At 70.5% G+C, this 55,906-nt stretch carries 54 protein-coding genes, 4 tRNA genes and 1 other RNA gene (2 of these 59 cut by a window edge); 22 read left to right on the plus strand and 37 right to left on the minus strand.

Annotated elements, in window-relative coordinates:
• Together J8N05_RS05225 and J8N05_RS05230 are read left to right on the plus strand one after the other, a co-directional pair.
• Positions 1–844, plus strand: partial view of a Leu/Phe/Val dehydrogenase gene (locus J8N05_RS05225; RefSeq protein ID WP_210881293.1) — the 3' portion only. Its footprint begins 248 nt before the window's first position; 844 of the gene's 1,092 nt are visible here — the last part of the coding sequence; its start codon lies beyond the left edge, outside the window; the stop codon is at positions 842–844.
• A gap of 323 nt (positions 845–1,167) precedes the next feature.
• Positions 1,168–1,419, plus strand: coding sequence for a DUF3073 domain-containing protein (locus J8N05_RS05230; RefSeq protein ID WP_107020614.1), 252 nt, complete (start codon positions 1,168–1,170; stop codon positions 1,417–1,419).
• Between the two features lie 217 nt (positions 1,420–1,636).
• On the opposite strand, the gene purM is transcribed toward J8N05_RS05230, so the two are convergent.
• The 7 genes from purM to purS form a co-directional block, all read right to left on the minus strand.
• Positions 1,637–2,707, minus strand: a complete 1,071-nt coding sequence (purM, locus tag J8N05_RS05235; protein ID WP_210881294.1) for a phosphoribosylformylglycinamidine cyclo-ligase — start codon at positions 2,705–2,707, stop codon at positions 1,637–1,639.
• 56 nt (positions 2,708–2,763) lie between these two features.
• Positions 2,764–4,287: an amidophosphoribosyltransferase gene (gene purF, locus J8N05_RS05240; RefSeq protein ID WP_210881295.1), complete on the minus strand. Its 1,524-nt coding sequence runs from the start codon at positions 4,285–4,287 to the stop codon at positions 2,764–2,766.
• Between the two features lie 83 nt (positions 4,288–4,370).
• Positions 4,371–5,270, minus strand: coding sequence for an META domain-containing protein (locus tag J8N05_RS05245; protein WP_210881296.1), 900 nt, complete (start codon positions 5,268–5,270; stop codon positions 4,371–4,373).
• Positions 5,271–5,355: 85 nt separating this feature from the next.
• Positions 5,356–6,153, minus strand: coding sequence for a maleylpyruvate isomerase family mycothiol-dependent enzyme (locus J8N05_RS05250; protein ID WP_210881297.1), 798 nt, complete (start codon positions 6,151–6,153; stop codon positions 5,356–5,358).
• Between the two features lie 511 nt (positions 6,154–6,664).
• A complete protein-coding gene (gene purL, locus J8N05_RS05255; RefSeq protein WP_210881298.1) occupies positions 6,665–8,923 on the minus strand; it encodes a phosphoribosylformylglycinamidine synthase subunit PurL in 2,259 nt (752 codons plus the stop codon).
• Entirely contained in the window at positions 8,920–9,624 is a 705-nt protein-coding gene (purQ, locus tag J8N05_RS05260) for a phosphoribosylformylglycinamidine synthase subunit PurQ (RefSeq protein ID WP_210881299.1), read from the minus strand. The genes purL and purQ overlap by 4 nt, the downstream gene beginning before the upstream one ends.
• Positions 9,621–9,884, minus strand: a complete 264-nt coding sequence (gene purS, locus J8N05_RS05265; RefSeq protein ID WP_055518089.1) for a phosphoribosylformylglycinamidine synthase subunit PurS — start codon at positions 9,882–9,884, stop codon at positions 9,621–9,623. The genes purQ and purS overlap by 4 nt, the downstream gene beginning before the upstream one ends.
• A 359-nt stretch (positions 9,885–10,243) precedes the next feature.
• Between purS and J8N05_RS05270 the strand changes: the two genes are divergently transcribed.
• The 8 genes from J8N05_RS05270 (at position 10,244) to J8N05_RS05305 (ending at position 15,229) form a co-directional block, all read left to right on the plus strand.
• Positions 10,244–10,561, plus strand: a complete 318-nt coding sequence (locus J8N05_RS05270) for a histone-like nucleoid-structuring protein Lsr2 (protein ID WP_107020558.1) — start codon at positions 10,244–10,246, stop codon at positions 10,559–10,561.
• A gap of 396 nt (positions 10,562–10,957) precedes the next feature.
• Positions 10,958–11,029: transfer RNA gene (locus J8N05_RS05275), tRNA-Gly, on the plus strand.
• A gap of 79 nt (positions 11,030–11,108) precedes the next feature.
• Positions 11,109–11,181, plus strand: a tRNA-Gly gene (locus J8N05_RS05280).
• Positions 11,182–11,317: 136 nt separating this feature from the next.
• Entirely contained in the window at positions 11,318–12,322 is a 1,005-nt protein-coding gene (locus J8N05_RS05285) for an ABC transporter ATP-binding protein (protein WP_210881300.1), read from the plus strand.
• A complete protein-coding gene (locus J8N05_RS05290; protein WP_210881301.1) occupies positions 12,319–13,125 on the plus strand; it encodes an ABC transporter permease in 807 nt (268 codons plus the stop codon). Before J8N05_RS05285 ends, J8N05_RS05290 begins: the two co-directional genes overlap by 4 nt.
• An 86-nt stretch (positions 13,126–13,211) precedes the next feature.
• Complete coding sequence (locus J8N05_RS05295) at positions 13,212–14,504, plus strand: histidine kinase (protein WP_210881302.1); 1,293 nt, start codon at positions 13,212–13,214, stop codon at positions 14,502–14,504.
• Positions 14,501–15,121 (plus strand): response regulator transcription factor, encoded by a 621-nt coding sequence (locus J8N05_RS05300; RefSeq protein ID WP_210881303.1) that lies wholly within the window; start codon positions 14,501–14,503, stop codon positions 15,119–15,121. The genes J8N05_RS05295 and J8N05_RS05300 overlap by 4 nt, the downstream gene beginning before the upstream one ends.
• A 35-nt stretch (positions 15,122–15,156) precedes the next feature.
• A tRNA-Gly gene (locus J8N05_RS05305) sits at positions 15,157–15,229 on the plus strand.
• Positions 15,230–15,297: 68 nt separating this feature from the next.
• Here J8N05_RS05305 and J8N05_RS05310 read toward each other — a convergent pair.
• The 6 genes from J8N05_RS05310 to ffs all read right to left on the minus strand — a co-directional run bounded on the left by J8N05_RS05310 (position 15,298) and on the right by ffs (position 24,565).
• Complete coding sequence (locus J8N05_RS05310) at positions 15,298–16,197, minus strand: phosphoribosylaminoimidazolesuccinocarboxamide synthase (protein ID WP_210881304.1); 900 nt, start codon at positions 16,195–16,197, stop codon at positions 15,298–15,300.
• 95 nt (positions 16,198–16,292) lie between these two features.
• Complete coding sequence (locus J8N05_RS05315) at positions 16,293–17,813, minus strand: N,N-dimethylformamidase beta subunit family domain-containing protein (protein ID WP_210881305.1); 1,521 nt, start codon at positions 17,811–17,813, stop codon at positions 16,293–16,295.
• 322 nt (positions 17,814–18,135) lie between these two features.
• Complete coding sequence (locus J8N05_RS05320) at positions 18,136–20,007, minus strand: M48 family metalloprotease (protein ID WP_247706666.1); 1,872 nt, start codon at positions 20,005–20,007, stop codon at positions 18,136–18,138.
• Positions 20,008–20,387: 380 nt separating this feature from the next.
• The gene (purD, locus tag J8N05_RS05325) at positions 20,388–21,647 is read right to left on the minus strand and encodes a phosphoribosylamine--glycine ligase (RefSeq protein ID WP_210881307.1); all 1,260 of its coding nucleotides are present in this window, start codon (positions 21,645–21,647) and stop codon (positions 20,388–20,390) included.
• Between the two features lie 253 nt (positions 21,648–21,900).
• Positions 21,901–24,339 (minus strand): DNA polymerase III subunit gamma and tau, encoded by a 2,439-nt coding sequence (locus tag J8N05_RS05330; RefSeq protein ID WP_210881308.1) that lies wholly within the window; start codon positions 24,337–24,339, stop codon positions 21,901–21,903.
• A 127-nt stretch (positions 24,340–24,466) separates the two neighbouring features.
• An RNA gene (ffs, locus tag J8N05_RS05335) (signal recognition particle sRNA small type) lies at positions 24,467–24,565 on the minus strand.
• Positions 24,566–24,636: 71 nt separating this feature from the next.
• Here ffs and J8N05_RS05340 point away from each other — a divergent pair.
• Positions 24,637–24,724: transfer RNA gene (locus tag J8N05_RS05340), tRNA-Ser, on the plus strand.
• Between the two features lie 62 nt (positions 24,725–24,786).
• Here the strand turns inward: J8N05_RS05340 and J8N05_RS05345 are convergent.
• The 14 genes from J8N05_RS05345 to J8N05_RS05410 form a co-directional block, all read right to left on the minus strand.
• The gene (locus J8N05_RS05345) at positions 24,787–26,064 is read right to left on the minus strand and encodes a tyrosine-type recombinase/integrase (RefSeq protein ID WP_210881309.1); all 1,278 of its coding nucleotides are present in this window, start codon (positions 26,062–26,064) and stop codon (positions 24,787–24,789) included.
• Between the two features lie 82 nt (positions 26,065–26,146).
• Positions 26,147–26,365 carry an excisionase family DNA-binding protein gene (locus J8N05_RS05350; RefSeq protein WP_210881310.1) on the minus strand — a complete coding sequence of 73 codons (219 nt, stop codon included), beginning with the start codon at positions 26,363–26,365 and terminating at the stop codon, positions 26,147–26,149.
• 189 nt (positions 26,366–26,554) lie between these two features.
• Complete coding sequence (locus tag J8N05_RS05355) at positions 26,555–27,790, minus strand: DUF3631 domain-containing protein (RefSeq protein ID WP_210881311.1); 1,236 nt, start codon at positions 27,788–27,790, stop codon at positions 26,555–26,557.
• Entirely contained in the window at positions 27,787–28,140 is a 354-nt protein-coding gene (locus tag J8N05_RS47225) for a hypothetical protein (RefSeq protein ID WP_247706155.1), read from the minus strand. The genes J8N05_RS05355 and J8N05_RS47225 overlap by 4 nt, the downstream gene beginning before the upstream one ends.
• Positions 28,137–29,051 carry a bifunctional DNA primase/polymerase gene (locus J8N05_RS05365; protein ID WP_210881312.1) on the minus strand — a complete coding sequence of 305 codons (915 nt, stop codon included), beginning with the start codon at positions 29,049–29,051 and terminating at the stop codon, positions 28,137–28,139. Before J8N05_RS05365 ends, J8N05_RS47225 begins: the two co-directional genes overlap by 4 nt.
• Before the next feature lie 90 nt (positions 29,052–29,141).
• Positions 29,142–29,453, minus strand: a complete 312-nt coding sequence (locus tag J8N05_RS05370; protein ID WP_210881313.1) for a hypothetical protein — start codon at positions 29,451–29,453, stop codon at positions 29,142–29,144.
• A gap of 171 nt (positions 29,454–29,624) precedes the next feature.
• Positions 29,625–31,718 (minus strand): plasmid transfer protein TraB, encoded by a 2,094-nt coding sequence (traB, locus tag J8N05_RS05375; protein ID WP_247706156.1) that lies wholly within the window; start codon positions 31,716–31,718, stop codon positions 29,625–29,627.
• Positions 31,719–31,730: 12 nt separating this feature from the next.
• On the minus strand, positions 31,731–32,240 hold the full coding sequence (gene traA, locus J8N05_RS05380) for a plasmid transfer protein TraA (protein WP_210881314.1): 510 nt from the start codon (positions 32,238–32,240) through the stop codon (positions 31,731–31,733).
• Between the two features lie 19 nt (positions 32,241–32,259).
• Complete coding sequence (locus J8N05_RS05385; RefSeq protein WP_210881315.1) at positions 32,260–32,724, minus strand: hypothetical protein; 465 nt, start codon at positions 32,722–32,724, stop codon at positions 32,260–32,262.
• A 33-nt stretch (positions 32,725–32,757) separates the two neighbouring features.
• On the minus strand, positions 32,758–33,141 hold the full coding sequence (locus J8N05_RS05390) for an RRQRL motif-containing zinc-binding protein (RefSeq protein WP_210881316.1): 384 nt from the start codon (positions 33,139–33,141) through the stop codon (positions 32,758–32,760).
• A 17-nt stretch (positions 33,142–33,158) separates the two neighbouring features.
• A complete protein-coding gene (locus J8N05_RS05395) occupies positions 33,159–33,995 on the minus strand; it encodes a DUF2637 domain-containing protein (RefSeq protein ID WP_210881317.1) in 837 nt (278 codons plus the stop codon).
• The gene (locus J8N05_RS05400) at positions 33,992–34,321 is read right to left on the minus strand and encodes a hypothetical protein (RefSeq protein ID WP_210881318.1); all 330 of its coding nucleotides are present in this window, start codon (positions 34,319–34,321) and stop codon (positions 33,992–33,994) included. Before J8N05_RS05400 ends, J8N05_RS05395 begins: the two co-directional genes overlap by 4 nt.
• On the minus strand, positions 34,318–34,485 hold the full coding sequence (locus J8N05_RS05405; RefSeq protein WP_210881319.1) for a hypothetical protein: 168 nt from the start codon (positions 34,483–34,485) through the stop codon (positions 34,318–34,320). The genes J8N05_RS05400 and J8N05_RS05405 overlap by 4 nt, the downstream gene beginning before the upstream one ends.
• Entirely contained in the window at positions 34,482–34,784 is a 303-nt protein-coding gene (locus tag J8N05_RS05410) for a hypothetical protein (RefSeq protein WP_210881320.1), read from the minus strand. The genes J8N05_RS05405 and J8N05_RS05410 overlap by 4 nt, the downstream gene beginning before the upstream one ends.
• 224 nt (positions 34,785–35,008) lie before the next feature.
• Between J8N05_RS05410 and J8N05_RS05415 the strand changes: the two genes are divergently transcribed.
• Together J8N05_RS05415 and J8N05_RS05420 are read left to right on the plus strand one after the other, a co-directional pair.
• A complete protein-coding gene (locus J8N05_RS05415; RefSeq protein ID WP_247706157.1) occupies positions 35,009–35,344 on the plus strand; it encodes a GntR family transcriptional regulator in 336 nt (111 codons plus the stop codon).
• Between the two features lie 158 nt (positions 35,345–35,502).
• On the plus strand, positions 35,503–36,750 hold the full coding sequence (locus tag J8N05_RS05420; protein ID WP_210881321.1) for an XRE family transcriptional regulator: 1,248 nt from the start codon (positions 35,503–35,505) through the stop codon (positions 36,748–36,750).
• A gap of 148 nt (positions 36,751–36,898) precedes the next feature.
• Here J8N05_RS05420 and J8N05_RS05425 read toward each other — a convergent pair whose 3' ends face one another.
• Positions 36,899–38,716: a hypothetical protein gene (locus J8N05_RS05425; protein ID WP_210881322.1), complete on the minus strand. Its 1,818-nt coding sequence runs from the start codon at positions 38,714–38,716 to the stop codon at positions 36,899–36,901.
• 612 nt (positions 38,717–39,328) lie between these two features.
• The gene (locus J8N05_RS05430; RefSeq protein WP_210881323.1) at positions 39,329–39,748 is read right to left on the minus strand and encodes a PaaI family thioesterase; all 420 of its coding nucleotides are present in this window, start codon (positions 39,746–39,748) and stop codon (positions 39,329–39,331) included.
• Between the two features lie 98 nt (positions 39,749–39,846).
• Between J8N05_RS05430 and J8N05_RS05435 the strand changes: the two genes are divergently transcribed.
• A complete protein-coding gene (locus J8N05_RS05435) occupies positions 39,847–40,281 on the plus strand; it encodes a MarR family winged helix-turn-helix transcriptional regulator (protein ID WP_210881324.1) in 435 nt (144 codons plus the stop codon).
• A 21-nt stretch (positions 40,282–40,302) separates the two neighbouring features.
• On the opposite strand, the gene J8N05_RS05440 is transcribed toward J8N05_RS05435, so the two are convergent.
• The gene (locus J8N05_RS05440; RefSeq protein WP_210881325.1) at positions 40,303–41,202 is read right to left on the minus strand and encodes an AraC family transcriptional regulator; all 900 of its coding nucleotides are present in this window, start codon (positions 41,200–41,202) and stop codon (positions 40,303–40,305) included.
• A 160-nt stretch (positions 41,203–41,362) separates the two neighbouring features.
• On the opposite strand from J8N05_RS05440, the gene J8N05_RS05445 reads away from it, so the two are divergent.
• Positions 41,363–42,445, plus strand: coding sequence for an aldo/keto reductase (locus J8N05_RS05445; protein ID WP_210881326.1), 1,083 nt, complete (start codon positions 41,363–41,365; stop codon positions 42,443–42,445).
• Between the two features lie 88 nt (positions 42,446–42,533).
• Here J8N05_RS05445 and J8N05_RS05450 read toward each other — a convergent pair whose 3' ends face one another.
• The 5 genes from J8N05_RS05450 to J8N05_RS05470 form a co-directional block, all read right to left on the minus strand.
• Complete coding sequence (locus J8N05_RS05450) at positions 42,534–44,462, minus strand: copper resistance CopC/CopD family protein (RefSeq protein ID WP_247706158.1); 1,929 nt, start codon at positions 44,460–44,462, stop codon at positions 42,534–42,536.
• 193 nt (positions 44,463–44,655) lie between these two features.
• On the minus strand, positions 44,656–45,477 hold the full coding sequence (locus tag J8N05_RS05455) for an SDR family NAD(P)-dependent oxidoreductase (RefSeq protein ID WP_247706159.1): 822 nt from the start codon (positions 45,475–45,477) through the stop codon (positions 44,656–44,658).
• The gene (locus J8N05_RS05460; RefSeq protein WP_210881328.1) at positions 45,474–45,965 is read right to left on the minus strand and encodes a cupin domain-containing protein; all 492 of its coding nucleotides are present in this window, start codon (positions 45,963–45,965) and stop codon (positions 45,474–45,476) included. Before J8N05_RS05460 ends, J8N05_RS05455 begins: the two co-directional genes overlap by 4 nt.
• A complete protein-coding gene (locus J8N05_RS05465; RefSeq protein ID WP_210881329.1) occupies positions 45,955–46,647 on the minus strand; it encodes a GNAT family N-acetyltransferase in 693 nt (230 codons plus the stop codon). Before J8N05_RS05465 ends, J8N05_RS05460 begins: the two co-directional genes overlap by 11 nt.
• Entirely contained in the window at positions 46,644–48,863 is a 2,220-nt protein-coding gene (locus J8N05_RS05470) for a penicillin acylase family protein (protein ID WP_210881330.1), read from the minus strand. Before J8N05_RS05470 ends, J8N05_RS05465 begins: the two co-directional genes overlap by 4 nt.
• Positions 48,864–48,947: 84 nt before the next feature.
• On the opposite strand from J8N05_RS05470, the gene J8N05_RS05475 reads away from it, so the two are divergent.
• From J8N05_RS05475 to J8N05_RS05495, 5 genes are all read left to right on the plus strand, one after another.
• A complete protein-coding gene (locus J8N05_RS05475; RefSeq protein WP_210881331.1) occupies positions 48,948–49,709 on the plus strand; it encodes a siderophore-interacting protein in 762 nt (253 codons plus the stop codon).
• Between the two features lie 24 nt (positions 49,710–49,733).
• Positions 49,734–50,438: an HhH-GPD-type base excision DNA repair protein gene (locus J8N05_RS05480; protein WP_210881332.1), complete on the plus strand. Its 705-nt coding sequence runs from the start codon at positions 49,734–49,736 to the stop codon at positions 50,436–50,438.
• A gap of 83 nt (positions 50,439–50,521) precedes the next feature.
• On the plus strand, positions 50,522–51,193 hold the full coding sequence (locus J8N05_RS05485) for an HdeD family acid-resistance protein (RefSeq protein ID WP_210881333.1): 672 nt from the start codon (positions 50,522–50,524) through the stop codon (positions 51,191–51,193).
• A 312-nt stretch (positions 51,194–51,505) separates the two neighbouring features.
• The gene (locus J8N05_RS05490; RefSeq protein ID WP_210881334.1) at positions 51,506–51,820 is read left to right on the plus strand and encodes a hypothetical protein; all 315 of its coding nucleotides are present in this window, start codon (positions 51,506–51,508) and stop codon (positions 51,818–51,820) included.
• Positions 51,821–51,879: 59 nt separating this feature from the next.
• Positions 51,880–52,074 (plus strand): hypothetical protein, encoded by a 195-nt coding sequence (locus tag J8N05_RS05495; RefSeq protein WP_210881335.1) that lies wholly within the window; start codon positions 51,880–51,882, stop codon positions 52,072–52,074.
• A 107-nt stretch (positions 52,075–52,181) separates the two neighbouring features.
• Here J8N05_RS05495 and J8N05_RS05500 read toward each other — a convergent pair whose 3' ends face one another.
• Entirely contained in the window at positions 52,182–53,861 is a 1,680-nt protein-coding gene (locus J8N05_RS05500; protein WP_210881336.1) for a helicase HerA-like domain-containing protein, read from the minus strand.
• Between the two features lie 173 nt (positions 53,862–54,034).
• Between J8N05_RS05500 and J8N05_RS05505 the strand changes: the two genes are divergently transcribed.
• A complete protein-coding gene (locus J8N05_RS05505) occupies positions 54,035–54,331 on the plus strand; it encodes a type II toxin-antitoxin system VapB family antitoxin (protein ID WP_003999914.1) in 297 nt (98 codons plus the stop codon).
• 235 nt (positions 54,332–54,566) lie between these two features.
• Entirely contained in the window at positions 54,567–55,205 is a 639-nt protein-coding gene (locus J8N05_RS05510) for a LytR C-terminal domain-containing protein (RefSeq protein WP_247706160.1), read from the plus strand.
• A 99-nt stretch (positions 55,206–55,304) separates the two neighbouring features.
• Here the strand turns inward: J8N05_RS05510 and upp are convergent, their stop codons facing one another.
• A protein-coding gene (gene upp / locus J8N05_RS05515) for a uracil phosphoribosyltransferase (protein ID WP_210881337.1) crosses the window boundary here: on the minus strand, positions 55,305–55,906 show its 3' portion. The gene runs 34 nt beyond the window's last position; only the last 602 of its 636 coding nucleotides appear in the window; its start codon lies beyond the right edge, outside the window; it ends in the stop codon at positions 55,305–55,307.

Genomic DNA, 55,906 nt, shown 5'->3' on the forward strand with positions numbered 1-55,906 from the left:
CGGGCTCGACCACGGCGGCGGCAAGGCCGTGATCATCGGTGACCCCGAGCAGATCAAGACCGAGGACCTGCTCCTCGCGTACGGCCGCTTCGTCGCCTCGCTGGGCGGGCGGTACGTGACCGCCTGCGACGTCGGCACCTACGTGGCCGACATGGACGTCGTGGCCCGCGAGTGCCGCTGGACCACCGGGCGCTCCCCCGAGAACGGCGGCGCGGGCGACTCGTCCGTCCTGACGGCCTTCGGGGTCTTCCAGGGCATGCGGGCCTCCGCCCAGCACCTGTGGGGCGACCCGTCGCTGCGCGGCCGCACGGTCGGTGTCGCGGGCGTCGGCAAGGTCGGCCGCCACCTGGTGGAACACCTGCTGGAGGACGGCGCCCAGGTCGTGATCGCGGACGTGCGCCAGGACTCCGTCGGCCGCATCGCCGACAAGCACCCCTCCGTGCGGATCGCCCCGGACACCGAGCGGCTGATCCGGACCGAGGGGCTCGACATCTACGCCCCCTGCGCGCTCGGCGGCGCCCTGAACGACGACTCCGTGCCGGTGCTCACCGCCAAGATCGTCTGCGGCGCGGCCAACAACCAGCTGGAGCACCCGGGTGTGGAGAAGGACCTCTCCGACCGCGGGATCCTCTACGCGCCGGACTACGTGGTGAACGCGGGCGGGGTCATCCAGGTCGCCGACGAGCTCCACGGCTTCGACTTCGACCGGTGCAAGGAGAAGGCCGCGAAGATCTTCGACACCACGCTGGCCATATTCGCTCGTGCGAAGGAGGACGGGATTCCGCCGGCTGCCGCGGCCGACCGGATCGCCGAGCACCGCATGGCGGAGGCCCGCCGCCCCTGATGTTCCCAGGCCGTTCGGCAGCCGTTCGGAAGGCTGTGCCCACGGCCCTGCGGGGTCCCGTCGGCGGGTGTTGGAGAGAACTCTCACGTTCGTCGGCGGGTCGCTCGCCGAGAAGAGGTTAAAATCGCGGTTGACCAGCGAGGACAGGGCACCTCGCAGGTCCTGTGCACACGAGCTTGCTGCGGGCGACGTACCGTATGGGCGTGGGCTCAGGTACCGTGGAAGCCCTACGGACCGGTCTCTCCACGGAGAGCCCGTTCCAGATCATGAACGCGTGTCAAGACTCTGGGGCCGTCGAGCCCCGTATCCGAGGGGGTCGAGCCATGGGGCGCGGCCGGGCAAAGGCCAAGCAGACGAAGGTCGCCCGCCAGCTGAAGTACAGCAGCGGCGGGACCGATCTGTCGCGTCTGGCCAATGAGCTGGGCGCTTCGACTTCGCAACAGCCGCCGAATGGCGAGCCGTTCGAGGACGACGACGAGGAAGACGACCCGTACTCCCAGTACGCGGATCTCTACAACGACGACGAGGACGAGGACGATGAGTCCGGTCCTGCGTCGCAACGCCGCGGGGCTTGACGTACCAGCTGCGCTCGTCGTTCTAGCTGCGCTTCACCCGGTCCGGGGTTGATTGCCGGACCGGGTTTTGTGCATGGCGCGTCCGCTGATGGCTGGGTGTACTGCGGTAGCTGGCTGGCTGCGGGCCGGTGGGGGCTGGTCGCGCCCCGCGGCGGAGCCGCACATGTCACAGCCCCGCGCCCCTGACGGGGCGCCCTTGTGGGCGCCCCTTTCATGGCTACCTGGCCGCGTAGTCGCCGGTCAGTTCCGCGCCCGTCTCGTGGGTGCCCCTGTCCGTGATCTCGCCTGCCACCCAGGCCTCCACTCCTCGGTCCGCCAGGGTCGTGAGGGCGGCGTCCGCGGAGTCCTGGGGGACGATCGCGATCATGCCCACGCCCATGTTCAGCGTCTTTTCGAGCTCCAGGCGCTCGACCCGGCCGGTGGTGCCGACGAGGTCGAAGACCGGGGCCGGGGTCCAGGTGGAACGGTCGACGGTCGCGTGCAGGCCGTCCGGGATCACCCGGGCGAGGTTGGCCGCGAGGCCGCCGCCCGTGATGTGCGAGTAGGCGTGCACGTCGGTCGTGCGGGTCAGCGCCAGACAGTCCAGCGAGTAGATCTTGGTGGGCTCCAGGAGCTCCTCGCCGAGGGTGCGGCCGAAGTCCTCGACGTGCTGGTCGAGCTTGAGGTTCCCGCGGTCGAACAGGACGTGCCGGACGAGTGAGTACCCGTTCGAGTGAAGGCCGGAGGACGCCATGGCGATCACCGCGTCACCCGTACGGATACGATCCGCGCCGAGCAGCCGGTCGGCCTCCACGACACCCGTACCGGCGCCGGCGACGTCGAAGTCGTCCGGGCCCAGCAGACCGGGGTGTTCGGCCGTCTCGCCGCCGACCAGGGCGCAGCCCGCGAGGACACAGCCCTCCGCGATGCCCTTCACGATGGCCGCGACGCGCTCCGGGTGGACCTTGCCCACGCAGATGTAGTCGGTCATGAAGAGCGGCTCGGCGCCGCACACCACGATGTCGTCCATGACCATCGCGACCAGGTCGTGGCCGATGGTGTCGTACACGCCGAGCTGGCGGGCGAGGTCGACCTTCGTGCCGACGCCGTCCGTGGCGGAGGCGAGCAGCGGGCGCTCGTACCGCTTGAGGGCGGAGGCGTCGAAGAGGCCGGCGAAGCCGCCGAGGCCGCCGAGGACCTCGGGGCGCTGCGTCTTCTTCACCCACTCCTTCATCAGTTCGACGGCGCGGTCGCCCGCTTCGATGTCGACGCCCGCGGCTGCGTAGCTGGCACCAGTTGTCTCAGACATGACGGTGAGAACTTTCGTGTCGTACAGCGGTGTCGCTGCGATGTTGCTGCGAGGTCTTACGGACGACGGATCGCGTCGGCCGCGGCAGACGCGGGGCCCGCGGCCAGCTCGGTCTCCAGGAGCTGCTTGCCGAGCAGCTCGGGGTCCGGGAGGTCCATCGGGTACTCGCCGTCGAAGCAGGCACGGCAGAGGTTCGGCTTGTCGATGGTGGTGGCCTCGATCATGCCGTCGATGGAGATGTACGAGAGGGAGTCGGCGCCCAGGGACGTGCCGATCTCCTCGATGGACATGCCGTTGGCGATCAGCTCCGCGCGGGTCGCGAAGTCGATGCCGAAGAAGCAGGGCCACTTCACGGGCGGCGAGGAGATCCGGATGTGGATCTCGGCCGCGCCCGCCTCTCGGAGCATCCGGACCAGGGCGCGCTGGGTGTTGCCGCGCACGATCGAGTCGTCGACGACGACCAGGCGCTTGCCCTTGATGACTTCCTTGAGCGGATTCAGCTTCAGTCTGATGCCCAGCTGGCGGATGGTCTGTGAAGGCTGGATGAAGGTCCGGCCGACGTACGCGTTCTTCACGAGACCGGCACCGAACGGGATGCCGGAGGCCTCCGCGTAACCGATCGCGGCGGGCGTGCCCGATTCCGGAGTCGCTATGACCAGATCGGCCTCGACCGGAGATTCCTTGGCGAGACGGCGGCCCATCTCGACGCGGCTGAGGTACACGTTCCGGCCGGCGATGTCGGTGTCCGGACGCGCCAGGTACACGTACTCGAAGACACAGCCCTTGGGCTTCGCTTCCGCGAATCGGGAGGTTCGCAGTCCGTTCTCGTCGATGGCGACGAACTCGCCCGGCTCGATCTCCCGGACGTAGGCCGCGCCGCAGATGTCGAGGGCGGCGGACTCGGAGGCGACGACCCAGCCGCGCTCAAGGCGGCCGAGGACCAGCGGGCGGATGCCCTGCGGGTCACGGGCGGCGTAGAGGGTGTGCTCGTCCATGAAGACGAGCGAGAAGGCGCCCTTGACCTGCGGGAGGACCTTCGCGGAGGCCTCTTCGATGGTCAGCGGCTTGCCGTCGTCGTCGACCTGGGCGGCCAGCAGGGCCGTCAGCAGGTCGGTGTCGTTGGTCGCCGCCACACGCGGGGTGCGGCCCTCCTGCTTGGGGAGGTCGGCGACCATCTCGGCGAGCTCCGCCGTGTTGACGAGGTTGCCGTTGTGGCCGAGCGCGATCGAGCCGTGCCCGGTGGCACGGAACGTCGGCTGGGCGTTCTCCCAGGTGGAGGCCCCGGTGGTCGAGTAGCGGGCGTGACCGACCGCGATATGACCGAGCAGGGAACCGAGGGAGGCCTCGTCGAAGACCTGGGAAACGAGCCCCATGTCCTTGAAGACGAGGATCTGAGAGCCATTGCTCACCGCGATTCCCGCGGATTCCTGGCCTCGATGCTGGAGGGCGTAGAGCCCGAAGTAAGTGAGCTTGGCGACCTCTTCACCGGGAGCCCAGACTCCGAAGACGCCGCAAGCGTCCTGGGGTCCTTTCTCGCCGGGGAGCAGATCATGACTGAGTCGACCGTCACCACGTGGCACGCCACCGAGTGTAGGCGAGATCGACCACTGGTCCGAATTGGGGAAGGCCCCGGGCGGCGCCGTGAGACGCCGCCCGCCGGGGATCACTTCGCGGCGACGGCTTCCAGGCCCGCGCCGTTTTCGCTGGTCAGAGTGAGGTTGCTGCCCTTCACGGTGTACTTCACGGTGCCGCCGAAGAGCGCCAGCAGGGACCTTTCGGTGTCCATGAGTGAGTCGGAGCACATCTTCCGGGTGGTGCCCGGGGCGCCCAGAGTGATAGTGCCGTCGCCGACCGTGGCCTTCGCGGTCACCTTGTTGCAGCCGAGCTGGCCGGCGACCGTGCCCTTCTCGTCGAAGGTGAGATGGACCTTGCCCTCGGCCTCGGAGGCGAGGGCCACGGCGGAGCCGCCCTTGGTGTCGCCCTTGGTGTCGCCCTTCGCGTCGGCCTTCACCGTGCCGGTGACGTTCCACTTGGTGCCGTAGAGGTCGGCCTGCTTCGCGGCGGTGAGCTTCACGGTGTAGCCGTCCTCAGTGGTGAGCGTCAGCTTGTCGCCGTTGACGTCGGCCTTGATCGTGCTGTCGGACATGGCCTCGCCGAGTTTCGACTCGAAGCCCATCGTGCCGTCGGCCGTGCAGGCCATCTCGGTCTTGACGGTGTCGTCGCCGATCGTGATCGTGTCGCCCTCGATCTCGGCGGTGGCGCCGAAGTGGTTGCAGCCGTAGTTGCCGCCCACCTTGCCGTCCTTGCCGAACTCGACGTGCGCGCCGGCCGGGGCGTCCTGCGTCTTCCCCTTCGCCGTCACGCTGTCGACGTTCCACTGCGTGCCGGTGAGTCCGGTGTCCTGCCGGGTCCCGACGGAACTGGCGCCGGGATCCTTGCCGCCGCTGTCGCCGCCGCCGCTCTGCGTGCCGCAGGCGGCCGTGGCGAGGAGTCCGGTGACCGCCAGGGCGCTGAGGCCGACCCGCGGGCTGAGGGCGCTGAGGTTGCGTCGCTGCGTGTGCATGCCGCTTTGACGGGGCGGGTGGGGTGCTTGGTTCCCTCACGGGGTAACGGGCGCGCAACGGGTGAGCCCGGTTCGGCCGTCCGGCTCAGCTCATCAGGGGGAGCAGTGCGCCCAGGTCGGCGCGTTCTCCGCTCGCGCTGACCTTCGCGTCGTCGAGGGCGGTCTTCCAGCGCGTACGCCCGGTCGCGAGGCGGATCCAGGTGAGCGGGTCCGTCTCCACGACGTTGGGCGGGGTGCCGCGGGTGTGGCGCGGGCCCTCCACGCACTGCACGACGGCGTACGGCGGTACGCGCACCTCCGTGGAGGCGCCGGGCGCCTTCGCGGCGAGCGTGTCGGCGAGCAGGCGGGTGCAGGTGGCGAGGGCGTGGCGGTCGTACGGGATGTCGAGGTCCGGGACCGCCGCGTTGAGGTCGTCGGTGTGGACGACCAGCTCGACCGTGCGGGTCACGAGGTGGTCGGCCAGGGTCATCGCTCCCACGCGGGTGGTGAGCAGGCGGCCGTCCCTGGCTTCGGGCAGGCGCTCGGTGAAGCGGGCTTCCGTGCGGTCGTACAGCGCGTCGAGGTCGGGTTCGGCGGCGGCGAGCGCGCGTACGTCGTCGTCGACCTCGGCCGCGCGGGGGGCCGTGGCGGACGGCCAGTCGAGGAGGGTGAGGGCGGGGGTGGTGGGCTCCGGCCCGTCCAGGCCCCGGTTCACGGCCTCCAGGGCCATGGCCAGATGCGCGGCCAGCTCCCGTACGGTCCAGTCGCCGAGGCGGGTGGATGCGGCGAGCCGGCCGGGAGTGAGGGTGCGCACGGCGGCCCGCACGTTCCCGAACTGGGCGAGGACCGCGGCGCGAGTCTTCACGGGGTCGTAGGCGCGCTGGCGTTTTCTGGCCGGGGGCATGGGGGGAGTTTATGGGCGGGGTGGACTCTCGTCTGCGGCGCCGTGGGGGCTGGCCGCGCAGTTCCCCGCGCCCCTAAAGGCAGAGGGGGTGACCGGGATTGCTCCGTCTGCGGCACCGCGAGGGCCGAGCGCGCAGTTCCCCGCGCCCCTCAAGGCGGAGGAGGTGACCGGGGTCGCGTGGTTGAGCCGCGGCCACCGGCGCCCCTCAGGGGCGCGGGGAACTGCGCGGCCAACCCCCACCGACCCGCAGACACAACACTTCACCAAGCCCCTCGGCCTTCAGGGGCGCGGGGAACTGCGCGAGCAACCCCCACCGGGCCGCAGGTACAACGCTTCGCCGAGCCGTTCGCCTTCAGGGGCGCGGGGAACTGCGCCGCCCGCCCCCGCCGGGCGGAGGACGAAACGCGGCTTCGGCGAGGCGGTCGTTCGCTGCGCGGGCAACCCCCGCCGGGCGCAAGACGAAGCCCGGCCCCGCCGAGAACCTTGGCGGGGCCGGGCTTCGCGCTGCGCGCTACGCGAACAGCGCGGGGATCGTGTTCGTGTGGGCTTCGCGCAGGTCCGAGAGCGGCAGAGCGAACTCGCCCTGGATCTCGACCGCGTCCCCGTCGACCACACCGATCCGCACGGCCGGCAGGCCCCGCGCCCCGCACATGTCGGTGAACCGCAGTTCCTCCGACCGCGGGATAGCGACGACGGCACGGCCCGCGGACTCGGAGAACAGGAACGTGAACGCGTCCAGCCCGTCGGGCACGACGAGCCTCGCACCCTTGTCACCGAGCAGCGCCGACTCGACCACGGCCTGGATCAGACCGCCGTCGGACAGGTCGTGCGCCGAGTCGATCATGCCGTCGCGGGACGCGGAGATGAGGATCTCGCCGAGGAGGCGTTCCCGCTCCAGGTCCACGGCCGGAGGCAGCCCGCCGAGGTGGTCGTGGACGACCTGCGACCAGGCCGACCCGCCGAACTCCTCACGGGTGTCGCCGAGCAGGTAGAGGAGCTGGCCCTCTTCCCGGTAGCCGACCGGCGTACGCCGGGCCACGTCGTCGATGACGCCCAGGACCGCGACCACCGGGGTCGGGTGGATCGCCGCCTCGCCCGTCTGGTTGTAGAGCGAGACGTTGCCCCCGGTCACCGGCGTGCCCAACTGCAGGCACCCGTCGGCCAGTCCGCGGATGGCCTCCGCGAACTGCCACATGACGGCCGGGTCCTCGGGCGAACCGAAGTTCAGGCAGTCGGAGACGGCGAGCGGCTTGGCACCGGTCGTCGCGACGTTCCGGTACGCCTCGGCGAGGGCGAGCTGCGCACCCGTGTACGGGTCCAGCTTCGCGAACCGGCCGTTGCCGTCCGTGGCGATGGCCACCCCGAGCCCGGACTCCTCGTCGATGCGGATCATGCCCGAGTCCTCGGGCTGCGCCAGCACCGTGTTGCCCTGCACGAAGTGGTCGTACTGGGAGGTGATCCAGGACTTGGAGGCCTGGTTCGGGGAGGAGACCAGCTGGAGGACCTGCTTCTTCAGCTCCTCCGAAGTGGCGGGCCGCGGAAGCTTGTTGGCGTCGTCGGCCTGCAGCGCGTCCTGCCAGTGCGGGCGGGCGTACGGACGCTCGTAGACCGGGCCGTCGTGCGCGACCGTGCGCGGGTCGACGTCGACGATCTTGCCGCCGTGCCAGAAGATCTCCAGGCGGTCGCCGTCGGTGACCTCACCGATCACCGTGGCGATGACGTCCCACTTGTCGCAGATCTCCAGGAAGCGGTCGACCTTCGACGGCTCGACGACCGCGCACATGCGTTCCTGCGACTCGCTCATGAGGATTTCCTCGGGCGAGAGCGTGGAGTCGCGCAGCGGTACGTCGTCCAGCGTCACCCGCATGCCGCCGGAGCCGTTGGACGCCAACTCGCTGGTGGCGCAGGACAGTCCGGCCGCGCCCAGGTCCTGGATGCCGACGACCAGCTTCTCGGCGAAGGCCTCCAGGGTGCACTCGATGAGGAGCTTCTCCTGGAAGGGGTCGCCGACCTGGACCGCGGGACGCTTCGACGGCTTGGCGTCGTCGAAGGTCTCGGAGGCCAGGATGGAGGCGCCGCCGATGCCGTCGCCGCCCGTGCGGGCCCCGTACAGGATGACCTTGTTGCCCGCGCCCGACGCCTTCGCGAGGTGGATGTCCTCGTGCTTCATGACGCCGATGGCACCGGCGTTGACGAGCGGGTTGCCCTGGTAGCAGGCGTCGAAGACGACCTCGCCGCCGATGTTGGGCAGGCCCAGGCAGTTGCCGTAGCCGCCGATGCCCGCGACGACACCGGGCAGTACGCGCTTGGTGTCGGGGTGGTCCGCGGCACCGAAGCGGAGGGGGTCGACGACCGCGACCGGCCGCGCGCCCATCGCGATGATGTCGCGCACGATGCCGCCGACGCCGGTGGCCGCGCCCTGGTAGGGCTCGACGTACGACGGGTGGTTGTGCGACTCGACCTTGAAGGTGACGGCGTAGCCCTGGCCGACGTCGACGACGCCGGCGTTCTCGCCGATGCCGACGAGGAGGGCGTCCGACTGGGGGGCCTTCTCGCCGAACTGGCGGAGGTGCACCTTCGAGGACTTGTAGCTGCAGTGCTCGGACCACATGACCGAGTACATGGCGAGCTCGGCACCGGTCGGACGGCGGCCGAGGATCTCCACGACCCGCTCGTACTCGTCCTTCTTCAGGCCGAGTTCGGCCCAGGGCAGCTCGACGTCGGGGGTCCCGGCCGCGTGCTCGACCGTGTCCAGAGGCGTCCGGCTCATGCGTTGACCAGCTTCTTGAGGATCGAGGTGAAGAAGGGGAGGCCGTCGGTGCGGCCGGACCCGACGAGGGGTTCGACAGCGTGCTCCGGGTGCGGCATCAGACCGACGACGTTGCCCACCTCGTTCGAGATGCCGGCGATGTCCCGCAGCGAGCCGTTGGGGTTGCCGAAACCGTCGGCGAACGCGCCGCCGACCACGTAGCGGAAGACGACGCGGCCCTCCGCCTCCAGCATGTCGAGGGTGCGCTCGTCGGCGACGTACCGCCCGTCCATGTTCTTCAGCGGGATGTGGATCTCCTGGCCGGACTCGTAGTCCGCGGTCCAGGCGGTATCCGCGTTCTCCACCTTCAACTTCTGGTCGCGGCAGATGAAGTGGAGGTGGTCGTTGCCGAGCATCCCGCCGGGAAGGAGATGGGCCTCGGTGAGGATCTGGAAGCCGTTGCAGATGCCGAGCACCGGCATTCCCGACTTCGCCTGCTCAATCACCGTCGCCATGACCGGCGAGAAGCGCGAGATCGCACCGGCGCGCAGATAGTCGCCGTACGAGAAACCACCCGGCAGGACAACGGCGTCGACCTGCTTGAGGTCCTTGTCCTTGTGCCAGAGAGCGACGGGTTCGGCGCCGGCGAGCTTGATCGCCCGCTGGGTGTCCCGGTCGTCGAGGCTTCCCGGGAAAGTGACGACGCCAATACGAGCGGTCACTTTCCGGCCTCCGCGACTTCCTCGACCTTGACGGTGAAGTCCTCGATCACGGTGTTGGCGAGGAAGGATTCGGCGAGTTCATGGATGCGGGCGAGCGCGGTGTCGTCCACCGGTCCGTCCACTTCCAGTTCGAATCGCTTTCCCTGACGGACATCGGAGATGCCTTCGAAACCGAGGCGCGGCAGTGCACGCTGCACCGCCTGGCCCTGGGGGTCGAGGATCTCCGGCTTGAGCATGACGTCGACTACGACGCGTGCCACTGGCACTCCCGGTGTGTGGTGCTGAGCAGGTTCCTTCAGACTACCCGTACAAAATTTCTACGCGGGTAGATTCGTAGGAATCTACGTGACCGTCATCACGATTGCGCATCGAGAACCTATCGTCGGGCTGCCTTCACGAAAAATCCTGGGAAAGATCCGGATCGAGACCTGACCCCCTATTGCCTGGGGACACGCCAAGAGATTTAGTCGAGCTTCACATTGGATTGCCGGGCACTGTACAAATGAATTGGCAATAGCCGATACTTTGCCCAATCACCCATAAAAGCAGTCGGACAGTCGGCATCTCGACACGTCGTCGCACGTCGTCGGATAGGTGCCGCACGAAGGGACCGATATTCGTGGCGCAGCGTGTCGTAGTCACTCTCTCCGACGACATCGACGGCTCGGAAGCGGCGGAAACGATCGCCTTCGGTCTGGACGGCAAGTCGTACGAGATCGACCTGAATCCGGCCAATGCCGAGCAGTTGCGCGCGGCGCTGGAGCCGTATGTGGAGGCCGGGCGGAAGCGGTCGCGGTCCGGGAAGGCGTACCGGCAGACCGCCGTGGCGCCCGATCCGGCGGCTGTTCGGGCGTGGGCGCAGTCCAACAAGCTGGAGGTGCCTGCGCGGGGGCGGATTCCCAAGCGGGTGTATGAGGCTTTTACCGCTGCGCAGTAGGGCTTGCGGGGCTTGTGGTGTTCTGCGGGGAGTTCGGCCGCTCGGGGGTCGGACTCCTTTGCGGTCCCCTGCGGGGGCCTGCCGGCTTTGTGCGCCGTCTGTACGGGTGCGGGCCCGTGGGGGCTGGTCGCGCAGTTCCCCGCGCCCCTTGGGTGGGTGCGGGGTGGGGTTGCGTGTCGGGTGCGGGTCGGCTTGGGCTGAGCGCGCAGTTCCTCGCGCCCCTCAGGTGGGTGGGGGTCGGGGCAGTGTGCCGGGTGCGGCAGCTCGTGTGCGGGGGTGTGGGTCGGGGTTCATTCGGGCCTGGGGGTAGTCGACTTGCGTTGTACCCCGGGCGATCGGCTAGAGTTCGGAGCACGCCGAGGGGCAAGGCCGAAAGGCCCGGCTCACCGGAGTCACGCGGGTGTAGTTCAGTAGCAGAACATCCCCCTTCCAGGGGGAAGGCGCAGTGTGCAATTCCTGTCACCCGCTCTGCATCGCCGGTCTGGTCGTTCTTTCGATCAGGTAGGCTGGTGCTCGCGCCGATCGGTGAAAGCCGGTCGGAGGCAATGCGGACGTAGCTCAGTTGGTAGAGCGCAACCTTGCCAAGGTTGAGGTCGCCAGTTCGAACCTGGTCGTCCGCTCAGCGCAGAAGGGCCCCGGTCATCCGACCGGGGCCCTTCTCGTGCGCGTATCCGTTCGCCGCCGTCTGACATTTGTCATGTCCAGCGATGACAGCGTGCACTGCCGATCCCCCTCGCCGGCCGAGATGCTTGAGTCATGAATACGAATGAGCCCGTGATCGAGGTCACTGATCTCCGACGCGTCTACGGGGGAGGGTTCGAGGCGGTCCGAGGGGTCTCCTTCGAAGTCGCCCGGGGCGAACTCTTCGCACTGCTCGGCACCAACGGCGCGGGCAAGACCTCCACCGTCGAACTCATCGAGGGCCTCGCCCGGCCGGCCGGCGGCCAGGTGCGCGTCCTCGGCCACGACCCGTACACCGAACGTGCCGCCGTCCGCCCGCGCATCGGACTCATGCTCCAGGAGGGCGGCTTCCCCTCCGAGCTGACCGTCTCGGAGACCGTCCGGATGTGGGCCGGCTGCACGAGCGGCGCCCGCCCCGAGAGCGAGGCGCTGTCCCTGGTCGGTCTCACCCGCCGGGCCGGCGTACGCGTGAAGCAGCTGTCCGGCGGCGAGAAGCGGCGCCTGGACCTCGCCCTCGCGCTCCTCGGACGGCCCGAGGTGCTCTTCCTGGACGAGCCCACGACCGGCCTCGACGCCGAAGGGCGCCAGGAGACCTGGGAGTTGGTGCGCGAACTGCGCGCGCAGGGCACGACCGTGCTGCTCACCACGCACTACCTGGAGGAGGCGGAAGGACTCGCGGACCGGCTCGCGATCCTGCACGCCGGACGGATCGCGGTCTCCGGCACCCCGGCCGAGGTGACCGCCTCCCAGCCGTCGCGGATCTCCTTCGAACTGCCCACCGGCTACTTCCCCGGCGATCTCCCGCCGCTCGACTCCCTCGGCATCACCGGGCACGAGATCTCCGGACGCGTACTGCGGCTGCGTACGAACGAACTGCAGCGGGCCGCCACCGGGCTGCTCACCTGGGCCGAGCGGGCCGGCGTCGAGCTGCGGGGGCTCGACATCCGGTCGGGGTCCCTGGAGGAGGCGTTCCTGCGCATCGCGCGGCACGTCTCGGAGCAGGACGCCCAGGCGGAACAGGCCGGACAGGCAGGACAGGCAGAACAGTCCCAGCACTCCGAGAAGGAGCACGTGGCATGAGCGCGGACACCGTGACCAGGACCGCACCCCCGGCGCCGACCGTGACCGCGGTTGGACGGATGACCTCCCTCGCCCGGGCCGAACTGACCCTTCTCTCGCGCAGCAGGGCCACCTTCTTCGCGGCCGTCTTCGTGCCGCTGATCCTGCCGCTCAGCCTTCGCTCGACGGTCGAGGACATGGATCTGAAGGGGTCCGGTCTCTCGGTCGGCTCGGTCATCCTGCCCTCCGCAGTCGGCTTCTCCCTGCTCTTCGCCGTCTACAGCTCGCTGGTGAGCGTCTACGCGGCCCGCCGCGAGGAACTCGTGCTCAAGCGGCTGCGTACCGGAGAGCTGCGGGACGCGGAGATCCTCATGGGTGCCGCGGTCCCGTCGGTCCTCATCGGTCTGGTGCAGAGCCTGGTCCTGACGTTCGCCTGTGCGGCCCTCATGGACGTGGGAACGCCCGAGGCGCCTCTCCTCGCCGTGCTGGGGCTGCTGCTGGGGCTCGTGATGTGGCCGGCGCTCGCGGCGGTGACCGCCAGTTTCAGCAGGAGCGTGGAGGGCGCCCAGGTCGCGGCGATGCCCCTGCTGCTCGTGTCAATGATCGGCTCCGGCACCGTCGTACCCTTCGAGGTCATGCCCGACCGGCTCGCCGCCGTCTGCGAACTGCTGCCGCTGTCCCCGGTGATCACCCTCATCCGCGGGGGCTGGGCCGGGAACCTGTCCGCGTACGAGACCCTGGGCGCGCTCGCGACGGCGCTGGCCTGGATCGTGCTCGCGGTGTTTGCTGTACACAAGTGGTTCCGCTGGGAACCGAGGCGCTGACCCGCACCGGCGCGAGAGCGCGAGCGCGGACACGGGAACGCGGCCAGGAACGGGGACGGTCGGCGATGGGAATCGGGAGTCCGGGAATGCGCAGGCCGAGTCACTGGTGGCGCGGGAAGAGCACGCTGGCGAAGGTCGAGACGTACACCCGCTGGTCCTTCCACTTCTTCCCGGTGGTGGAGATCGCCGCGATCGGGCTTCCGGTCTTCGGGCAGGTGGGGGCCGGGTTCGCCGTCTGGCTGGTGCTGCCGCTGTGCGCCCACGCCGTGCTGTGCGGGGTGACCGCCTCCAGGTCGCTCGACTGGACGCGCGGCACCCGTGAGCAGCCCGTACGCCTGCTCGTCGGGCTCGGCGCGGCCTCCGCGCTGCTGGGGACCTTCGCGATCGGCCTGGTGGAGCACGGGCCGGGCGGCAAGGACACGGCGGCAGCGGCGGTCCCGCTCTGCGTGGGCGTGCTGGTCTTCGGGACCGGCACCCTCGCCCTCGGGATACGCGGCCGGCTGCGCGTCCTGGGGATCGTGTTCGGCTTCGCCGCGTACACCGGGGTCATGGCGGTCGCGCTGGGCCTCGACGGGCGCGCCGCGCTGGGAACGGCGTTCGCGGTGCTGCTCGGCGGCGGTGGCCTCACCTTCACCTCCGTCTTCTCCGTCTGGCTGCTCGACGCCGTGTACGAGCTGGACGCGGCCCGCGAGACCCGGACCCGGCTCGCCGTCGCCGAGGAACGGCTGCGCTTCGGGCGCGACCTGCACGACGTGATGGGCCGCAACCTCGCGGTGATCGCCCTGAAGAGCGAGCTGGCCGTGCAGCTCGCCCGTCGCGAACGCCCCGAGGCCGTCGACCAGATGATCGAGGTGCAGCGGATCGCCGGCGAGTCCCAGCGGGAAGTCCGCGCGGTCGTACGGGGCTACCGCGAGGCCGACCTCGGCGCCGAACTCTCCGGCGCGCAGGGCGTGTTGACCGCGGCCGGGGTCGACTGCTCGGTGACCGGGTCCGCGACCGGGCTGCCTCCGGCGGTCCAGTCGGCGCTCGGCTGGGTCGTACGGGAGGCCACCACGAACGTCCTGCGGCACGGCGACGCCCGGCGGTGCCGCGTGACGCTGGCGCCGTCGCGCGACCACGTGGTCCTCACGGTCGAGAACGACGGGGCGGAGCGGGCTTCGCAGGAGCGGGCCGGGGGACACGGTGCGCCCGGCAGCGGATCCGGTCTCGCCGGGCTGCGGGAGCGGCTGGCCGCGGTGGCCGGGACGCTGGAGGCGGGGCCCGTCGACGGCGGCCTCTTCCGGGTCGTGGCCGAGGTGCCCCTGCCACCCGCCTCCTCCTCGTCCGCTCCCCCGTCGGACACCGTTTCGCGCTCAGTGAGTGAAGAGGTCACCCCATGACATCCGTACGACCCATCCGGCTGCTGCTCGCCGACGACGAGCACCTCATCCGGGGGGCGCTCGCCGCGCTGCTGGGTCTTGAGGACGATCTGCTGGTGGTGGCGGAGGCGGCCGGCGGGCCCGAGGCGCTGGCGATGGCGCGGGCGCACGAACCCGATGTGGCCGTACTGGATCTGCAGATGCCCGGGGCTGACGGTGTGAGGGTGGCCACATCGCTGCGGACCGAACTGCCCGCCTGCCGCGTGCTGATCGTGACGAGCCACGGGCGCCCCGGGCACCTCAAGCGGGCGCTGGCGGCCGGTGTGCGCGGGTTCGTCCCGAAGACCGTGAGCGCGCAACGGCTCGCCGAGATCATCCGTACCGTCCACGCGGGAAACCGCTATGTCGACCCCGAGTTGGCCGCCGACGCGATCTCCGCCGGGGATTCGCCGCTCACCGCGCGCGAGGCCGAGGTGCTGGAGCTGGCGTCCGACGGGGCGCCCGTCGCGGAGATCGCGGAGCGGGCCGCGCTGTCGCAGGGGACCGTACGGAACTATCTGTCGTCGGCCGTGTCCAAACTCGGAGCGGAGAACCGTCACTCGGCGGTGCGTCTCGCACGCGAGCGAGGTTGGGTATAGTTGCTCTCGCGCCACGGCGAAAGCCACCGCGCGGCGCGGACGTAGCTCAGTTGGTAGAGCGCAACCTTGCCAAGGTTGAGGTCGCCAGTTCGAACCTGGTCGTCCGCTCAGCTGAAGAAGCACACGAAGGAACCCCCGGTCATCGACCGGGGGTTCCTTCGTGTGCGCCGGGGTGCTCAGGTCCAGGGCGTGCCCGTCAGGCGCTCGTACGCCTCCACGTACTTGGCGCGGGTCGCGTCCACGACCTGCTGGGGCAGGGCCGGCGGCGGCTGCTCGCTCCTGCGGTCCCAGCCGGACTCGGCGGAGGTCAGCCAGTCGCGTACGTACTGCTTGTCGAACGAGGGCTGCGCGCGGCCCGGCTCCCACTCGTCGGCGGGCCAGAAGCGGGACGAGTCCGGGGTCAGCACCTCGTCGGCGACGACCAGCGTCTCGCCGTCGAAGCCGAACTCGAACTTCGTGTCCGCGAGGAGGATGCCCCGCTCGCGGGCGATGTCCCGGCCGCGGCTGTAGACGGCGAGCGTCGCCTGCCGGAGCTGGGCGGCGGTCTCCGCGCCGACCTGGCGGGCGACCTCCTCGTACGAGACGTTCTCGTCGTGCTCGCCGACGGCGGCCTTGGTGGCCGGGGTGAAGATCGGGGCGGGCAGCTCCGAGCCGTCGCTCAGCCCGTGCGGGAGCGCGAGACCGCAGACGGTACGGGTCTCGTTGTACTCGACGAGACCGGAGCCGGTGAGGTAGCCGCGGGCGACGCACTCGACCGGGACCATCTCCAGGGACTTGCAGACCAGGGTGCGGCCCTGCCACTCGGCGGGGGCGCCGGGCGGCGGTTCGGTGCCCAGCACGTGGTTCGGCATCAGGTCGGCGAGCTGGTCGAACCACCAGAGCGAGAGCTGCGTCAGGACGCGGCCCTTGTCGGGGATCTCCGTGGGCAGCACCCAGTCGAACGCGGAGATGCGGTCGCTGGCGACCATCACGAGGTCGCCCGCCTCGTTCTGGTACAGGTCGCGCACCTTGCCGGTGTGCAGGTGCACCAGACCCGGAACCTCAAGAGGCTCGGGCTTTTCGACGAATCCGGACACGGTTCCTCCCCGTGGTTCTGACTGAATGCCTCGATTCTCCCGCACGGGAGGACCGGCCTCGGCCAGGGGGCTTCGCGGAACCTGGAGCGGCGGCCTCAGTCGCGTTTGCAGATGCGGTCCAGGAGGTTGGCCGTGGCCCGCTGGATACGGGCGTCGGTGTGCCCCGGCCGGTCCAGGGCCGGGGACCAGGCGAAGGTGCCCGCCGCGAAGACGAGCGCACCGGAGTGCGCGCGGTACAGGGAGGTCTCCTGGTGGCGGATCGTCCCCTCCGTGTCCCGGTACGGGGAGTGGGAGAGGAGGATGCGGCCCTGGTGCTCGGGGAGCGCGATCCGGGGGAAGTAGCGGTCGGCCTCGCCCGCGACCAGGCCCTCCAGCTCGTCGCCCTCGTGGGCCCCGGTCGCCTCCCACAGCCAGTGGTCGGCGTTGCGGACGACGAGGGGGTGGGCCTCGGGGACCCGGCCCGCGTACTGGATCCCGAGGAGCTCCTGCTCCGGGCGGTCGATCTCCCGCCACAGCGCGGGTCTGCCGGGTCCGCGGCGTTTCAGGCAGGTGAGCAGGCGGTCGGGGGTGCCGGACGCGGAGGGCGCCAGATCCACCTGCCAGTACATGGTGTTGGCGGAGAGGAAGACGAGCGAGGTGCCCTGCTCGCGGGCGACGTCCACGGTACGGCGCATGGCCGTCGACCAGTACTCGTCGTGGCCCGGGAAGACCAGGCCGCGGTAGCGCGTGGGGTCGATGCGGCCGGCGTGCAGGTCGCGGGCGTCGGCGTACGCGAGGTCGTAGCCGTAGCGCTCGGCCCAGCGGATGAAGTCGTAGGCGTGGCCCACGTGCAGGGGCAGGCCCGCGCCCGCGTACGGGCGGTCGAAGGAGACCGTCGTCGCGGCGTCGGCCTCGCCGAGCAGCCGGCCGTCCTCGTCCCACGCGTGGTAGAGACTCGCGCCCGTGTGCCCGTCCTCCGGGTAGAGGTTGTACGCCTGCCAGGTGATGTCCGGCAGGACGAGCAGCAGGTCGGCGGGGTGGTCGTCGCGGACCGTGAACGGGATGTGGGAGCGGTGCCCGTCGTCGGTGGTGAGGACGGCGACGTACGCGCCGATGCTCCAGTACGACGGGACCTGCAGCCGCCAGGAGAGCCACCAGTGGTGGCAGGAGACCGTGCGGTCCGCGGTGAGCGGGGCGGGCTGGACGATCCCGGCGAGGCGCGGGCTGGTGGTGATCTTGCTGGCGCCGTCGCCGCCGTAGTGGCCGATGCGGTAGATGTCCACGCCGAACTGCTGGGGCGGGTCCACCGTGATGTGGAAGTCGACGGCCTCGCCGGGGGCGACCGCGCCGGTGGAGGCGAACCCCTTGATCTGGCGGTGGACGTCGTCGGCCGAGCGCGGGTCTCCGGCGGTCGCGCGCGGGGTGGGGACGCGCGGGCCGGTACTCCGGTAGCGGTCGTGGAGGCCGGTCGCGCCGGGGGGTGGGGCGTGGTCGACGTACCAGGGGACGACGTGGCCCGTGTCGTCGAAGTAGTTCTCGCTGCCGCGCAGCCAGGGGACGGGGCCCTGTCCGAATGGGTCCGTGACGGCGTGCGCCAGCGCTCCCGACTCCCATCGGCGGATCTGCTCGGTCCCCATGTGACGTTCCCTCCCTCGTACGTCCTTGCCGCCCATGTGTGCCCCCGCGCACGGGTGGGCACGGTTGGGCGCGGGTGGGCCCAGCACATCACATTACGCATGCGTGCGGTCACCGTTCGTTGCTAATTGCCTGCGGTGAGTGGGGAGATGGCGGGACGGGGGCCGTCCGTGACGTGCGGGCCGGTGGGGGCTTGTCGCGCGGTTCCCCACGCCCCTGGGTGGGATGGGGTGCGGGGGGCCTTGGCGGCGTGCGGGTCGGTCGGGGGTGAGCGTGTGGGTGCTCGCGCGGGTACTCGCGCCCCTTGTCGGCGGGGGCTTCGGGTCAGACCAGTCTGACCGGCTTCTCCGGTCGTACTCCCAGGTCCAGGAGCCAGGCGCGCAGGGGGCCCGGGTCGCCCTCCTCGATGAGGCTCAGGACGCGGGGGCCCAGGTCGGCGGAGCGCTCGCCGTCGACGAGGAGCGACGGGCCGTCCAGCCAGTCGAGCCCCGGCATCGCCCCGGCCGTGTCCATCGCCGCGCAGCAGACCATCGCCGTCACATGGTCGCCGAGCAACTCGCGTCCCGTCCGCGGCGGTTGCAGGGGGAAGAGCGGCAGCGCGCCGTCGTCCCAGAGCGCGAGGTCGGGGCCGCCCTGTCCCGCGGCAGCCGCGGAGGGCGCCGGGGACGCCGTCGGACCGGCGGTCGTCGCGGCCTCCTCGCGTGCCAGCTCGGCGCTGAGCACCGCCGCGAGCTCCGCGCTCCGCTCGGTCGCCGGAACGCCGTCCTCGTCGCTCTCCGGGCCGCCGTCGGCCTCGTACGCCGTCGCGCCGATGTCCGTGCTCGTGCCCGTGCCCGTGCTCGTGTCCTCGGTGGCGTGCCGCCCGTCCTCCGGGAGCGGGGGCGGGGGCGCTGCCGACGTCGACGGCGACGGCGCGGAGGACGTCAGGTGGTCCATCACGCGGTCCAGCGTCGGGCCCTCCGGCTCCGATGCCCCCGGCCCCGCGGGGCGGCTCACGCCCAGCCCGTCCAGTACGCGATGGAGCCGTGCCGCGTCCGTGCGCCACTTGCGGTCGACGACCTCGTCCGGATAGTCCGCCCAGTCGACCGGGGCCCAGTCGGGACCGGTCTCGGCGGGGCCGCCGTGGAAGAGGCGCGCGGCCAGCAGGGACGTCGCCTCGTCGATCGCGCCCGGCTCCTCCAGGAGATCGCAGGCGGGCCGTTCGCCGAGCCGGGAGGTGAAGCCCTCGGCCAGCCGGTCACGCCGGGACAGCTCGGTGAGCGCCGCGACGACACCCGCGTCGAGCCGGGACGGCCACCGCCCCATGCGCCAGGCGGGCAGCGCGACCCTGGTCAGCAGCCGGTCCCAGCCCGCGTACGCCAGGCCGACCTGTTCCTGCGCGACGATCCGCAGCCCGTAGTCCACCGTCTGGGCACGCTCCGCCGCCGCGGTCGCCACGCCCCGCTCCATCTCGGCGGCGTGCACGCGGCAGCCGCGCAGCATGATCCTCGCCACCCAGCCGGCCATGCCGAGCACCAGGCGGGTCAGCGGTCCGCGGGTGGACGCCGAGGTCACCGCCACGGCCGCGTCGAGACCTCGTACGAAGCGCCGGGCCGCGGCTATGTCGGGGTGCGCCGAAGGGCCCGTACCCGCGACGACCGGGGCGAGCACGGCCCGCAGCTCGCCGACCCGCATCCACCACAGGAAGGGGGAGCCGATGACGAGGACGGGCGCGGCGGGCGCACGCCGGTGTGCGGGGCCCAGGCCCCGGCCGCCCTCCATCTCGTCCTCGGACTCCGGGCGGGGCGGGGCGTGGGCCGGGTGGGTGCGGTCCTCCAGCCAGCTGTCGCAGTCCGGGGTGAGCGCTATCGCGGAGGGCGCGGGCACTTCGAGGCGGTCAGCCAGGTCCCGCACCATGCGGTACAGATCCGGCGCCGACTCCTCGGCGACCGGGACCGTGGGGCTCATGGCGGGCCGCGCACGGGCGACGAGCAGCGCGACCCCCACCGCGCAGAGCAGCACGAACACGGCGAACCCCGTCACGACCGCGCGCACCACGCCCCAGCCGGGGCCGTCGATGTGCCCGGTCGACCCGCCGACGAGCAGGACGACGGCGACGGCCGCGGGCAGCAGGGCGACGGCCAGCGCCCTGCTGCGGATGCGCAGCACGGCGAGAGCCCGTGAGCGCGCGGTGTGCGCACCCAACTCCACTCCCATACCGGACACGACCGGTGTCACCCCCTACTGCCCGCCCGACGTGTGCATACCCAGCCACCGCCGGCGGACGTCCATTGCGTTGCTCACTCCCCCACTGTGGCACCCGCGACTGACATCGCAATGCCGGTGGGCCAAGTGCCGGAACGCTTTGCGCCGCACCCTAGTTGGGGCCCCGGCCGTCGTCAGCCGGATGGGGGATCGGTCACTCGATGGAATGGCTTTGGCTAGAGGTGGCTGACGAAAAGGCCCCGGATCCTGTGCCGGATCCGGGGCCCGAAGGGGCTGTACGGGTACTGCGCCTGCGCTGGGCGCGGGCTGCGCAAGGTGTCGCACGGTCGGGGACGGTGCAGGTGAAAGCCCGTAACCGAGGGTTACTTCGGTTACTCCGCGGCGGCTTCCGCGACCTTCGCCGCGATGTCCGTACGGTGCTGGGAGCCGTCGAGGCGGATCCGGTCGACCGCCCTGTACGCGCGGGTGCGGGCCTGGGTGAGGTCCTTGCCGCTCGCCGTGACCGAGAGCACGCGACCGCCCGCGCTGAGGACGGCGTCGCCGTTCCGCTTCGTACCGGCGTGCAGGACGTACGCGTGCGGGGCGTCCTCGGCCGCCACCTCGGCGAGACCCTCGATGGGGTCGCCGGTGCGGGGGGTGCCGGGGTAGTTGTGCGAGGCGATGACCACGGTGACGGCCGCGTCGTCGCTCCAGCGCAGCGGTTCGAGGTCGGCGAGGGTGCCGTTCGCGGCCGCGAGGAGGATGCCGGAGAGCGGCGTCTTCAGGCGGGCGAGGACGACCTGGGTCTCGGGGTCGCCGAAACGGGCGTTGAACTCGATGACCCGCACACCGCGCGAGGTGATCGCGAGCCCGGCGTACAGCAGCCCGGAGAACGGGGTGCCGCGGCGGCGCAGCTCGTCGACGGTCGGCTGCAGAACGGTCTGCATGACCTCCTCGACCAGCTTCGGATCGGCCCACGGGAGGGGCGAGTACGCGCCCATGCCGCCGGTGTTGGGGCCTTCGTCGCCGTCGAGAGCGCGCTTGAAGTCCTGGGCCGGCTGCAGCGGGACGACCGTCACGCCGTCGGTGATCGCGAAGAGGGAGACCTCGGGGCCGTCGAGGAACTCCTCGATGACCACGCGGTCGCAGGCGTTGGCGTGGGCCGCGGCGGCCGCCAGGTCGTCGGTGACGACGACGCCCTTGCCGGCGGCGAGCCCGTCGTCCTTCACGACGTACGGGGCGCCGAAGGCGTCCAGTGCCTCGTCCACCTCGGCGGGGGTCGTGCAGACGTACGAGCGGGCGGTGGGGACGCCCGCGCCCGCCATCACGTCCTTGGCGAAGGCCTTGGAACCCTCCAGCTGGGCGGCCTCCTGCGAGGGGCCGAACACCGGGATGCCCGCCTCTCTCACGGCGTCGGCGACCCCGGCCACGAGGGGCGCCTCCGGGCCGACGATCACCAGCTCGGCGCCGAGGCCCGTGGCCAGCGTGGCCACGGCCTTGCCGTCGAGGGCGTCGACCTCGTGCAGCTCGGCCACGTCGGCGATACCGGCGTTGCCCGGGGCGCAGTGCAACGCGGTGACGTCGGGGTCGAGGGAGAGGGAGCGGCACAGGGCGTGTTCGCGGGCACCGCCGCCGATTACTAGGACGTTCACGGGGGTCAGCGTAGCGGGGTGCCTGGCCGGCGGGGGATTTGGTGACGGGCAGCTGGCAGCTGGCAGCTGGCAGCTGGCAGCTGGCAGCTGGACGGTAGGGCGTCCGTGCCGGGTGCGTGTGCGTGTGCGGGTGCGGGTGCGTGGGGGCTTGTCGCGCAGTTCCCCGCGCCCCTTGGGTGGGTGGGGGCGGGCGGGGTTGGTCGGTGGGTCTGCCTGGGTGGACCGTTGGTCGGTCCGTCGGTCGGTCCGTCGGTCAGTCGTTCGTGAACTCTTCCAGGACCGTCGCTCCCAGTTCTCGGACGATCAGTTCGTGGCCGGAGAGGGCCGACTCGTCGAGGTCGGGATCGTCGTCCTCCGGGGTGTCGTCCTCCGGCGAGATGGGAGGCGGCTCCTGGGCGGCGGGACGGGGCGGGGGCTGGTGAGCCGACCCGGACGAGGGCGCGGAGCCGGATGCGGACGCCGGGCGGTTCTGGGACGCCGGGGAGGACGGTCCGGGCGCAGGTGCCGGAGCCGGGGCCGCGGGCTGTTGCGGGGCGGGGCGGGGCGCGCCCGTGCCCTGAGCGGCGCCGCCGCCCGACCCGTACCCTCCGCCGCCGGTGCCGCCGCCGTAGCCACCGCCACCCAAACCGCCGCCGGGTGCGGGCGGGGCCGCCGAACCTCCGGAAGGATCGATGACCGCCTCGATCTTCCAGGTCACGTTGAACAACTCGGACAGCGCCTGCCGCAGCACCTCCTCGCTGCCGCTGCTCGCGAAGTTGTCCCGCGCTCCGACGTTGACGAAGCCGATCTGGAGGGTGGTGCCGTCGAAGCCGGTCACCTGGGCGTTCTGACTGAGCAGGATCCAGGTGAAACGGCGCCGGTTCTTCACCGCCTCCAGGATGTTCGGCCAGAGAGTGCGGGGGTCGGGCCCACCGCTCGGAGGAGCGGAGAACGCGCCGGGACCCGCGGCCCCCTGCGAAGGAGCGACGGAGGCGGGGGCTTGGGAGTGCCCGGACGCGGCGGACGCTCCGGACGGGGGCTGTCCTCCGCCCGCGGCTGTCGCGGTCGGCCAGCCGCCCGGCCGCCGTCCGCTGCCCACGGCCGTCGCGGTGGGCCAGGCACCGGCAGCCGGGCCGGACGGCTGCTCCGCAGCGGGGGCGGGGGCGGCAGGCGCGGTCGGACCAGGGCTGGAACTGGAACTGGGAGCAGGCTCGGCGGGAGCGGGCGGAGGCGTGTACGCGGCGGCGGGCGCTGCCGGGACCTGGGCAGACCCGGCCCCCACGTCACCACCGGAACCGAACCCGGAACCGGAGCCAGGAACTCCGGCCCCTTGCCCCACTCCTCCACCGCCCACTCCTCCGCCGCCCGCGCCTCCTCCCCGCACGGCGGCACGGGCGGCGGCGGCCCCGCCGCCCTGCATCCCCGGGTGCCCGGGCTGCCCCGCAGGGGCTCCCGCATGGGCTCCCGGGTGGGCGTCGGGCCCGGGCACGTAACCGACGGCAGGCCCGCCGACCCCGCCCCCAAGTCCGGCCCCTCCGCCGCCGCCGCTGAAGTTCACACCGCGCTCGATCCGGTCGAGGCGGGCCATGACGGACCGCTCGTCCCCGTAGGCCGTGGGCAGCAGCACGCGCGCGCAGATCAGTTCGAGCTGGAGGCGGGGCGAGGTGGCCCCCCGCATCTCCGTCAGACCGGCGTTGACGAGGTCGGCGGCGCGGCTCAGCTCGGCGGCGCCGAAGACCCCGGCCTGGGCCGTCATCCGCTCGACCACGTCCACGGGGGCGTCGATGAGCCCCTTCTCACCGGCGTCGGGCACGGCCGCCAGGATCACGAGGTCCCGCAGCCGCTCCAGCAGGTCGGCGACGAACCGGCGGGGGTCGTTGCCGCCCTCGATGACCCGGTCGACGACCTCGAAGGCGGCGGCGCCGTCGCCCGCGGCGAAGGCCTCGACCACGGAGTCGAGCAGCGACCCGTCCGTGTACCCGAGAAGGGAGGTGGCCATGGCGTACGTCACACCGTCGTCCCGGGCTCCCGCGAGGAGCTGGTCCATGACGGACATGGAGTCACGCACGGACCCGGCGCCGGCCCGCACGACGAGCGGAAGCACGCCGTCCTCGACGGGCATGCCCTCGCGTCCGCAGACCTCGCCGAGGTACTCCCGCAGGGTCCCGGGGGGAACGAGCCGGAACGGATAGTGGTGCGTACGCGAGCGGATCGTCCCGATGACCTTCTCGGGCTCGGTGGTGGCGAAGATGAACTTGAGGTGCTCCGGCGGCTCCTCGACGACCTTCAGCAGCGCGTTGAAACCGGCCGACGTGACCATGTGGGCCTCGTCGATGATGTAGATCTTGTACCGGCTGCTCGCGGGCCCGAAGAAGGCCTTCTCGCGCAGGTCACGAGCGTCGTCCACACCACCGTGGGAGGCCGCGTCGATCTCGATGACGTCGATGGACCCGGGACCGTTGCGCGCGAGATCCCGGCAGGACTGGCACTCTCCGCACGGTGCGGGCGTGGGCCCCTGCTCGCAGTTCAGACACCGCGCGAGGATGCGCGCACTGGTCGTCTTCCCGCAGCCGCGCGGCCCGCTGAACAGGTACGCGTGATTGACCCGGTTGTTCCGCAGCGCCTGCTGCAACGGGTCGGTGACATGCTCCTGCCCGATGACCTCGGCGAACGACTCCGGGCGATAACGGCGGTACAGCGCGAGGGACGACACACACACGAGGTTATAGGCGCCCACTGACAACGGGGAACGCCCACCGACTCCGGCCCACCCGGCCCCACCGACACCGGCCGACGCCCTCGGGCCGACCCGCCCGGATCAGCCGCTGTTCCACCCCGCAAACGCAAGCGCCCCCCACGCACCCGCCAGAGCCAACCTACCCTTGCTGCCTTCCGGCCCTGGGGGAGTTCAGTCAGATAGCGCCACGTGAGGGGCTGCGCACACAGTACCCGATCCGAGCGGGGGGAACGAGTTCGCGAGCACTGCTCAACGTCTTGTATTGTTTGCCCCGGAGGATTCGCCTAGTGGCCTAGGGCGCACGCTTGGAAAGCGTGTTGGGGGCAACCCCTCACGAGTTCGAATCTCGTATCCTCCGCCAGTGCCTCACCGGGCACGATGTTGAAGGGCCCCACCGTTCGCGGTGGGGCCCTTCGACGGTTCTCAGCTCCCGTTGTCCTGGTTTTTGTCCACAGCGGGTGCCGCGGGCCCCCAGATGGCATCGGCGATCTTCCGGGCAACGTCCTTGAGCATGGCGTCCGGCACGTGCAGATAGCGCGCCCGCATCCGCGCGGAGGTGCCCGGCTCCCACCCCATGATCTGATCGATGACCCGGGCCGGGACCCCGAGCAGCATGAGCACGGTGGCCGCGGTGTGCCGAGCGTCGTGCAGCCGGCCGTCCCGCACCTGTGCGTCCGCCAGGAGCCGCTTCCAATCGTGATAGTCCGTGTTCGGGCTCAACGGGCCACCCAGCGCCCTGGTGAACACGTAGTCCGACTCAATCCACAGGTTGCCCGCGGTCTTGCGCTCGCGCGCTTGTACCTCGGCATGCGTGCGGAGCATGGCGACCAGCGGGCCCGGCAGAGGCACCGCGCGGCGGCCTGCGCGGGACTTGGTGTTCTTCGTCTCGCGCCGGACCTGCTTCCGGCCCGGGCAGTACCCCGCCTTGCGGCCGCACGGCGAGGCTTCTGGGCACCCGTGCTCGTACCGGGGGCGCAGACGGTTGCGGCGCAGCTTGAGGTACTCGTTGTCCAGGTCGACATCAGACCAGCGCAGTCCGAGCGTCTCGCCCTGTCGCAGACCGAGCGCAAGTGCGAGCATCCAGCGAGCGCTGTTCCGGCGCTTGTTCACCTCGATCAGCAGACTCTGTACCTCGTCCAGCGAGTAGGGCTCCACCTCGTCCTCTGCCTCTTCCATCCGCGGCGGCTTGGCCAGCGCGGCAGCATTCTTCGCCACGTGGCCGCGGCGCGCTGCCTCTCCGAGGGCGGTCCGGATTGTGCGGTGGGCCTGGTGAGCCGTACCGGCCTTGCTCCCGCTCTTCTGCATCCGGCGGTAGAGGCTTTCCAGGTGCTCGGGCTCCAAGCGGTCGATGCGGTGCTTCCCGACACCGGGCACGAGGTGCACGCGCACGGCCACCTCATAGCCGTCGTACGTGTTCTCGCTCACGGTCGGTTTGGCGATGTTCTCGACCCAGTGCCACAGCCACTTGTCGACGGTCCACGGCTTGCCAGGTTGTTGTGCCGAACCCTCGTCGCGCTGCTTCTCCAACTTGCGCACTTCGTCCACCAGTTCCTTGCGCGTCGGGCGCGTCAGGTGTCGGCGGTAGGGGGTCCCGTCGTCCTTGTAGCCCATCGGGACGCGAGCATGCCAGCGCTCGTCTTTCCCGAAGTAGATGGCGGATTCGCCGTTGGCGCGGCGGGTGCGCTTCTTCTCTTCTGCCACAGCCAGACTCCTGTTTTTTGGGTACCGAGATCCGGGCGCGACGGACTGTCCTGTCCGGGACAGTCCGCCGCACAGGGTGCGGTCAAGCGGCTCGTTGGGCCGCTCGTTGACGGGCGACGTATTCGGCGGGCGCGTCCGCGGGGACTCGTCGGAGCCGGCCGACGGGGATGGACTCCAACTCTCCTGAGCGGATGAGCTGGTAGCAGAAGGTGCGGCCGACTCGAAGGCGGCGGGCCGCCTCTTCAACGGTCAGCAGCACGAGGGTGGGGTCGAATGCGTCGGCGGGACGGGCCGTTTCCATTCGGGTGTTGCTCCTTCGTCGCGAGGGGAGGAGCGGGGGCCCGTCGGCCCCCTTCTGGGGTATCCGCCACGTCCGCCACGCCGCCACATCGCAGGTCAGAGCCTTGATCGTGTGGCGGATAGCGGTTTTGTGGCGGATGGGTGCCGCCACACCTGGTGGGTGTGGCGGCTTACAGAGCGGCCGGTCTGGTCAGCCGGTGAGGATCGGCTGTGTGGCGGTTTCCGTAGACGTGTGGCGGATGGCTGTGGCGGTATCCGCCACGGATGCACCCCCGCTGACCTGGGGTGTGGCGGACGTGGCGGACGTGGCGGATTCTCCGGGGGGCGGGGAGCAGTACCGGATCCAGGCGTCCGTGAGGTCTTCCGCGTAGTAGCCCTTGGGAAAGCCGGAGGGGGTGCGGATGCCGCGCGGTTTGATCGGCTTGTTGGCCGGGGTGACGTACTGCCCGAGCAGTCGGGCGAGGGTGCGGGAGTTGATCGGCTTGTCGTCCAGGTCGCCCCATGGGGCGTCGTCCATGCGGAGCAGGCATTCGATGATCGCGGCGGTGGGCATGCGGTCGTCTCCGCAGAACACCTTGTCGCGCAGGTCGGTCAGCAGCCGGACCCCGAGGGAGGCTTCGTCGTTGTCGTGGGACGCGCTGATCAGTTCCAGGCAGGCGGTACGGGCCCGTACGGGCCAGTCCCCGCCGGCTGCGTCCGCTACTGCGAGCAGGGGTTCCCACACATCGGCGGGCCGGTCGGAGACTCCCTCGGGCAGCTCCGGCCACGCGTTGGCGACCTGGTCGCGGACGGTGTCGGCCCATTTGGCGAGTCGGTCGCGCAGGGCGTGGCCCTGCTTCTCGTGGGTGCGCTGCCGGTAGGGCTCCACCTTCTCGTTCGGGGCGCGCTTGCGCATGCGGACGATGACCGAGCGGGTCAGCACGGTGTCCGGCAGGGAGCCGATGCCCGCCATGGCCACGGCGCAGTAGGAGTTGAAGATTTGCGCGGTCTGGTTGGAGCCGTCTCCGACGCAGCGCAGGGCGCCGCCGATGCGCCGGTAGCCGGCGTTCAGGAACCCGCGCAGGGCCTCATCCGCTCCTGCTTTGGGGCCGAAGATGGTGTCCACCTCATCGAAGAGGACCGTGGGCAGTCCCTCGGCCGAGTCGACCAGCCGGTAGAGGGCGTTGGCGGATGCGGACACCGTGGCGACCGGACGGGGTGTGAGGGTCTCTACGATCTCCAGGGCTCGTGACTTGCCCGATCCCGGTTCCGGGGACAGGAACGCGATGCGGGGCGTGGTCTCGAAGCAGTCGATCAGGTGGGCGTGTCCGTCCCACAGCGCGACCGCGACGTAAGCGGCTGCGGTGGGGAAGATGTTGAACCGGCGGTGGAAGGCTTCCACCTCGTCCAGCAGTACGGCGCCGTCGATGGGGTCGGGTGCGGTCATGCGGCGGCCCTCCCTTCCTGGGGGGTGCGGAGCGGGCAGGTGTCGCGGTGCGCTTCGTGGTCGGTGATCAGCGCGAGCACCTTCGCGCGGCCCACGGCGCTTCTGTCTCTGCCGCACAGGCATTTCGAGGTGGCGGTGGGGACCGCGCCACGGGGCGCGACGATGGACAGCCACGCCACGGGGTACCGGCCGTCGCCCCGGTGCTGGTCAGGACTAACAGCAGTGCGGACGCCTTCGGCGACGACCTTCGGCGCGCTAGGGCCGGTCGCGGGTGCGGCCGGTTCGGCGGGGCCGGTCCCGGTGGGGGTACCGGGGCTGCTTTTCAAGAGGGGGATGGGGTGGCTGGTCATGCGGCCGTCCTCGGGCGGCAGGTACGAATCGACCAGTCCAGTGCGCTGCGGATGGTGGTCCGGCACTCGGCTGCGGTGAGTCCGGCAGCCTCGCCCTCCTCTTGAAATGCGTCTTCGACCACGTGGCGGGGGATGTCGCCCCATGCAACGAAGCGGCCCAGGGCGCGTGCGCTCTCCAGAAGCCGGATATTGCGGGTGCCCTCCGGTGCCTGCCGCACGTTCCTGCGCCCCCAGGTGAGAGCGGCATCTGCGGCCCGCCCGGTGCGCGCCACTGTCGGTGTGAGTGGGATCGGGGACGTGGTGGATGGGTGCGGCGGGATGAGCAGGGCCAGTAGTCCCGGGGGCAGGGGGTTGATCAGCGCGGGTCCTGCGACCTCGTACGTGTGGCCGTCGATGGTGCTGCCGGCTGCGACGACGTAGCCGCCCCATGCGCGGGTGTCGACCAGCGGGGCGAGAGTCCCGGCGGTGTTGTGTAGGCGGACCGCGGTGGGGGCGGTGAAGTACAGGTGACTGCCGCCGCTCGCGGTCCGGATCGTGCGGGTGCGGGGTACGGGCTGCCCGGTGCGCTCGCAGAGCGCCTCAAAGGTCGCCGCGCCGTCAGGCGCGTCCGCACTGCCGTTGTCCTGGCTCTTGGGCTTGTCCAGGTCGACGACAACCAGCCCGGAGGGGCCCGTCGCGATGCCGACGTTGAACGGCGCCTGCGACCATGCGGCACGGATGCGGTCCGGGGTGGTCGTGGCGCGCTGCTCCCACTTGCGGTGCCCGCTCGCGCACGGGCCGGTGCGGGTGCATGCTTGCTCGCTGTGCAGCGCGGGCCGCTTCGTGCCAGGGCGCAGGGGAAAGACGTACCAGCCGCGTTCGGCGGCGCGGAGTGCTGCGGACAGCAGCACGGTACGGGGGACATGGGTCATGCTGGAGACCTCCAACAGGTCTGTTGTGGGCTGGTTGGGCCGGGGCGACCGCGAATCTTTGGCGAGATGGGGCGGTCGCCCCGGGCGTAGCTAGAGGTGCTTGGTGCGGGCGAGTCGGAGGGTGACTCCTCCGAATCCGATGGGTCCGGCGGCCCCGGCGATGACGGTCGCGGTGTGGGCGGCGGCATCGAGCAGCGCGCACAGCGCGACGACCAGCCCCCACCCACCGAGGGCGACGGCCCCGGCCACGGCGAGCGCGGTCATGATCCGGCGCCACGGGAGGGTGGTCGGGTGGGTGGTCGGGACGACGATGACGACCGGCTGCCCGGTGGCTTCGGCGCGGCGGTAGGCGTCGGCGGGGATGTGCGGGGCGATGATCCCCGGCGGATCGTGATGGGTCATTGGAGCCTTCCTCGGGTGGGGCGCGCGCTGGTGTCCGCGGGTGCTGCGGGGGCGCGTGCGGGTGAGGTGTCAGGCGGGTGTCACAGGGGTGTCAGGGACGGGTGTCAGGGCGCGTGACACCTGCGCCTGCCTAGGGGTTTGGGTGTCACGGGGCCGTGACGGTGTCAGGTGTCACGCGGGTGTCAGGGAGGGGACGATGCGCCACCGGCCGGTGGTGTTCGTCGGGGCGAGTCGGCCCTCCGCGGCTGCCTCCGCGAGCTTCTTGGACACCCATGGGCGGGAGAGGTTGTGGCGGTCGCACCAGTCAGACAGGTCCTTGGGACCGATGATCATCTGCCCGTTCTCTTCGAACTCCGCGAGCGCCTCCGCGAGCAGCCGGCGGGCTTCTTCCCCCTTCGGCTTGCGGCCGGTGCCCTCTCCGAAGATCGGGGCGTCGTCTCCGGTCTGCGCCGCGGGGAGTTCCTCCTCCGGGTCGATCTGCTCGTCCTCGGGGTCGTGCCGCGGGGCGTCGTCCATGTCGTCGTCCTCCGGGTCGACCGCCGCGAGTGCGGCATGCGGTGCGCCGTGCCCGTCCCCGGGGACCGGCCGGCCGCTGTAGGCGTTGCCCGCGATGGATGCGGCGGCCCCGGCGGTGATCGGGTCGGCGGTGGCGCCGTTGCGCTGTGCCCACGCGGCGACGACTTCCATGAGGGACACCGAGCGGTGGGTGAAGGCGCGGGTGCGCCCCGGGGAGGCGTAGCGGTCCTCGGGCACGCCCGTGCTCACGAGGTAGCAGTAACCGGGCTTGCGGTTGCCCCACGCTCCCGGGTGCGCGCCCGCGTCCAAGACCCGGTCCGGGAGGGAGAATCCCTCGTCGCGCGGGTCGCAGCCGAGTGCGATCACGGACGGCAGGGCGGCGCGGGTGCTGGTGGACATCTGGTCGTAGGAGGGGCGCTGCAACGAGACGATCAGGGAGACACCCGCGGAACGGGCCTCTTGCGAGATCCCGGTGAACGCGTCGTCCCCGAGAGCCCGCAGGGTGCTGGCGGCCTCTTCCATCCAGGCCACGAGGAACGGCATCCCCGCGCAGCCGCACGCGGTGCCGTCCGGCCGGCAGGAGTGCTGGGGGTCGTTCTGCTGCTGGGCTGCCTGCGGGAGCCACTGCCGGTAGGAGTGCTGCCCGAGCCAGCGGGTCCGGGCAGGGATGACCTCCTGCAACGCTTCGACCATGACTTCGGTGGGGGTGCCGCCCTCGGCTGCCCAGTCGATGCCGGGGAGCAGGGGGCGGAAGTCCTGGAACATCTTCGGGTCGGACAGCCACAGCAGCACGTCGGAGCGGGAAAGGATCTCCGTCTGGAGATTCAGGGCGGTGTCGCCCTTGCCGGAGCCGGAGCCGCCGGCGATGAGCACGTGGGTGCCGTTGCGGTCGGCCTCCGGGTCGCCGGGCAGCCACAGGTGCATCGGCGCGCCGTCGTCGTACCGGCCGAGGAGCAGCGGGTCCGCGATGGAGCCTCCGAGGTTGGAGGGCCCGTCGTATTCGACGAACTCGGCAAGCATGTCCTCGGGGACGATGACGAGTTCGCCGCGGCGCACGGAGTCCGGGTCGGGCTGGTAGCGCACCGCGGAGGCGGGCAGGTCCAGCGCGGACGCGAGCAGTCCGAGCGCCTTCGTCACGTCGTCGTTGGTCTGCTCCCCCGCAGCGAGCGCGATGGGCGCGGTGACCCGGTTCGGCTCGACTTTCGCCGTGCCGATCTGCGCACGGGCCAGACCGATCTTTTCGAGCAGTCCCTTGTCGCCGCCCTGCCCGCTCGCTTCCCCGTCCGGGGTACGCAGGATCATCCGCACGTTCCACGACAGGGCCACGACCGGCCCGCCCATCAGATACAAGTCGTCCAGCGGTCCCGCGAGCGGCCCGGCGAGGCACGCCCCGGTCACCCACGCGGAGCCCGCGGCCACAGTGATCGCGGAATGCAAGCGGCGCTGAGCGGAGGTGTTGCGGCCGACCCACCAGGTGACGCCCGTGAGGGCGACGGAGGCGAGGGTGAGACCGACTCCGGCCGGAGCGCTCTCCCCCCACCGCCAGTTCCCCAGCGCGCCCGCGACACCCGCCGCGCCGACTCCCAGCCACGGCGGCAGATGCGGCTTGGCCCGGTTGAGGAGGTACGCGCCGATCCCACCCCCGGAGCCCTGTCCGGGGAGGAGACCCTCACCCCGGTAGTCGGCGACGATGCCGTCTCCGAGGTAGTCGGTGTGCCGCACGTGGCGGCGGTTGCTGTTCCTTGCCATGGTCACGCCTCCTTACTGCTGTGCCCAGTCGATGGCGGGGGTCTGCGGTTTGCGGGCGCGGTGGCGGACGCGGTTGATCTCTTCCTCGTACTCCTGCTGGAACTTCGCGTAGCAGGCAGCCGCGCTCTTGGCCGCGTGGCGCAGGTCGTCGGAGGCGCGGCGCATCTTGCGCGTCACCTTGGCCGCACGCAGGCGGGAGCCGAACGCGCGGCCCTCCGGGTCCGGCACCGCCGCAAGCACGCCGTTCAAAATCTCCGCACCCATGGCCACCTCGATGGACAAGGTCACCGCAGCCGCGCGCAGGGTGTTGCAGTAGTTGCGGATCAGCGCGGGGGAGCTGAAGTCCGGTGCGGGGAGCAGGGTTTCGTGCCCGCGCCGGCCGCTACTGCGGGCACGGTTGTTGTTCACGGTGATGTTGACGGGCGGGACGAACGAGCCGCCCATCGCACCGACGAACCCCCCGACCGCAGCGCCCGCGTTGGTGAACTTGTTGGACTTGTTCGTGCCGTTGGCGGCTGTCATCGACTGATCTCCCTGGGATTCAGCGGGTGTGGCGGACGATGAGCCATGCGGTCTGTGTGCCGATCAGGAGCAGCAGCCACCAGATCTCCAGCGGCCCGGCGAGCGGGCCGGCCGCGGTCGCGAGCGCCACCCATCCCCCGGCGAGAGCGGAGACGGCTGTGAGCGTGATCCGCCATGCGAGCGCGGAACCGTCGGCGGGGTGGCGGCGCTGAACGAGGGCGAACCAGACGAGGGGCGCGAGCGCGGCCGGAGCGAGCACCAGAGCCGCCCACCACGCAAGCGTGTGCAGAAGTCCGGTGAGCACGAACGCCAGTAACGCCAGCCCGGTCGGGGCGAGCGCACGGCGGTGGTCCCACGCGAACAGCGCGAGCGCAGAGGCCGCGCGCCCGGTCAGGGAGTGCCGGTGTTCCGGCACGACGACGATGTACGGCTGCCGTCCGCGGCCACGTTGGCGCGGGATACGGACGGTTTTCGGGCTGGCCATGAAAGGCCCCTTCCAGGCTGGATGATGGGGTGTTCAGGCGGCGCGCTGTTCGTCGTCGGGGTAGGCGCAGGGCACGCACACCCCGAGCGAGGTGGGGATGACGTAGCCGGCATCCCGTCGGCACTGCGGGCAGGTGCGGCGTGCGGTGTTGGCCTTGGCGAGTGCGGCCCGTTTCGCCGGCGTCATCGGCCGGACGGGCTTGGCGCAGTCGAGGCGGTAGAGGTAGGCGACCAGCGGGCCGCGCCGGTAGCGCGGGCGCAGCACCTGCCCGGCGACCGGCTGCCCACCAGGGCGCAGACCGCGGGCACGGAGCTGCCGGCGGGTGGCGTAGCCGTCCGGGGCGCAGCGCCACGGGAAGGTGGGGATCCCGTGGCGGGCGCCGTTGGGGTCGAAGCACTTTGCGTAGGAGTACGACATGGGAGCCGTCCTCCCGTTCAGCCGGTGAGCGCGGTCGGGAGGTCTGCGAGGTGCGGCTCGCGGGTCTTGACCCGTCCGCGGGCGGTGCGGGCCGTCGACTCCGACGTCCCCAGCCCTGCCGCGGCCATGGCCTGTGTCATGCGGGCCGTGCTCGGCTGCGTGAAGTCGGTGCCGTACAGGGCGCGCACCAACTGATCGACCCGGTTCGGGTAGAGCACCGGGGCGCACAGGTCGACGGGCGTCGACGCAGCCTCCACAGCCACCGGAACGGCCACAGCCGCGGGCACCGGAATCACCGGGGCAGCCGGCGGGGCGGTCGGGTGGTCGACGCTCACCATGACGGGCGTCGAGGGTGCTTCGACGCCCGGCGGCGGGACGTTGACGCCCGTCGACGCACGGCGGGCGAGGTAGGCGTGGACCTGCCGCATGAGCGCACCGAACGCCAGCAGCGCGGCCACCGGAGGAACCGCGGCCACCACATAGTTCAGGGCCCCGGCATCCTGCCCGACTCCCGCCACGTTCAGCGCGATGGAAGCGCCGTCACCTGCGGTGACCAGGCCGATTGCCCACCAGTCGACCCGGTGCGCGAGCGAGGCACGCAGGATCAGCAGCTCCCCGATCACGATGAACAGGTCCACCGTGGCCGGCCACGCCCACGACCGGGCAACCGCCTCTTGCATGCCGTGACGGGCGGCGACTTCCTGCAAGTGCTCGTAGGAGAGCCAGAACGCCACCGCCGTCAGGAGCACCGTGAGCACGGCCGCGAGAGCGGTGATGGCGTGGTCCACGACGGCGGGCGTCGACGCGGTGTCGACGGGCGTCACCGAAGCGTCGACGCGAGCCGCGGCGCTCACGCCGCACCCCCGACCAACGCAGGGGTGACGACGTCGGCGTAAGCGATCAGGAGCACCGTGGCGCCCGCGTGGTCGACGCTCGCGCTCAGAACTCCGGTCCGTCCGTCGGTCTGCTCCTGGTAGGTCACCGCCTCCGGGGCGACCCCCAGCGCCTCCCGCCACCTCTCGAAGCCGGAAAGGTCGTCGTAGAACGCCAACTCCACCCGCTCCGGGTAGATCGTCGTCACGTGCACGGACGGAGCCGGCAGGTGCCCGAAGTCCACGGACAGCAGCCGCAGCGCCCGCAGGGGCACGGCCAACTCGTCCAGCGTCAGGGTCCCGCTCATACGGCAGCCCCCTCGGAGACGATCAGGAAGCTGTCTGTGTCCAGGTCCATGACGACCGTGGCGCTCTCGCCCTGCTCCCGCAGCGCTGCGGCCCGCTCCTCAGCCGGCCAGGAGCCGCGCGGGTGACCGGCGGGGAAGCTGTCGAGGATCTCGCGCTCACTCATGCCGCCACCGCCGCACGCACCGCGGAGCCACGCGCCGTCCGGCGCGTCCGCGGCCGACGGGCCGCAGCCCGCGCGTCCCTCAAGGGGCTCGTACGAAGCAGCGTCTCCGCGTACGCCGCGGCCGGCGGGTCCGACTCCCGCAGCTCCGCGAGTACCTCGCGCGCCACGTCCAGCCGCACCACCCGATCACCCTCGGACTCCATGGCCGGGTCGGTGAACAGCTCCGGGTCGATACCGAACGCCAGTTCCGCGAACTCCGTCGCGGTAACGGCTTCATGACCAGCAACGATGTACTTCATGGGTCGTCTCTCCTCAATCGACGGAACGGCCCGACCGAGGTCCCCGGGGTGCCACCCGGGGACCTCTCGCCGTTGAAGTCAGCTGTGGCGCGAGGCGCCACGAAGCTAGGAACAGCCCCAAGATTCAGGGCCCTTCTCACTGACTAGCTTGCACTAGTCTGCTGTGGTGCACAACCCTTGCGAGGTGATGCGCACTAGTTCGCTGTGGTGGGTACCCTCAAGGCATGACTGTCACAGGAGGGCCTAAGCCGAAGGCGGTGCAGGTCGCAGACGCGCTCCGCGACGACATCAGGAAGATGAAGCCGGGGGAGAAACTCCCCTCTCAGCGAGAGCTGATGGACCGCTTCGGGTACGCCAGCCAGACCATCCAGAACGGGCTAGCCGCACTCCGGACCGAGGGGTTGATCGTGTCGGCGGGCAACCTGGGCAACTTCGTCAGCGACGGCTCCACTCCGGGTAGCAACGTGCGTGATGACATCAAGGAAATCCGCTCCCAACTCAAGACGTTGACCGAACGACTCGAAGCGCTGGAAAGCCGCTCCGCACCGGGTGGCGCTTGATCTGCAACCAGCATGGGAGTAACGGAGTGTGTGAGGTAAGTGACAGCAGGGGGACGGCAGGAAGGGGGCGGGGACATGCTCAGTGACACCCCCTTGTCCCCTTCCCTGTCCCCCCTGCCCGTGCGTGAGACTCGGAGTAGGCACTCGGAGGAGGGCGCATGACTGACGACAGGCCCGCATGGGCACGACGTATCGCTGCCGAACGACAAGCGCGCGATTGGTCACAGCGTGATGCGGTCAGGGCCCTGCGCGCGCATGCGCCCACGGAGTTGCCGGCAGACGACAGCATGATTCGCCAGTGGAAGCGCTGGGAGTCCGGCCAAGCACCAAACGACTTTTATCAACCGCTTATCGCTGCCGTGTTCGGCACGGTGACTCACGCGCTCTTTCCTGCTCCATCTCGTCGGGACGGAGACAAGGAAATCTTGGCAGCGAGCGGCATGGAGACTCTGGAGATCGTGAGTCGCCTGAATCGGTCCGACGTCGACAGCGCGACGCTCGATGCACTCCGGATCACCACGGACCGCCTCTGTTCCGAATACCCGTTCATGCCGAGTGCTCAGCTTCTTATCGAGGGTCGGCAGTGGCTACGCCGCGTTGTCGACCTGCACACTAAGAGCCTCACGCTTGCCCAGCATCGCGAGGTGCTCGCGCTGTCGGGTTGGCTCGCCTTGCTGGTCGGCTGTGTCGAGTACGACACGGGTGACCGTCACGCGGCCGAGTCAACGCGGCGTGCCGCTCTCTCGCTCGCGACCGAGTCCGACCACCCCGAGGTGGCAGGGTGGGCACACGAGATGCGGGCGTGGTTCGCCCTCACGACCGGCGACTACCGCGGAGTTATCGCCGCAGCGCAAGCCGGGGCAGAGACAGCAGCACACCACGGTGTCGCCGTGCAGCTCGCCGGCCAGGAAGCCAAGGCGTGGGCGCGACTCGGGGACCGTCGGCAAGTTGAGGTAGCCCTCGACAAGGGGCGCCGACTGCTAGAGGGGATGCCGTATCCCGAGAACCTGGACAACCACTTTGTTGTGGACCCCGCCAAGTTCGATTTCTATGCGATGGACTGCTACCGGCTGGTCGGGGAAGACCGACTTGCGCGAACGCTCGCGGACGAGGTTCTGCGCGCAGGAACTGACTTCGACGGCACGGAACGCTCACCCATGCGGAATGCCGAAGCGCGGGTAACGCTGGGGGTCGCCGCAGCGCGCGAGGGCGACCTCGAACAAGCAGTCATTCACGGTGAGCGCGCCCTACAGGGGCAGCGTCAATCCGTCCCTTCCCTGATCATGACCAGTCGAGAACTCGCGGCCGTCATGCGGCAGCGCTACAACACTGAACCGGCCGCTCAGGGTTACTTGAACCATCTTCAAGATCTGGGCAGGGAAAAGCCGGGATTCCTTCCTTCCTGATCCATGAAATGACGGTTCCTCACCTCGGAAAGGTGAGGAACCGTCATTTCAGCCTTGGCTTCTATCAACCACCGAAACTCCACACAGACACGCAGATCGTTGGAAATGATCCTTAAATCACACGGTGAGCAGCATGCTGCTCCGATTCTCACGAATCTCCAGTGGATCTACCGTCTCTCACCTCAACTGTGACCGTCCCGAGCGGCCATACAATGCCAGCCTCTTTCTGACGTCGCCGAAGTCTCGGAACTAGCCGCCCAATCACCAGAAGCAGTAGCGAGAACGTCACACCAGAAAGGAATAGCAGGTACCCAATCCAGGTACCCTCATCACCACGTGAGGCGAGATACCGGAATGGCTTCAATGGAAGGGCAAGGAAACCATCCACCTCCACTTTTTCTGCGATATCAAGCGTGTCACCCACTGCAGGAAGGCCCAAAAAGATAGCAGCCACTAGCGCGATTGCAGCCAGCGAATTTGCCCGCTTAGCTGACCTTGCAGATTCAGCAGCCCCAACAAGCTGCTGCAATTGGTCGACACTTTCCAATACGTGACCATACAGCCTATCATTGCGCCACTCAGAAGAGAGCTGATCAACAATCTCCCTGGCTGTACCATAGGAAATCGACGACTCGCGATACTCCCGCAATCCGAAAATTGCCTCCACCTGAAGACTGCGCACTTCTTTCAATTTTCCACTAGTAATACCCACCCGCCGATCAAGCAAGCGGATTTGCCAGTATTGAAGCAGGGCACTCTCGAAAACTATCAACCGTTGAAGATGCCCATAGAAATCAGCCGAGGGTGACCCCGGCCAGCGAACCTCAAAAGAGGAAGACATGTTGAAGTAGAGCGATGTGGCGCGAGTCAAGGAACTGTCGGGAGGCATCAAACCCTCTAGGAATTCGGGCCGAATATCCGAAACATCCACACTTCGAAGAATCGCATTCTTCAACTCAACTCCGTGAACCTGCTTAAACCGCTCCCCCGATTCACAACAGTCGACCTTGTCAATAAAGGTTACAGGGAAGCAAAACCAATCACCACTCCAATCGCTGTCAATTACGTTTGCAATTCCATCCGCATACAGGGAGAACAGAGAAGATACGCTCGACGGCCGCTCGAATGGAATCCTGCGCCAGCGTGCACCCGCTTCCATTTCTTCATCCCAATCGCCAGCCACCTCTTCCAACATCGCTTTTGTACGACGCCCATAAACAGCCCTCAATACGGGCTCAGACACCCGAGCAGCCGATACATTTTCAGACGAAGCGAAAGCCAGATCCCGGTAATCATCGGCCTTTACGCCGCTAGGAGCCCTCAGGGCGACCGTCAACTGCATGACTCCAGAGCGGTGAATCAATAGGAGAACGTCCGCTTCTACTCCCTGCCCGAAATCACCAGGAGCACGCATCCCTCCGCCGTCAATGCGAGTCAACCACAGTCCGGCACTACGCAAACGTAGACGCAAATACGGCTCACTCTGGAGATAGTCAGGGCGCAGTAGTCTCTTTTCTGCTTCATGCTGCATCGCATTAATCAGTTGCTCTCGCGCAACCGCCTCTTGAATGAAGGCGATGTTCGAGTTTAGAGAATCGATGACTTCGTCAAATCGCCTACTGCCACCCTCTCTAGAGAGTCCCAACCTAGGGAAGAAAGGGCGTCCGATTATCCTCGCAGCCCAGATGGGATGGCGCATTGCCCATCGGCGCAGAGTCCGCTCTTGCAGCGCTTGAGCCAACCCTGTCAAAGCGGAAGTGTGTCGCATCAGTCGCACAAGATCACGGTACCTGTGAGCAACGCGCACCTCGCCATTACGAGGCGATACCACCGTCTCGGCTATACCCGACCGCAGAATCTTGTCTGCTGTTTTCTGGACATCCAACGGGCGTCCAGCATCGAAAGAGAAGACGAAGTATGTGATTCCTTCTGCGAAAACTGCCTCATGCTCTGGCTGTGTATTCATTCAGCGGCCCCCGCTCAGCATCGTGCCTAACTGTCTCAAGCTGTCCTTGTCCAGGACGGCGCGCGCTAGTGCAGCGTAGCGGCTGAATCAAGGACGCTGACGACCATCGTGCGTCTATCTCTCCTGGCGGGAACCCACCACTGGGCAACACCGACTCGCAACCTCGACGGTAGCGACCACCGGTAGTGACTTGCGCGCGGTTTCACGAAAGAGGACCGTGCGGAGGACGCACCGCAGACGCCGACGGATGCAGCTTGGGCAGCACTGAACCACCAGGAACGTCCACCAGCAGAGTTGGAAAGCGTATCGAGGCTCCTGCCGCTCGTTGTCCTGGTCTTTGTCCAGTGCATCGCAGAACACTGCCGTTCATCGCCGTACGCGGACCCAGTCTGACCTGTCCCGTGAACCCACACGAACGCCCCCGCACACTCACGCGGACAGTTGGAAAGCGTGTTGGGGGCAACCCCTCACGAGTTCGAATCTCGTATCCTCCGCCAGTGCCTCACCGGGCACTAACGTTGAAGGGCCCCACCTCGCGGTGGGGCCCTTCAACGTTGTTCTCTGTTTTTGTTGGTCTCTGTTCTCGCTGTTCTCTGTTTTCGTTGGCCTCTTTCAGGAAGCCCGTACCGCGATCGTCCCCTGGGCCACCGCGCACAGTGTCTGTGTTCCCTTCGCGTCCAGCGTCGACAGGTCGCAGCGGCAGACCACTCGGGTGCGGCCGGCTCGTACGACGTGGGCGTGGGCCCTGAGGAGGGTGCCGTCCGCCGGGCGCAGGTAGTCGATGGTGAAGCCCGAGGTGAGTACGTGTGCTCCGGCGGCGCTGCCCGCGGCGAAGGTCAGTGCGTTGTCGGCCGCGTAGCCGAGTACGCCGCCGTGCACGAAGCCGTTCTGCTGGCGCAGGTCGTCCCGGATGTCCAGTTCCAGTACCGCCTCGCCCTTGCCGAAGGCCACCAGGCGGGTGCCGAGCAGCTTGCTGAAAGGCTGCGCCGCCAGTGCCTCCTGGGCGGCGGACAGGTCCAGGGAGTCCTTCACGCCACACCTCGAACTCGAACGACGGGAGCCGGATCACGCTCACTTCACTGGTGAAGTGAGCGTCCCGTACGGCTGTCGCGTCTGTCAACATCGGGGCCATGTCCGAACACGAGGCCGATCAGCGGTTGTTCTTTCTTCTGCAGCGGGCCGCGCATCGGCTGCGTACCGTCGCGGACCGGCGCTGCACGGCCGCCGCCGGGGTCACCACCGCTCAGCTCGGCGCGTTGTTCGCCGTGCGGGAGCGGCCCGGCGGGACGCAGCGGGAGCTCGCCCGCACCCTGGGGCTGCGCGAGTCCGCCGTCACCGCGCTCGTCGCGCGGCTCACCGCGGCCGGGTTCGTCGTCCGGCGGGCCCATCCGCGCGAGCACCGGGCCGTCACGCTGGAGCTCACCGACGAGGGCGGCGCCGCCCTGCGCGCCGCCCAGCCGGAGATCGACCGCTTCAACGCTGAGCTGCGCGCCCTCCTCGGCGACCAGGGTTTCGCGCGGACCTCCGCCGCCCTGGACCGCCTTGCCCACTGGGATCCCGGGTGAGGGAGGGGAAAAGAGGGCGGCCTAGACCGGCCTGCTGTCCGCGGCCGCCAGTCGGTCTCTCAGGCGGGTCGTGTCCTGGCCCGGCGGCAGGCCGTACGTCCGCCGGTACTCGCGGTTGAACTGGGTCGCGGACACGTAGCCGACCTTCTCCGCGACCAGCGCCGCCGTGGTGTCACCGGCGAGGAGGAGCCGGCGGGCCTCCTGGAGGCGCAGGTGCTTCTGGAAGCGCAGGGGGCTCATGCCCGTGGCCGCCTTGAAGTTGCGGTGCAGGCTCGCGGTGCTCATGTGCGCCGTCGCCGCGATCTCTTCGACAGCGAGCGGCTCCGCGAACCGCGCGCAGATCCAACGGGCCGCCGTACGGATCCTGGCCGCGGACGAGTCGGCCAGCGTGTAGTGCCGCAGGGTCGGGCCGAGCTCGGTGCCGAGCAGCCGGTAGAGGATCTCCATCTCGAATCGGCCCGCCAGGGCGCGGATGTCCCGCGGGGTGTCGAGCAGCCGTACCCAGCGGGTGACCGCGTCGGTGATCTCGTCGGTCATCGGTGCCGTGACCGGGCCGGCCGGGCCCGGCCCCGGGAGAGCGGGCTGATCGGTGCCGTCCGGTTCCAGTTCCAGCAGGAGTTCGGCGAGCCGGGCGCCGTCCAGGCGCATGACCGCCGAGCGGTACGGCACCTCCTCGAACGTGGCCGTGACCGGCAGGACCAGCGAGTTGAGGAACACCTGCCCGCTACCGGCCGTCCAGCTCCGCTCGCCCGCGACACTGCTCTTGGAACCCTGGACGACGAAGCAGAGCATCGGCTCGTAGAGCAGGTCGAGCGGCGCGGGCGGCTCGTCGAGTGTCACCAGTCGCTGGCGCGGCACCGCGGTGTCGGACCACATGTCGCTGCCGTGCCGGGCGATGACCGCGGCGAGTTCGTCCAGCATGCGTGCTCCCTGTCTGTGTCCGCAGGCCCGGGCCGGGCGGCCCTGAGATCCCTGAGATCCCTGAGATCCCTGAGATCCCTCAGGACCCTGAGAGGATCAGGCAATCCTATGCGGCCGTCGGCCCATGCCCCGCGGCGTGCGCGCTCCTAGCGTTGACGGCATGACACAGCAAGGCGATCAACAGCAGAACCAGCAGAATCAGCAGGGCCAGGACCAGGGCCAGGACCAGGACCGGCAGGGCAAGAGCGGTGCGCTGTCCGTCCGCGCTCTCGGCGGGCAGGGACTGACCGTCGGCGCGATAGGTCTCGGCACCATGGGCATGACCATGGCGTACGGCGCCGGCGACGAACCCGGCGGCATCGCGACCATCCGCCGGGCGTACGAACTCGGCGTCACCCTCTTCGACACCGCCGAGCTGTACGGCATGGGCACCGGAAGCAACGAGCAGCTGCTCGGCCGTGCCCTGCGCGGCATCCGCGACGACGTCATGATCGCCACCAAGTTCGGCTTCGACATGGACGCGCCGCAGAACGCCGACGGGTACGCCCTCAACAGCCGCCCCGAGCACATCCGCGAGGTCACCGAGAACAGCCTCCGCCATCTCGGTACCGACCACATCGACGTGCTGTACCAGCACCGCGTCGACCCGGACGTACCCATCGAGGACGTGGCGGGCACGATCGGCGAGCTGATCGCCGAAGGCAAGGTGCGGTACCTGGGGCTGAGCGAGGCCGGGCCCGACATCCTCCGGCGCGCCCACGCCGTCCACCCGGTGTCCGTGCTGCAGACCGAGTACTCCGTGTTCGAGCGGGCCGTCGAGGCCGACGTGCTGCCCGTGGTGCGCGAGCTGGGCATCGGATTCGTACCGTATTCGCCGCTCGGCCGGGGGTTCCTGACCGGCACCGTGAAGCCCGCCGCCGAGTATCCCGCCGACGACATGCGCAGCTGGGACGACCGCTGGCAGCCCGGCAACTACGAGCGGAACCTGACCGCCATCCGCGAACTGACCGCCCTCGCGGCGGCCAAGGGGATCTCGGTGACGCAGCTGGCCCTGGCCTGGCTGCTGGCCCAGGGCGACGACGTCGTCCCGATCCCGGGCACCCGCAGCCCGCGGCGCCTCGCCGAGAACGTGGCCGCCGCGGACGTCACGCTCACGCCGCAGGACCTGGCCCGCGTCCAGGAGATCCTGCCGAGGGGGGCCGCCGGGTCCCGGTACCCCGAGGCGATCATGCCGACCTGGTAGCGATGTCCCGGACACCCCGGATATCCCGGACACCCCTGGCCCGGCAGCCGTCCCCGCAGGTCGGCCCAGCCCTTTCCCCAGGCCCAGGTCAAGGGGCGATCTTCACCCGCCGTGTCTCCGACACCTGGTCGATGTCCGACGTGCGGATGGTGACCTTCATCGTCCAGGTGCCGGCGAGCGGCAGGTTGAGGGACCGGGTCCCCCAGTAGCCGCCCTGGTCGGTGAGCCGGGCGTCGATGGGGCCGATCTTCTGGGCCTTGAGGGTGAAGGAGAGCTTGATCTCGGGGACGGTGGCGATGCCTCCGTCGGGGCCGATGACGACCGCCTCGACCGTGTTCTCGCCGACACGGCCCGGCTCCAGGACGATCTGGACCTTGCCGTGGCCGCCCGGGGTGCCGACGTCGAACGGGATCAGGGTCGTGGACGCGGTCGGGCCGCCGCCGGCCGCGTTCGCGGTGGACTCGGCCGCCGCGGCCGTCTCCAGTTCGGCGCGGCCGGGCTGGGTGCCGGTCAGTACCGTCGTGATGACCAGCACCGCCACCCCCACGACGACCTCGGCGAGAACCGAGCGGCGCAGGGCGCGGTGACCGGCCCCGCCGCCTTCCGCCCCGGACGCCGGCGACGACGAGGGCGATGAGGACGATGAGGACGACGGCGAGGGGGCGTCGGCCACCGGCCCTGACGTCGAGTCGGAGGCCGGGCCGGATGCCGAGCCGGGCCCGGACACCGACACGGCCATCTTCGGCACCCGCGCCTTCGACGGTCGGGCCACCTCCGTCAGCCGGGCCGTCCAGCGGCGCGAGAAGGCCGCCGCGGCCAGCAGCAGCACCACCGCGCAGACCTTCGCGACCAGGATCCGGCCGTACGAGGTGCCGAACACCGCGTCGAGGGAGCCGAGTCCGCGCCAGGACTGGTAGACGCCGGTCAGCACCAGGACCGTGACCGAGGTGAACGCCAGCCGCGAGAAGCGGTGCACGGACGCGGCCGGGAGCGGGACCTCCGACCGGTGGAGCGCGGTGAGCAGGGCGCCGAGACCGCCGAGCCAGACCGCCATCGCCAGCAGATGCAGCATGGTGGACGTCATCGCCAGGGGCACCTGGATGCCCGCGGACGCGTGTTCGGCGACGGCCCACGTGCCCGCGAGGGCCACCGCCAGGAACCCGCCGACCGCGAGAACGACCGGCGTCGGCGCCGTTCCCTGCCCCGGTCCCGATCCCGGTCCCTCGGCCCCGGCCCGCCGCAGCGCCGCCTCCGTCCGTACGAGGAAGACCGCCGTCCCCGCCAGCAGCACGAGCCGGGCGAGCAGGGCCCAACCGGGCCTGCTCGTCAGGGTGTTCTCGATGAGGGCCGGGTCCAGGAGGGTCGACGGGCCGGTGCCGCGTTCGTACGGGCCGCGCAGGAAGACGAGGACGACCGTGGTGCCGAGGAGGGCCCACCAGCCGGCGCGCACGAGCCCGCGGAGCGGCTGTGTGCTCGGCGGGCGGCAGGCCAGGACGAAGACGGCCACGCCGATGAGCAGGGCGACGGCGGCGTACGCGGCATAGCGGGCGATGTCGTAGAGGGCGCCCGAGGCGGGGTTCACGGCCGGCTCGGCGGAGATGGTGGCGGTCGTCGCGGAGGGCTCGCCGATGGAGAAGGTGAAGGCGCCGGAGATGGGGTGGCTGTCCGCCGAGACCACCCGCCACGCGACCGTGAACGTACCGTCGGGCAGGTCGTCGCGGAGCCGTACGCGGACCTTGTCGGAGCTGCCGGACACGTGTTGCGTGTCGCCGGCGTTGACCCGGCGGTTCTCGGGGCTGAGGACGCGCAACGAGTCGTCGGTGATGCCGACCGACTCGGTGAAGGTCATGGTGACCTCGCGCGGCGCGGTCTTCAGGACGGACCCCTCGCGGGGGTCGGTGTCCCGTACGGCCGAGTGGGCGGACGCGGGGGTCGCGCCGCCCAGCAGGAGCAGCACCAGCGTGCCCAGCAGGGCGACGAGGGCCGCGGCCCGTTGTGTACGGCGCACTCGGCCCACGTCGGCTCTCCCTGCTTCCCGTGCTCGTCGTGCTTCTCGTGCTCGTCGTGCTTCTCGTGCTCGTCGTGCTTCTCGTGCTCGTCGTGCTTCTCGTGCTCGTCGTGCTTCTCGTGCTCGTCGCGCGTTCATCCGCGGCCTCCGCGAAGTGGCCTCTGAGGAGGTACGGATGTACGCGGCACGTTGTTCAACCCGCTCACCATGTCGGCCGCGCCGAGATCCCTCCGTCCACGACGAGGTCGTGCCCGGTGACCCAGGAGGCCATCGGCGAGGCGAGGAACACGCAGGCGTCCCCCACGTCCTCCGGGCGCCCCAGCCTCCCGGTGGGCACCGCCTGTTCCCAGCGGCGCACGCCCTCCGGCCAGGCCTGCGCGAGGCCTGCGCGGTCGATCAGCCCCGGGGAGACGGTGTTGACGCGGATTCCGAAGGGACCGTACTCCAGGGCCGCGGAGCGCGCGTGCATGACGACGGCGGCCTTCGACGCGGAGTAGTGCGCGTGGTGCGGGGCGGGGTGCGTGGCCTCGATGGACGCGATGTGGGTGATGCTGCGCACACGCCCACCGGGCTCGCCCCCGGCATCGCTCGCGTCCCGCATCAGTTCGGCCGCGGCCTGCGTGCACGCGAACACGCTCGCCGTGTTGGCGTCGGCCACCGCCCGCCAGTCCGCCAGCGTCATGCCGGGCAGCTCCTGGACCGGTTGGACGCCCGCGTTGTTGACCAGGGCCGTCAGTACGCCGCCTCCCCAGTCCGCGGCCTCGCGCACCACCCGGTGGCACTGCGACTCCACGGTCAGATCGGCGCGCAGGGCCACCGCCCGGCCGCCCGAGTCCATGATGCGGGCGACGACTTCGCCCGCCGCCTCCGCGTTCGTACGGAAGTGGACGGCCACGGCCGCGCCCGCCGCCGCGAACCGGAGCGCGATCCCCCGCCCGAGGCCGCCCGAGGCGCCGGTGACGAGCGCGACCTGGCCTTCGAGCAGCCCACCACGAGGACCGGGTGCGCCCGGCACGCCCGTCACGGGCGGCTCAGCGCGGTGATCCGCGCCGCCTCCGCCGGGTATCGCGCCGCGAGTTCGGTCCCGTCCCCGTGCTCGTACCCCTCGTAGGTGAAGCCGGGTGCCATCGTGCAGCCGAAGAACGACCAGGCGCCGTCCGCTGCGACCCGCGCGCCCATCCAGGTGCGGGCGGGCACGGTGAACTGGATGTGCTGGCCGCCCAGGACGTCCGGGCCGAGCAGGACCGTACGGGACGTGCCGTCGGGGGCGAGGAGCAGCATTTCCAGCGGGTCCCCCAGATAGAAGTGCCAGGTCTCGTCGGCCGGGAGGCGGTGCAGGGCGGAGAAGTCGCCGGGCCGGGAGGTCAGGAGGGCCACTATCGCGGAGCCCTCGGGCCGTCCGTCGGGGCGTTCGGGGCCCGCCCAGGTACGGCGGAAGAGGCCGCCCTCCTTGGGGATGGGCTCCAGTCGGTAGTGCGCGGCTAGGGCTTCGGGAGTGAGGTCATCGGCCACTCCCCGACCATGCCCCACCGGGGGCCTCCGACGCGCCGTCCCTCACCAGGAAGGCCAGCCGGGCCTTCTTCTCCGGCAGGTGGACCTCCGGGAGGTCGATCTCCGGCAGCACGATCGGCGGGCCGAGCACGAAGCCCTGGCGGATCAGCCGGGCGATCGCCTTCTCGTTACGGAGGTCGGGCTCGACCACGACCCGCGGCCGGTCGAGCACCCGCAGGACGTACGTGGTGAAGGCCCGCAGCAGGGCGGTGCTGTGGCCGGGCCGGCCGACGCCCCCGGGTGGCGGGCCGATCAGCAGGTGGACGCCGATGTCGCCCGGCTCCACCTCGTAGCACTCGCTGACCCGGTCGGCCTCCGGTTCGTACGTCTGGAAGAGCGCGGCCGGTTCGCCGTCGAGGACGGCGAGGAACGCGTGGTGCGTGTCGAGCGAGCCGAGATGCCGGTAGGTCTCCAGCACCTGCTCCCTGGTGAAACCGCCCATGCCCCAGAAACGGGCCCGTTCGGCCGTCACCCAGGAATGCAGCACGTCCAGGTCGGCCTCCGCGTCCACGGGCACGACACGGACGGTACCGAGACCTTCGACGGCCTCCTCGTGGACGGCCGCGCGCCCATGAAAAGCAGAGATCGGGTTCGGGTTCGGGTTCGAAGTCAGGGTCGGGGTCGGGGTCGTGTACGACGTCATGCGTTGTCCTCGTTCTCGCTCTTGTTCTCGCTCTTGTTCTCGCTGTTGTTCTCGTTCTCGCTGACGAACCGGTCCGGGCGGAGCTGGTTCCAGTCGGTGGTCACGGGGGCCAGTTCTCCGCCGAGCCACAGGGGGAGCTGGTCGCGGTGGTGCGGTGAACCCGGTACGCCCGAAGCCCCGAACGGCACCACCCAGAGGCTGTCCTCACGCCGTGCCAGGTCCCACACGTAGCGGGCGGCGGGGCCGCGTGCCGCCCGGTCGGTGAGACCCGGCACGGCCGAGGTGCACAGCACGCAGTCGTGATCGCCGGAGAGCCCCGGCTCACCCGCGTCGTACGCGGGGTCCGGCAGCGCACGCCAGGGAGCGAGGCGGTGGGTGTCGCCCCAGGCGCCCTCCGGCGGGGCCCCGGCCACCTCCTCCAGGGCCGCCCTGACGATCTCGGCGCGGTCGATCCCGTACAACTCCTCTGCTGTGAGGAGGTTTTCGAGGGCGAAGGCGATGCGGGGGAGGAGTGCGAGCCAGGGGCGGAACACCTCGGGGTACGGCGGGGGTTCGGTGAGCGGGGCCAGGGCGGGGTGGGCGGCGAGGCGGCGTACGACGGCGCCGCGGACCGCCGCGTAGCCGGCCGCCTCCGTGCTGTCGGCGGCCATGTGACGGTCCCAGCGCAGGAGTTGTGCGCGCAGGGCGGTGGCTTCGGGGCTGAGGTCTTCGAGGGCGGCGAGGCGGTTCAGCAGCGGGGCCGCGGAGGCGAGGTGGGTGTCCATGTGGAGGGCGGCCATGTCGGCGGCCTTCCAGTCCTTCCGCACGTCGAGGAGGGCGCGCAGCCGGGCGGCCCGGTGCGGCGGCGCGAACTCGACGCCGAGGGGGGTGGCGGGGCCGCGCTGGTTGGCCATGACCGCGAGGCCGTCGTCGACCGTGCCGCGCGGCATGGGGGCGTACCAGCCGTGCCAGGCGTGGCCGGGTTCCCAGGCCGGGACGATCCGGGTGCCGTTCAGCGGGTCGCGTACCGGCACGCGGCCCGCGACGCGGTGGAGCAGGCCGCCCTCGGTGTCCGCCGCCTGGACGACGTTGACGGGCTCGGCCCAGTCGTCGAGGGCGCGGTCCACGTCGGCGACCCGGCGGGCGCGGAGGAGGGGCAGGAGGGCACTGAAGCCGAGGTCTTCGCGGACGCGCGGCGGGTGGCGGAGGCTGATGGGGTCGGCGGGCGGGTTCTCGCGCCCGCCACCGCCGGCGCCGTCGCCGCTGGTGGGGTCGGGGTTGATGATGACCGGGCCGCGGTCGGTCTCGATCACCTCGACCTCCACGGGGTCGGCGCCGGCCACTTCGATCAGCTCCGTGCGACGGGCGGCGGGGTGCCACTTCCCGTCCGGGCCGAGCGCCTCGACCAGCCCCTCCTCTCCCTCCCCTGCGGCCCCTCCGGCCTCTCCGGCCTCTTCGTCGCCGGACCGTCGGAGCCGCTCCCTGTACAGGTCCTGGTAGTCGGCCATCGCGTTGGTGATCGCCCAGGCCACCGTGCCGGTGTGGCCGAAGTGGGCGATGCCGGGGACGCCCGGTACGGCCAGGCCCACGACGTCGAACTCCGGGCAGGCGAGTCGGACTTGCTGGTACACACCCGGCGCCTCGATGAAACGGTGGGGGTCGCCCGCGATGACCGGCAGCCCGGTGGCGGTGCGCTCGCCGGTGACGAGCCAGCCGTTGCTGCCGGAGATGCCGGGTCCGTCGGTGGCGAACAGAGCGACGGCGTCCGGACCGAGACGGCGTACGACCTCGTCGCGCCACAGCTTGGCCGGGAACCCCGCGAACAGGATGTGCGTGGCCAGCCAGACGCCCAGCGGGGTCCACGGCTCCCACCGGCCCGGTACGAGCCCGACGGCCCCGAACTCGGGTGTGCGGCGGGCCCCTTCGGGCAGGCCCTGGTTGACCCCGTCGACGTACGCCCGGACCCAGGCGGCCGTCTCGGGGTCCCGTCTCTCCAGGGCCGTGAAGCAGCGTCTCGCCGTGTCGTCGAGCAGGGCCTGTCTCGCGAACCGGTCCCAGGCGAGCGCGTCCGCGCCGAGGAACGCGGCCGAGGTGCCGCGCGCCCTGTGGCGTTCGACCTCGATCTGCCAGGCGCGGTCGTGGGCCGTGACGAGGCCCTGGGCGCGGGCCAGTTCGAGGGCGTCGCCGGCGCGCAGGTGCGGGACGCCCCAGGCGTCGCGGTAGATCTCGGCAGTCACCCTGCGTCTCCCTCTCGGTTCGAGATTAGGTTAGGCTCACCTAAGTAAGGTGTGACGGAATCGTACGCGAAGGGTGAAAACGCCATGGGGCAGGGGCACGGCTGGGAGGGCGCGGTCCTCAAACTGTTCCGGGGCAAGGACTTCACGTTCACGGTCCTGGGCGCGGAGGACGTCACCGAGCACTACCGCCGGCTGCACCTCTCCGACGGCGGCATGCTCGCGGCGACCGGGGTGCACCCGACGATGTGGGTACGGCTGTGGTTCGACAACGCGGGCAAACCGCACCAGCGGGCGTACACCCTCGTGGACCCCGATCCGGCCGCGGGCACCTTCAGCCTGGAGTTCGCCCTGCACGAGGGGTGCGCGAGCGACTGGGCGCGGTCCGCGAAGGCCGGGGACACCATCGAGGCCACGGTCCAGGGCACGGGTTTCACCGACCCGGACCCGGCTCCGTCCCGGGTGCTGGCGATCGCCGACACCGCCTCGCTGCCGGCCCTCAACTCGCTGCTGGACGCGGTGGGTACGGCACCCGCGACGATCTGGTTCGAGACCGCCGGGAGCGGCACGAGCAAGGAGGACGGGGCGGGCCGGGGCACGGACGGTCTGCCCCTGCGGGTGGACCCGGCCCGCCACGACCTGCGTACGGTTCCGCGGCTCGACCGGGGCGCCCACCTGGTGGCACAGGTGCGGGCGGCCGTGCCGGAGCTGCTCAAGGAGACCGCCGACCCGTACGTCTGGATCGCCTGCGACACGGCCACGACCCGCTCCCTGGCCGCGTACTTCCGCAAGGAACTGGCCCTGCCGAAGCAGCGGGTGAACGCGCTGGGGTACTGGCGAGCGGCCTGAACCCGTACGCGCGATGATCGGGGCATGGACGTCACCCTGCATCTCGCCCAGCAGCCCGAGGCCGACGAACTCCTCGGGCGCAGCCCGCTCGCCGCGCTCGTCGGCATGCTCCTCGATCAGCAGGTCCCGATGGAATGGGCGTTCGCGGGCCCGTACACGATCGCGCGGCGGCTCGACGCGGACGATCTCGACGCGCACGAGATCGCGGCGTACGAGCCGGAGGCGTTCGCGGCCCTCCTGTCCACGAAACCGGCCGTGCACCGCTACCCGGGCTCGATGGCCAAGCGGATCCAGCAGTTGTGCCAGTACCTCGTGGAGCACTACGACGGGGACGCGGCGAAGGTCTGGGAGGGCGCGGACCCGGGTACGGGGGCCGGCGCGGTGACGGGGGCGGAGCTGTTGCGGCGGCTCAAGGAGCTGCCCGGCTTCGGCACCCAGAAGGCGCAGATCTTCCTCGCCCTGCTGGGCAAGCAGCTGGGCGTGCGCCCGAAGGGCTGGCGGGAGGCCGCGGGTCCCTACGGCGAGGCGAGATCCTTCCGCTCGGTCGCGGACATCACCGGCCCGGAGTCGCTGACGAAGGTGCGGGCGCACAAGCAGGAGATGAAGGCGGCGGCGAAGGCGGCGGCCGAGACGACCGCGAAGTCGGCGACTGCGGCGAAGACCGCAAAGACAGCGAAGGCCACGAAGGCGGGGAAGGCAGCGAAGGCGGTGAAGGGCTCCGGCGGGTGAGGTTCCGCGGAGGGCGGGCCGGCGCGTTCAGCCGTTCGGGGTTCACGAGTGGCAGGGGCATCGGTTCCGGCTGAGCATGAGGCATGGCCGAGGTACCGAGTGGCGGCCCCTGGGGGCCTGAATACGACGACAGGCGGGCCCACGCGGCCCGCGACCCGCGCCGATCCGGCGATCTCCACGAACCGGACCGACTCGAAGGTCCCCTTTTCCTGCTCTCCCGCACCGCCTGGCAGGCCGTACTGGCCGCCGGGATCGCCGCGCTGGCGCTCGGCCTCATGATGCTGGTGTGGCCGAAGGCGACGCTGCTCGCGGCGGGCGTGCTCTTCGGGCTCTATCTGCTCTTCAGCGGCGTGCTCCAGCTGGCCTCCGCGTTCGGGACGCACACGGCGACCTCCCTGCGGGTGATGGCGTTCATCAGCGGGGCGCTGTCGATCCTGCTGGGCCTGTTCTGCTTCCGCGGCGCGATGCAGTCGATCCTGCTGCTCGGGCTGTGGATCGGCATCGGCTGGCTGTTCCGCGGTGTCACGCACACGCTGGCCGCCGCGTCCGACCCGACCGTGCCCGCCCGGGGCTGGCAGATCCTCCTCGGGATCCTCAGCTTCCTCGCCGGTGTCGTGCTGATCGTCTCCCCCTTCGAGTCGGTGGCCGTCCTCACCGTCGTCGGCGGCGCCTGGCTGCTGGCCCTCGGCGTCACGGAGATCATCACGTCGTTCCGGATGCGCGAGCGGGCCCGGACCGTACCGCGCGCGCTCTGAGCGGGACGGGATGGCGTCGTACGCGCCCGGACCGACCCGGGTTCCGGTACCTGCCCGGGTCCCGGTACCTACCCCGGTACCGGCCCTGGCCCGCCGCTCTACGCCGAACGGGCGGTTCTGCGGGCGCGGCCGATGCGCCGGGCCCTCCGACCGGGGACATGACCTCTCATGAGCCCCGACCGGAGCCTCGACCGGAATCCGTACAGGAGTCCCGACAGGAGTCCTGGCCGAAGTTCTGGCCGGAGTCCTGGCCCGGGTCCTGACCGGTTCGTCGCGTGTGCTCCGCGCCGGAACGCCCGGCAGCGGTTCCTCGTGCTGCTCGCCGCACTGCTGTGCGCGTTGTGCGCGATGGGTGCGGCCGGTTCGGCGGGCGGGCACAGCGGGATCCGTACGGCCCCGCCCGCCGCGGTCTCCACCGAGCCCGGTCTCGAACACCCGCATGACGTCCTGGACACCGCTTTCCGGTCGGCCGCCCGTCAGGGCCACCGTCCCCCGGTGCACCAGCGCCCGGCGGGGCGGTCCGCGCACCGCCCGGCCGCGGCCACCGCGCGCCCCCGCTCACGGGGCCGCGCGCTCCATCACGCTCCTGCCCCGCGCGCCCTGCGCTGCATGGTCCTCCGCTGCTGAGGAGCCCGGCTCCGACCGGACCGCTCTCCCTCCCCCAGCAGCACGAGAGGACTCTCTCCATGCCGATGGACCCGTACGCGATCCTGCACGCCCTGGTGCGCGCCGAATCTCTCCGCAACGCCCCGAAGACGCCCCCTGAAACCGGCCGGGCCGCACCGAACCCGAACCCGAGCGCGAAAGCGAAGCCGACACCGTCGTCGGCTTCGGCTTCGGCTTCGGAGCCGGTCCCGTTCCGGAATCGCGAGCGCGACTGAATCAGCGACTGAATCAGCGACCGAGTCGATGAGGTCGGCTGAACCGACCGCGGGGGCGGGCCACGGCCGGTCCGCCCCCGTCCTCGCCGCCGGGGAAGCGGTTCCGGCTACCGCCTGCGCCGGGCCGTACCGAAGACCGACCGGGTGATCTCGCGCCCGATCTGCGTACCCAGGCTGCGGGCGAGCGACTTGAAGACCCCGCTGCGGACGACCTGCTGGACGACGGAGGGGTCCTGCTCGGTCTTCCGGGCAGCTCGGCCGGCGCCCGCACCCTTCTCGGGCTCCGCCTGCGCATCCGCAGGCCGAGCTGTCCGCTCAGTCGCCTGCGCGGACGCTTCCGCCTCCCCCGCCCGGAGCTTCTCGTACGCCGATTCGCGGTCGACCGCGAGGGCGTACCGCGCGTGCAGCGGCGACTGTTCGACCGCCCGGTCGAGGACCGCCGGGTCCACCGGGCCCATCAGGGACTCCGGCGCCCGCAGCCGCGTCGCCGCGACCGGTGTCGGCGCGCCCTTCTCGCTGAGGACGGTGACGACGGCCTCCCCGGTGCCGAGGGCGGTGAGGACCTCCTCCAGGTCGTACGGGGAGTCCGGGAAGGTCTTCACCGTGGCCTTGAGCGCCTTCTGGTCGTCGGGGGTGAAGGCGCGCAGCGCGTGCTGGACGCGGTTGCCCAGCTGGGCGAGGACGTCTCCGGGTACGTCCTTGGGGGTCTGCGTGACGAAGAAGATGCCGACCCCTTTCGAGCGAATCAGCCGGACGGTCTGCGTGATCGAGTCCAGGAAGGCCCGGGACGCGTCGCTGAAGAGCAGATGCGCCTCGTCGAAGAAGAAGACGAGCTTCGGCTTGTCGACGTCACCGACCTCGGGGAGGTCGTGGAAGAGATCGGCGAGGAGCCACATCAGGAACGTCGAGAAGAGCTGCGGTTTGTCCTGCACGGCGGGCAGTTCCAGGACGGAGACCGTTCCCCGGCCGTCCGCCGCCACCGTCAGCAGCTCGTTCGTGTCGAACTCCGGCTCCCCGAAGAACGGGCTCATCCCCTGGGCCTCGAACGCGGTCAGCGAGCGCAGGATCACTCCGGCCGTGGCGGGGGACAGCCCGCCGATGCCCTTCAGCTCGGGCTTTCCCTCGTCGGAGGTGAGGAAGGTGACCACGGCCCGCAGATCCTTCAGGTCGACCAGTTCCAGGCCCTTCTGGTCGGCGTAGTGGAAGATCAGGCCGAGCGATTGCTCCTGCGTCTGGTTCAGCCGGAGCACCTTGGACAGCAGGACCGGGCCGAAACTCGTGACGGTCGCGCGTACAGGGATGCCGTGGCCCATGCCTCCGAGGGCGTAGAACTCGCACGGGTAGCCGGCCGGCGTCCACTCCTGGCGGACCTCCGAGGCCCGCGTCCGCACCTTGTCGTTCTCCTGGCCGGGCGCCGAGATGCCGGAGACGTCACCCTTCACATCCGCAAGGAACACCGGCACGCCCTGCGCCGAAAGCTGCTCTGCGATGAGCTGCAGGGTCTTGGTCTTGCCGGTACCGGTGGCTCCGGCCACCAGCCCGTGCCGGTTGAGCATCCCCAGCGGGATCCGGATCTGCGCGTCCGGCAGACACCGCCCGTCCCAGAGCAGAGCCCCCAGATCGAGCGCGGCCCCCGGAAAGCCGTACCCGGAGGCGATCTCCAGGGCTTGCGGCGGCAGGGCGGAGGCGTCGCCGGGAGCGGCGGGTGCCCCGGCCGTGCCGGTCCCGGCGGTCCCGGCGGTCCCGGCGCCGGATGTCCTCGTCGACCGCGTTTCACTGTCAGTCATTTCAGGCCCCTGTTCCCGGGTTTCCCGAGACCGTTCTCGGGCCGTTTCCTAACGGATCATGAACGGGTGATCTGGGAGAATTACCGGTTTGCCCATATTTACGACGTCATTTCCAGCGTCGCACTCCGGCGCCATGGCTGCGCCCGGAAGCTCTTGGCCGGTAGGCTTTCCGTGTGATCTTCAAGCGCATCGGAAACGGACGGCCGTACCCCGACCACGGCCGGGAAAGCACCCGGCAGTGGGCGGATGTCGCGCCGCGCCCGGTCCGCCTCGATCAGCTGGTGACGACCAAGGGCCAGCTCGACCTGGAAACGCTGCTCGCCGAGGACTCCACGTTCTACGGCGACCTCTTCGCGCACGTCGTGAAGTGGCAGGGCGACCTGTACCTGGAGGACGGCCTGCACCGCGCCGTCCGCGCCGCGCTCCAGCAGCGCCAGGTGCTCCACGCCCGCGTCCTCGAACTGGACTGAGCCCCTCCCTCGCCCGGCCCGGTCCGCCCCCGGGTGGCCGACGCCTGCCCGGGGAGCCCTCTCGGCCCCCGCGCGCACCGACCCCGCCCGGGGTCGACCCCCGCGCGCATTAACCCGTCCGGGGCCGGTCCCCGCCCGGCCGCCCCCTGCCCGGGTTGGCCCTTTTGGGTTGGACTGAGCCCCGGTCAATGATCATCTAGTAGGCATCGTCGCTCCGGCGCACTACGCTGCGCCCATGAGCATGCTCACTCCCCCTGGCATGGGCGGCCAGTACCGGATCACGGGGGACAAGTACCCACGGATGCGCAGAAACCGGGGGCGCCGCAGGATCGTGCTCGCGGTCGCCGCCTCCGTCACCGCGCTCGGACTGGCCGGCTGGGGGACCCTGCAGCTCATCGACGTCTTCACGGGCGGCGGCGACAAGGCGTCCGCGGCCGGGACGGCACCGGGCTGCAAGACGTCCCCCTCGCCCTCCGCGAGCCCGGTCAAGGCCCTGCCCGAGCCCGGCCGGATCACCGTGAACGTCCTCAACGCCACGGCCCGCAAGGGCCTCGCCAAGGACACCGCGGACGCGCTGAAGAAGCGCGGCTTCAAGATCGGCGAGGTGGGCAACGCGACCAAGGAGTACGACAAGAAGGTCGACGGGGCCGGCATCGTGCTCGGCGCGAAGGCCGCCGCCGACGCCGCCCTTCCCGTCCTCGCGACCCAGCTCGCTGGTGCCGAGCTGAAGACCGACACCCGGGCCAGGCCCACGGAGGTCGACCTGATCCTCGGCAAGGCCTACAAGGCCCTGACGACGAAAGAGGACGCCGACGACGCGCTGACCGCTCTGGCCAAGCCCGCACCGGCGCCCTCGACGAAGAAGGACTGCTGAGGACTGCTGGGGACTGCTGAGGAAGAGCTGCTGAAGAGGGACCGATGAGGACCGCCGGGAGAAGGCGGTCCGGTCGGTCCGGCTGTTCGTTCGGTCCGGCTACTCGGCCGCGCCGTACATGCGGTCGCCCGCGTCGCCCAGGCCCGGGACGATGTAGCCGTTCTCGTTCAGCCGCTCGTCGACCGACGCGGTCACGACGGTCACCGGGGCGCCCGCGAGGTCGCGCTCCATGACCTCGACGCCCTCGGGGGCGGCGAGCAGGACCACGGCCGTCACATCGTCGGCGCCGCGCTTGATCAGCTCCTGGATCGCCGCGACGAGGGTGCCACCGGTGGCCAGCATCGGGTCCAGGACGTACACCTGGCGTCCGGAGAGGTCCTCGGGCATACGGGTCGCGTACGTGGACGCCTGGAGCGTCTCCTCGTCGCGGATCATGCCGAGGAAACCCACCTCGGCGGTCGGCAGGAGCCGCACCATGCCGTCGAGCATGCCGAGGCCGGCACGCAGGATCGGTACGACGAGGGGGCGCGGGTGGGACAGCTTGACGCCCGTGGTGGGGGACACCGGGGTCTCGATGTCGACCTGCTCGGTGCGCACGTCCCGCGTGGCCTCGTACGCGAGCAGGGTGACCAGCTCGTCGGCGAGCCGACGGAAGGTCGGGGAGTCGGTGCGGCGGTCGCGCAGCGTGGTGAGCTTATGAG

It is taken from the genome of Streptomyces liliiviolaceus, assembly GCF_018070025.1.
GTDB classification, from domain to species: domain Bacteria; phylum Actinomycetota; class Actinomycetes; order Streptomycetales; family Streptomycetaceae; genus Streptomyces; species Streptomyces liliiviolaceus.

Coding starts and splice junctions, on each gene's coding strand:
- J8N05_RS05230 (WP_107020614.1), top strand. CDS start 1,168: ATGGGGCGCGGCCGGGCAAAGGCCAAGCAGACGAAGGTCGCCCGCCAG.
- purM (WP_210881294.1), bottom strand. CDS start 2,707: ATGTCTGAGACAACTGGTGCCAGCTACGCAGCCGCGGGCGTCGACATC.
- J8N05_RS05245 (WP_210881296.1), bottom strand. CDS start 5,270: ATGCACACGCAGCGACGCAACCTCAGCGCCCTCAGCCCGCGGGTCGGC.
- J8N05_RS05250 (WP_210881297.1), bottom strand. CDS start 6,153: ATGCCCCCGGCCAGAAAACGCCAGCGCGCCTACGACCCCGTGAAGACT.
- purL (WP_210881298.1), bottom strand. CDS start 8,923: ATGAGCCGGACGCCTCTGGACACGGTCGAGCACGCGGCCGGGACCCCC.
- J8N05_RS05285 (WP_210881300.1), top strand. CDS start 11,318: ATGAATACGAATGAGCCCGTGATCGAGGTCACTGATCTCCGACGCGTC.
- J8N05_RS05290 (WP_210881301.1), top strand. CDS start 12,319: ATGAGCGCGGACACCGTGACCAGGACCGCACCCCCGGCGCCGACCGTG.
- J8N05_RS05295 (WP_210881302.1), top strand. CDS start 13,212: ATGCGCAGGCCGAGTCACTGGTGGCGCGGGAAGAGCACGCTGGCGAAG.
- J8N05_RS05300 (WP_210881303.1), top strand. CDS start 14,501: ATGACATCCGTACGACCCATCCGGCTGCTGCTCGCCGACGACGAGCAC.
- J8N05_RS05315 (WP_210881305.1), bottom strand. CDS start 17,813: ATGGGGACCGAGCAGATCCGCCGATGGGAGTCGGGAGCGCTGGCGCAC.
- J8N05_RS05320 (WP_247706666.1), bottom strand. CDS start 20,007: ATGGGAGTGGAGTTGGGTGCGCACACCGCGCGCTCACGGGCTCTCGCC.
- J8N05_RS05350 (WP_210881310.1), bottom strand. CDS start 26,365: ATGGAAACGGCCCGTCCCGCCGACGCATTCGACCCCACCCTCGTGCTG.
- J8N05_RS05355 (WP_210881311.1), bottom strand. CDS start 27,790: ATGACCGCACCCGACCCCATCGACGGCGCCGTACTGCTGGACGAGGTG.
- J8N05_RS47225 (WP_247706155.1), bottom strand. CDS start 28,140: ATGACCAGCCACCCCATCCCCCTCTTGAAAAGCAGCCCCGGTACCCCC.
- J8N05_RS05365 (WP_210881312.1), bottom strand. CDS start 29,051: ATGACCCATGTCCCCCGTACCGTGCTGCTGTCCGCAGCACTCCGCGCC.
- J8N05_RS05370 (WP_210881313.1), bottom strand. CDS start 29,453: ATGACCCATCACGATCCGCCGGGGATCATCGCCCCGCACATCCCCGCC.
- traB (WP_247706156.1), bottom strand. CDS start 31,718: ATGGCAAGGAACAGCAACCGCCGCCACGTGCGGCACACCGACTACCTC.
- traA (WP_210881314.1), bottom strand. CDS start 32,240: ATGACAGCCGCCAACGGCACGAACAAGTCCAACAAGTTCACCAACGCG.
- J8N05_RS05385 (WP_210881315.1), bottom strand. CDS start 32,724: ATGGCCAGCCCGAAAACCGTCCGTATCCCGCGCCAACGTGGCCGCGGA.
- J8N05_RS05390 (WP_210881316.1), bottom strand. CDS start 33,141: ATGTCGTACTCCTACGCAAAGTGCTTCGACCCCAACGGCGCCCGCCAC.
- J8N05_RS05400 (WP_210881318.1), bottom strand. CDS start 34,321: ATGAGCGGGACCCTGACGCTGGACGAGTTGGCCGTGCCCCTGCGGGCG.
- J8N05_RS05405 (WP_210881319.1), bottom strand. CDS start 34,485: ATGAGTGAGCGCGAGATCCTCGACAGCTTCCCCGCCGGTCACCCGCGC.
- J8N05_RS05410 (WP_210881320.1), bottom strand. CDS start 34,784: ATGAAGTACATCGTTGCTGGTCATGAAGCCGTTACCGCGACGGAGTTC.
- J8N05_RS05415 (WP_247706157.1), top strand. CDS start 35,009: ATGACTGTCACAGGAGGGCCTAAGCCGAAGGCGGTGCAGGTCGCAGAC.
- J8N05_RS05420 (WP_210881321.1), top strand. CDS start 35,503: ATGACTGACGACAGGCCCGCATGGGCACGACGTATCGCTGCCGAACGA.
- J8N05_RS05425 (WP_210881322.1), bottom strand. CDS start 38,716: ATGAATACACAGCCAGAGCATGAGGCAGTTTTCGCAGAAGGAATCACA.
- J8N05_RS05435 (WP_210881324.1), top strand. CDS start 39,847: ATGTCCGAACACGAGGCCGATCAGCGGTTGTTCTTTCTTCTGCAGCGG.
- J8N05_RS05440 (WP_210881325.1), bottom strand. CDS start 41,202: ATGCTGGACGAACTCGCCGCGGTCATCGCCCGGCACGGCAGCGACATG.
- J8N05_RS05445 (WP_210881326.1), top strand. CDS start 41,363: ATGACACAGCAAGGCGATCAACAGCAGAACCAGCAGAATCAGCAGGGC.
- J8N05_RS05465 (WP_210881329.1), bottom strand. CDS start 46,647: ATGACGTCGTACACGACCCCGACCCCGACCCTGACTTCGAACCCGAAC.
- J8N05_RS05475 (WP_210881331.1), top strand. CDS start 48,948: ATGGGGCAGGGGCACGGCTGGGAGGGCGCGGTCCTCAAACTGTTCCGG.
- J8N05_RS05480 (WP_210881332.1), top strand. CDS start 49,734: ATGGACGTCACCCTGCATCTCGCCCAGCAGCCCGAGGCCGACGAACTC.
- J8N05_RS05485 (WP_210881333.1), top strand. CDS start 50,522: ATGGCCGAGGTACCGAGTGGCGGCCCCTGGGGGCCTGAATACGACGAC.
- J8N05_RS05495 (WP_210881335.1), top strand. CDS start 51,880: ATGCCGATGGACCCGTACGCGATCCTGCACGCCCTGGTGCGCGCCGAA.
- J8N05_RS05500 (WP_210881336.1), bottom strand. CDS start 53,861: ATGACTGACAGTGAAACGCGGTCGACGAGGACATCCGGCGCCGGGACC.
- J8N05_RS05510 (WP_247706160.1), top strand. CDS start 54,567: ATGAGCATGCTCACTCCCCCTGGCATGGGCGGCCAGTACCGGATCACG.